This window comes from Pseudoalteromonas sp. ASV78 (assembly GCF_047806705.1).
Classification (GTDB): Bacteria; Pseudomonadota; Gammaproteobacteria; order Enterobacterales; family Alteromonadaceae; genus Pseudoalteromonas; species Pseudoalteromonas prydzensis_A.
This window is the reverse complement of record NZ_JBLOPA010000001.1, coordinates 2,853,873-2,911,543: the sequence shown is the minus strand read 5'-3', so window position 1 is coordinate 2,911,543 and position 57,671 is coordinate 2,853,873. Positions and strand designations below refer to the sequence as shown.

Annotated in this window: 50 protein-coding genes and 2 tRNA genes (2 of these 52 cut by a window edge); 21 read left to right on the top strand and 31 right to left on the bottom strand. The window is 42.3% G+C overall.

The window, feature by feature from the left end; genetic code table 11:
* The 5 genes from ACMVDV_RS13050 to ACMVDV_RS13030 all read right to left on the bottom strand — a co-directional run.
* Positions 1–110: the 5' portion of a sensor histidine kinase gene (locus ACMVDV_RS13050; protein WP_416158396.1), read on the bottom strand. It extends 1,174 nt beyond the left edge of the window; 110 of the gene's 1,284 nt are visible here — the first part of the coding sequence; its start codon is at positions 108–110; its stop codon lies beyond the left edge, outside the window.
* On the bottom strand, positions 111–1,490 hold the full coding sequence (locus ACMVDV_RS13045; RefSeq protein ID WP_416158395.1) for a sigma-54-dependent transcriptional regulator: 1,380 nt from the start codon (positions 1,488–1,490) through the stop codon (positions 111–113).
* A 64-nt stretch (positions 1,491–1,554) separates the two neighbouring features.
* Positions 1,555–4,008, bottom strand: a complete 2,454-nt coding sequence (locus ACMVDV_RS13040; protein ID WP_416158394.1) for an ABC transporter permease — start codon at positions 4,006–4,008, stop codon at positions 1,555–1,557.
* 1 nt (position 4,009) lies between these two features.
* Positions 4,010–4,765 carry an ABC transporter ATP-binding protein gene (locus ACMVDV_RS13035; protein ID WP_416158393.1) on the bottom strand — a complete coding sequence of 252 codons (756 nt, stop codon included), beginning with the start codon at positions 4,763–4,765 and terminating at the stop codon, positions 4,010–4,012.
* Positions 4,762–6,039, bottom strand: coding sequence for an efflux RND transporter periplasmic adaptor subunit (locus tag ACMVDV_RS13030; RefSeq protein ID WP_416158392.1), 1,278 nt, complete (start codon positions 6,037–6,039; stop codon positions 4,762–4,764). Before ACMVDV_RS13030 ends, ACMVDV_RS13035 begins: the two co-directional genes overlap by 4 nt.
* Before the next feature lie 461 nt (positions 6,040–6,500).
* Here ACMVDV_RS13030 and ACMVDV_RS13025 point away from each other — a divergent pair, with 461 nt between their 5' ends.
* The 7 genes from ACMVDV_RS13025 (at position 6,501) to ACMVDV_RS12995 (ending at position 14,181) form a co-directional block, all read left to right on the top strand.
* Complete coding sequence (locus tag ACMVDV_RS13025) at positions 6,501–7,241, top strand: substrate-binding periplasmic protein (RefSeq protein WP_416158391.1); 741 nt, start codon at positions 6,501–6,503, stop codon at positions 7,239–7,241.
* A 216-nt stretch (positions 7,242–7,457) separates the two neighbouring features.
* On the top strand, positions 7,458–8,699 hold the full coding sequence (locus ACMVDV_RS13020; RefSeq protein ID WP_416158390.1) for an OprO/OprP family phosphate-selective porin: 1,242 nt from the start codon (positions 7,458–7,460) through the stop codon (positions 8,697–8,699).
* 12 nt (positions 8,700–8,711) lie between these two features.
* Positions 8,712–9,695 (top strand): Bug family tripartite tricarboxylate transporter substrate binding protein, encoded by a 984-nt coding sequence (locus tag ACMVDV_RS13015; protein ID WP_416158389.1) that lies wholly within the window; start codon positions 8,712–8,714, stop codon positions 9,693–9,695.
* An 11-nt stretch (positions 9,696–9,706) separates the two neighbouring features.
* Positions 9,707–10,174, top strand: a complete 468-nt coding sequence (locus ACMVDV_RS13010; protein ID WP_416158388.1) for a tripartite tricarboxylate transporter TctB family protein — start codon at positions 9,707–9,709, stop codon at positions 10,172–10,174.
* 3 nt (positions 10,175–10,177) lie between these two features.
* Entirely contained in the window at positions 10,178–11,719 is a 1,542-nt protein-coding gene (locus ACMVDV_RS13005) for a tripartite tricarboxylate transporter permease (RefSeq protein ID WP_416158387.1), read from the top strand.
* Between the two features lie 24 nt (positions 11,720–11,743).
* Positions 11,744–13,366, top strand: coding sequence for an ATP-binding protein (locus ACMVDV_RS13000; RefSeq protein WP_416158386.1), 1,623 nt, complete (start codon positions 11,744–11,746; stop codon positions 13,364–13,366).
* 92 nt (positions 13,367–13,458) lie between these two features.
* On the top strand, positions 13,459–14,181 hold the full coding sequence (locus ACMVDV_RS12995) for a response regulator (RefSeq protein WP_416158385.1): 723 nt from the start codon (positions 13,459–13,461) through the stop codon (positions 14,179–14,181).
* On the opposite strand, the gene ACMVDV_RS12990 is transcribed toward ACMVDV_RS12995, so the two are convergent.
* The 3 genes from ACMVDV_RS12990 to ACMVDV_RS12980 all read right to left on the bottom strand — a co-directional run bounded on the left by ACMVDV_RS12990 (position 14,178) and on the right by ACMVDV_RS12980 (position 19,831).
* Positions 14,178–15,470, bottom strand: a complete 1,293-nt coding sequence (locus ACMVDV_RS12990) for a DUF3472 domain-containing protein (RefSeq protein WP_416158384.1) — start codon at positions 15,468–15,470, stop codon at positions 14,178–14,180. The two genes, ACMVDV_RS12995 and ACMVDV_RS12990, sit on opposite strands and share 4 nt — an antisense overlap.
* Positions 15,471–15,523: 53 nt before the next feature.
* Complete coding sequence (locus tag ACMVDV_RS12985; RefSeq protein ID WP_416158383.1) at positions 15,524–18,361, bottom strand: TonB-dependent receptor; 2,838 nt, start codon at positions 18,359–18,361, stop codon at positions 15,524–15,526.
* Positions 18,362–18,457: 96 nt separating this feature from the next.
* Positions 18,458–19,831: a Gfo/Idh/MocA family protein gene (locus ACMVDV_RS12980; protein ID WP_416158382.1), complete on the bottom strand. Its 1,374-nt coding sequence runs from the start codon at positions 19,829–19,831 to the stop codon at positions 18,458–18,460.
* Positions 19,832–20,095: 264 nt separating this feature from the next.
* Between ACMVDV_RS12980 and agaR the strand changes: the two genes are divergently transcribed.
* From agaR to ACMVDV_RS12945, 7 genes are all read left to right on the top strand, one after another.
* Positions 20,096–20,866, top strand: a complete 771-nt coding sequence (gene agaR, locus ACMVDV_RS12975) for a transcriptional repressor AgaR (RefSeq protein ID WP_064666770.1) — start codon at positions 20,096–20,098, stop codon at positions 20,864–20,866.
* A gap of 46 nt (positions 20,867–20,912) precedes the next feature.
* Positions 20,913–22,196, top strand: coding sequence for a D-tagatose-bisphosphate aldolase, class II, non-catalytic subunit (locus ACMVDV_RS12970; protein WP_416158381.1), 1,284 nt, complete (start codon positions 20,913–20,915; stop codon positions 22,194–22,196).
* A 17-nt stretch (positions 22,197–22,213) separates the two neighbouring features.
* Complete coding sequence (locus ACMVDV_RS12965) at positions 22,214–23,350, top strand: SIS domain-containing protein (RefSeq protein WP_416158380.1); 1,137 nt, start codon at positions 22,214–22,216, stop codon at positions 23,348–23,350.
* A complete protein-coding gene (locus tag ACMVDV_RS12960) occupies positions 23,343–24,272 on the top strand; it encodes an ROK family protein (protein WP_416158379.1) in 930 nt (309 codons plus the stop codon). The genes ACMVDV_RS12965 and ACMVDV_RS12960 overlap by 8 nt, the downstream gene beginning before the upstream one ends.
* Entirely contained in the window at positions 24,269–25,441 is a 1,173-nt protein-coding gene (gene nagA, locus ACMVDV_RS12955; protein WP_416158378.1) for an N-acetylglucosamine-6-phosphate deacetylase, read from the top strand. The genes ACMVDV_RS12960 and nagA overlap by 4 nt, the downstream gene beginning before the upstream one ends.
* A 145-nt stretch (positions 25,442–25,586) precedes the next feature.
* Positions 25,587–27,671: an elongation factor G gene (fusA, locus tag ACMVDV_RS12950; RefSeq protein WP_182757892.1), complete on the top strand. Its 2,085-nt coding sequence runs from the start codon at positions 25,587–25,589 to the stop codon at positions 27,669–27,671.
* 404 nt (positions 27,672–28,075) lie between these two features.
* Entirely contained in the window at positions 28,076–28,507 is a 432-nt protein-coding gene (locus ACMVDV_RS12945) for a hypothetical protein (protein ID WP_416158377.1), read from the top strand.
* Positions 28,508–28,547: 40 nt separating this feature from the next.
* Here ACMVDV_RS12945 and ACMVDV_RS12940 read toward each other — a convergent pair whose 3' ends face one another.
* From ACMVDV_RS12940 to ACMVDV_RS12885, 12 genes are all read right to left on the bottom strand, one after another.
* On the bottom strand, positions 28,548–31,283 hold the full coding sequence (locus ACMVDV_RS12940; RefSeq protein WP_416158376.1) for an ExeM/NucH family extracellular endonuclease: 2,736 nt from the start codon (positions 31,281–31,283) through the stop codon (positions 28,548–28,550).
* Between the two features lie 138 nt (positions 31,284–31,421).
* Entirely contained in the window at positions 31,422–32,429 is a 1,008-nt protein-coding gene (gene hemB, locus ACMVDV_RS12935) for a porphobilinogen synthase (protein ID WP_416158375.1), read from the bottom strand.
* 9 nt (positions 32,430–32,438) lie between these two features.
* Entirely contained in the window at positions 32,439–34,289 is a 1,851-nt protein-coding gene (locus ACMVDV_RS12930; RefSeq protein WP_416158374.1) for a diguanylate cyclase, read from the bottom strand.
* 2 nt (positions 34,290–34,291) lie between these two features.
* The gene (locus ACMVDV_RS12925; protein WP_304178749.1) at positions 34,292–35,074 is read right to left on the bottom strand and encodes a TatD family hydrolase; all 783 of its coding nucleotides are present in this window, start codon (positions 35,072–35,074) and stop codon (positions 34,292–34,294) included.
* A complete protein-coding gene (locus ACMVDV_RS12920; RefSeq protein WP_304178750.1) occupies positions 35,074–35,604 on the bottom strand; it encodes a hypothetical protein in 531 nt (176 codons plus the stop codon). Before ACMVDV_RS12920 ends, ACMVDV_RS12925 begins: the two co-directional genes overlap by 1 nt.
* Entirely contained in the window at positions 35,605–36,348 is a 744-nt protein-coding gene (gene tatC, locus ACMVDV_RS12915) for a twin-arginine translocase subunit TatC (RefSeq protein WP_304178752.1), read from the bottom strand. It lies immediately after the preceding gene.
* A gap of 47 nt (positions 36,349–36,395) precedes the next feature.
* Entirely contained in the window at positions 36,396–36,728 is a 333-nt protein-coding gene (gene tatB / locus ACMVDV_RS12910; protein WP_304178754.1) for a Sec-independent protein translocase protein TatB, read from the bottom strand.
* A 5-nt stretch (positions 36,729–36,733) separates the two neighbouring features.
* Positions 36,734–36,973, bottom strand: coding sequence for a Sec-independent protein translocase subunit TatA (gene tatA, locus ACMVDV_RS12905; RefSeq protein WP_304178756.1), 240 nt, complete (start codon positions 36,971–36,973; stop codon positions 36,734–36,736).
* A 67-nt stretch (positions 36,974–37,040) separates the two neighbouring features.
* A complete protein-coding gene (ubiB, locus tag ACMVDV_RS12900) occupies positions 37,041–38,642 on the bottom strand; it encodes a ubiquinone biosynthesis regulatory protein kinase UbiB (RefSeq protein ID WP_416158373.1) in 1,602 nt (533 codons plus the stop codon).
* 17 nt (positions 38,643–38,659) lie between these two features.
* Positions 38,660–39,265: a ubiquinone biosynthesis accessory factor UbiJ gene (locus ACMVDV_RS12895; protein WP_304178761.1), complete on the bottom strand. Its 606-nt coding sequence runs from the start codon at positions 39,263–39,265 to the stop codon at positions 38,660–38,662.
* A 40-nt stretch (positions 39,266–39,305) separates the two neighbouring features.
* Positions 39,306–40,061 (bottom strand): bifunctional demethylmenaquinone methyltransferase/2-methoxy-6-polyprenyl-1,4-benzoquinol methylase UbiE, encoded by a 756-nt coding sequence (ubiE, locus tag ACMVDV_RS12890; protein ID WP_416158372.1) that lies wholly within the window; start codon positions 40,059–40,061, stop codon positions 39,306–39,308.
* A 102-nt stretch (positions 40,062–40,163) separates the two neighbouring features.
* Positions 40,164–41,150 (bottom strand): GGDEF domain-containing protein, encoded by a 987-nt coding sequence (locus ACMVDV_RS12885; RefSeq protein ID WP_304178790.1) that lies wholly within the window; start codon positions 41,148–41,150, stop codon positions 40,164–40,166.
* 357 nt (positions 41,151–41,507) lie between these two features.
* Here ACMVDV_RS12885 and ACMVDV_RS12880 point away from each other — a divergent pair, with 357 nt between their 5' ends.
* A complete protein-coding gene (locus ACMVDV_RS12880; RefSeq protein WP_416158371.1) occupies positions 41,508–43,283 on the top strand; it encodes a DUF885 domain-containing protein in 1,776 nt (591 codons plus the stop codon).
* A gap of 131 nt (positions 43,284–43,414) precedes the next feature.
* Positions 43,415–44,896 carry an FMN-binding glutamate synthase family protein gene (locus ACMVDV_RS12875; RefSeq protein ID WP_416158370.1) on the top strand — a complete coding sequence of 494 codons (1,482 nt, stop codon included), beginning with the start codon at positions 43,415–43,417 and terminating at the stop codon, positions 44,894–44,896.
* Between the two features lie 84 nt (positions 44,897–44,980).
* On the opposite strand, the gene mtnK is transcribed toward ACMVDV_RS12875, so the two are convergent.
* Positions 44,981–46,198, bottom strand: a complete 1,218-nt coding sequence (gene mtnK, locus ACMVDV_RS12870; RefSeq protein ID WP_416158369.1) for an S-methyl-5-thioribose kinase — start codon at positions 46,196–46,198, stop codon at positions 44,981–44,983.
* A 132-nt stretch (positions 46,199–46,330) separates the two neighbouring features.
* Between mtnK and mtnA the strand changes: the two genes are divergently transcribed.
* Positions 46,331–47,356 carry an S-methyl-5-thioribose-1-phosphate isomerase gene (gene mtnA / locus ACMVDV_RS12865; protein WP_416158368.1) on the top strand — a complete coding sequence of 342 codons (1,026 nt, stop codon included), beginning with the start codon at positions 46,331–46,333 and terminating at the stop codon, positions 47,354–47,356.
* Here the strand turns inward: mtnA and ACMVDV_RS12860 are convergent.
* From ACMVDV_RS12860 to ACMVDV_RS12845, 4 genes are read right to left on the bottom strand one after another with little or no spacing between them, the layout of a single operon-like run.
* Positions 47,353–47,691: a gamma-glutamylcyclotransferase family protein gene (locus ACMVDV_RS12860; protein WP_416158367.1), complete on the bottom strand. Its 339-nt coding sequence runs from the start codon at positions 47,689–47,691 to the stop codon at positions 47,353–47,355. The genes mtnA and ACMVDV_RS12860 overlap by 4 nt on opposite strands.
* A 24-nt stretch (positions 47,692–47,715) precedes the next feature.
* A complete protein-coding gene (locus ACMVDV_RS12855; RefSeq protein ID WP_416158366.1) occupies positions 47,716–48,258 on the bottom strand; it encodes a 1,2-dihydroxy-3-keto-5-methylthiopentene dioxygenase in 543 nt (180 codons plus the stop codon).
* Positions 48,255–48,941, bottom strand: a complete 687-nt coding sequence (gene mtnC / locus ACMVDV_RS12850; RefSeq protein ID WP_416158365.1) for an acireductone synthase — start codon at positions 48,939–48,941, stop codon at positions 48,255–48,257. The genes ACMVDV_RS12855 and mtnC overlap by 4 nt, the downstream gene beginning before the upstream one ends.
* The gene (locus tag ACMVDV_RS12845) at positions 48,938–49,555 is read right to left on the bottom strand and encodes a methylthioribulose 1-phosphate dehydratase (protein ID WP_304178782.1); all 618 of its coding nucleotides are present in this window, start codon (positions 49,553–49,555) and stop codon (positions 48,938–48,940) included. Before ACMVDV_RS12845 ends, mtnC begins: the two co-directional genes overlap by 4 nt.
* A 90-nt stretch (positions 49,556–49,645) precedes the next feature.
* On the opposite strand from ACMVDV_RS12845, the gene ACMVDV_RS12840 reads away from it, so the two are divergent.
* Together ACMVDV_RS12840 and ACMVDV_RS12835 are read left to right on the top strand one after the other, a co-directional pair.
* Positions 49,646–50,788, top strand: coding sequence for a methionine aminotransferase (locus ACMVDV_RS12840; RefSeq protein ID WP_416158364.1), 1,143 nt, complete (start codon positions 49,646–49,648; stop codon positions 50,786–50,788).
* Complete coding sequence (locus ACMVDV_RS12835; protein WP_416158363.1) at positions 50,776–51,564, top strand: amidohydrolase; 789 nt, start codon at positions 50,776–50,778, stop codon at positions 51,562–51,564. Before ACMVDV_RS12840 ends, ACMVDV_RS12835 begins: the two co-directional genes overlap by 13 nt.
* 235 nt (positions 51,565–51,799) lie before the next feature.
* On the opposite strand, the gene ACMVDV_RS12830 is transcribed toward ACMVDV_RS12835, so the two are convergent.
* The 4 genes from ACMVDV_RS12830 to ACMVDV_RS12815 form a co-directional block, all read right to left on the bottom strand.
* Positions 51,800–52,276: a hypothetical protein gene (locus ACMVDV_RS12830; protein WP_416158362.1), complete on the bottom strand. Its 477-nt coding sequence runs from the start codon at positions 52,274–52,276 to the stop codon at positions 51,800–51,802.
* Between the two features lie 801 nt (positions 52,277–53,077).
* A tRNA-Ser gene (locus ACMVDV_RS12825) sits at positions 53,078–53,170 on the bottom strand.
* Positions 53,171–53,221: 51 nt separating this feature from the next.
* Positions 53,222–53,312 (bottom strand) — tRNA-Ser (locus ACMVDV_RS12820).
* Positions 53,313–53,523: 211 nt separating this feature from the next.
* The gene (locus tag ACMVDV_RS12815; RefSeq protein WP_167542975.1) at positions 53,524–53,664 is read right to left on the bottom strand and encodes a hypothetical protein; all 141 of its coding nucleotides are present in this window, start codon (positions 53,662–53,664) and stop codon (positions 53,524–53,526) included.
* A 323-nt stretch (positions 53,665–53,987) separates the two neighbouring features.
* Between ACMVDV_RS12815 and ACMVDV_RS12810 the strand changes: the two genes are divergently transcribed.
* Entirely contained in the window at positions 53,988–54,842 is an 855-nt protein-coding gene (locus tag ACMVDV_RS12810; RefSeq protein ID WP_416158361.1) for a diacylglycerol/lipid kinase family protein, read from the top strand.
* Between the two features lie 139 nt (positions 54,843–54,981).
* Here ACMVDV_RS12810 and ACMVDV_RS12805 read toward each other — a convergent pair whose 3' ends face one another.
* Positions 54,982–55,917: a DMT family transporter gene (locus ACMVDV_RS12805; RefSeq protein ID WP_416158360.1), complete on the bottom strand. Its 936-nt coding sequence runs from the start codon at positions 55,915–55,917 to the stop codon at positions 54,982–54,984.
* A 128-nt stretch (positions 55,918–56,045) separates the two neighbouring features.
* On the opposite strand from ACMVDV_RS12805, the gene ACMVDV_RS12800 reads away from it, so the two are divergent.
* Complete coding sequence (locus ACMVDV_RS12800; protein WP_304182912.1) at positions 56,046–57,488, top strand: PLP-dependent aminotransferase family protein; 1,443 nt, start codon at positions 56,046–56,048, stop codon at positions 57,486–57,488.
* Between the two features lie 72 nt (positions 57,489–57,560).
* Here the strand turns inward: ACMVDV_RS12800 and ACMVDV_RS12795 are convergent, their stop codons facing one another.
* Positions 57,561–57,671 carry the 3' portion of a YggN family protein gene (locus tag ACMVDV_RS12795; RefSeq protein WP_416158359.1) on the bottom strand. Its footprint extends 687 nt past the window's final position, so only the last 111 of its 798 coding nucleotides appear in the window; its start codon lies beyond the right edge, outside the window — the gene reads right to left on this strand; its stop codon occupies positions 57,561–57,563.

The window sequence follows — 57,671 nt, the reverse complement described above, 5'->3', positions numbered from 1 at the left end:
CAATCTAAATCCCAGCTGATCGCAAGCAAAATAGATAACGTCAGCAGGATGAAAACCACCAAATAAAGGTAGCGTTTAAGGTGTTGTTCAAGTGACTGGTTGGTTGGCATTTAACTGTTTGCTTCTTTTAAATCAAGCTGATGCTTATCAATGCGCCTGTAAATAGCTGATTTACTTAATCCTAAAAATTCCCCAGCAGCAATAACATTGCCATTAAATTCAGCCAGTGCTTTTTGGATCATTTGTTTTTCAAGCTCTTCCAACGGTAATAGCGGCAGCGATTGCTTATCTGTTGCGCTGTTGCTGACTTCACTACTGGGTTGTTCAAGAATTAAATCACTGGCGTCAATATTGTCGTTATCGCTCATGATCACGGCTCGCTCAACACAATGGCTAAGCTCTCTTACATTACCAGGCCAATGGTACTGGGTAAGCGCCAGCGTGGCTTCGTCAGTCAGTGTCATGCCGCTGCGCTGATATTTTTTACTGTGTGTCGCCAACAAGTGATTAGCCAACTCAACGATATCTTCCGGGCGTTCGCGCAGGGGCGGAATGTGTAATTCAATGGTGTTAAGCCTGAACAATAAATCGCGGCGAAATTCACCCGCCTCAATGGCTTTGGCAAGCTCTGCATTGGTGGCAGCAATAATACGCACGTCGGCAATTTGGGTTTGACTGGAGCCGAGCACTTCAAATTCTTGGCTTTCGAGTACGCGGAGCATTTTACTTTGCAACTCCAGCGGCAAAGTGGCTATTTCATCTAAAAATAAGGTACCGCCATTGGCTATTTCAAAGCGGCCTAAGCGGTCTTCTTTGGCATCAGTAAATGCGCCTTTTTTATGACCAAATAATTCACTTTCAAATAATGAAGGGGCAATAGCACCAATGTTTACGCTAACGAAGCGTTGCTCACTGCGGTTTGAATGTTGATGTATGTAATGTGCTAAGAGGCTCTTGCCGGTGCCATTTTCGCCAGTAATTAAAATGCTGGCATTGGTTTGGGCTGCGCGTTTAGCTCGGGCTAATAACTGTTGCATAGTGGCTGACAGGGCAATGTAATTAGCATCACTGGTGCTATGCAATGCTTTTAAACACGCATTGTCGTGGTTGGTTTTTTGTTGTTTCAGCTGCTGTTGTACTACTGCCGTTAGGCGCAGGTTGTTCCATGGCTTTTCAACAAAATCGACCGCACCCAACTGCATGGCTTTTACAGCAACATCAACGCTTGCCCATGCGGTCATCACTACTACCGGGATATTAGCGCTCAGGGTCTGCAGTTGTTGTAAAAATCGCAGTCCTTCAGCACCGGATGTGGTGTCGAGTTTAAAGTTCATATCAAGCAAAATAAGACTTATCGCTGTGCTGCTGATTATTTCCAGCGCTTGCTCTGGGCCTTGTGCTTCAATGCATTGATAGCCAATTTGATTTAACGCCACGATGGCGGCCATGCGAACATCGGCTTGGTCGTCGATAACTAAAATTGTGTCCATTTTGTTCTTCTTTTTTACCAAGCAAAAGCATTACTCTTTTGCTTGGTTGGTAAACAATACTCGCTTAGTCGTTACGAAGCGCGGCCATAGGTTTTGCTTTAATTAACAGTAATAATGGCCTAAAACACGCGAACATGGCAATCATTAAGGTAATTGTCCATGCCATTAATTGCAGCCGGACATCCATGATTAGCCATGAGATTAGCTGTTCTTGAAGTATAAAATAACCCGCTAACACGGTTATTATTGCAAGGGCAAAGCCAACCAGCACAGGAATAACGGCCTCCTTACTCATTAATTTAAATAAGCGTATCTTTTTAGCGCCGAGCGCCATGCGGATACCAAACTCATAACGGCGCAGGCCTAGGTTATAGCTCAGTACGCCAAATATGCCTATTGCTGCTAATAATAAAGTAAATAATGCCAAGGTACTACACAGTGCAACGGTTAGATGGCTCATATAAAGTAAGTCGTCATATTCTTGTTGCAAGTCTCTAAACTGCCATAACGTTAAGTGGCTATTGGCTTTTCTTAATAAACTTAAAACTTGCTTGCTGGTAAGCTCAACACCTTGCTCTGTTTCAATAACAAACATATAGCTCCAAGGTTGTGCGGGCCACCACATGTGCCGACCAAATGATTCGTCGTAGTATTTAGGGTGGTTAAAATCTTCGGTAACCCCGACAATTTCAAACATTTTATCTTCAAGGCCTTTGTAGCTTTTACCGATAACATTTGTGTACTCCTGGTCGGGTAATAGCCATTTAGCGACACTGATAGATACCAATAACTCGTTAGTTTCACCGCGCATAGCTTGCTCACTAAAAGTACGCCCAGCGAGTATTTTTGTGCCCACTAAATCAAAGTAATCAGGCCCGACCCACTGGCTTGGAAAGAAGATTGAGCTTTTACCTGCAACATCGGTCAGAGTATTGGCATTTTGCCTTGCGGATACTGGGCTTTGCCCAAGAGCAACATCTTTAATGCCTTCGCTATTTTGTAATACTTTTTGATACTGCTTAATTTGCTCGTAGCGCTCAGCCAGTGTTGCATTGTTATTGGTTTGAAATAACTGTGCAAAGTACAGGTTTTGTGTATCGCTACCCAGTGGGCGATTAATGGTGTCGAGCGCTTTGCTAACAATCATTATTGAAAAGCTAACTAATAAGGCTGCCACAAACATTTGTGTGCCAATTAGTATACGCACAGTACGACCAGATACTTGCGACACGCCGCCTTTGCCACTGTTTTGCATTTGGCTATTTAAGGTTTTGTAGTTAACTAAACGTGCAGTGATCACTGAGAATATGTACGCTAAAGCAATACACATAAGCACAGCAATGAGCACCAGATTAAGATCGACGGCTAGACTATTCACTAATGGTAGGCGACCTTCAGCCAGCACTTTAAACAACCTAATGCCCCAGATAGATAAAAACAGCGCAATGCTGACCGATATAGTCATTAAAATAAGCGATTGCAGTAAAATGCTGTTAAATAAGGTTTTACGTTTTGCGCCGAGTACGGCTTGCAGCGCTAAGGTTTTATGCTGTGCTAACGCGCGTGAAAAAAACAAGGTGCTGACGTTTAGTACAGCGATGACCAATAGCCCCACCGCGCCTGCGAGCATCATTAAACTAAGTTGATCATTATTGCCAAGTTCAACTTCACGATACGATGTAACAACGGGGTTTACATCAGTTATACCGCCGTTATTAAGCCACTCAGATTTAATGCTATCAATTTGGCTTTTTAAGTCGGTTTTTACGTGTTCGTTAGTGACGCCTGGTTTTAACACTGCAATCAGTTTTAGGTTTCTAAAGGTGTTGGTCCACGGGCTTTGCCAGTCATCATTATGGAAAAATCGTCTGTCGGCGCTTGTTGGCAGCCATACTTCTACAGATCCTGCTTTGATCATATAAGGAGGGCTAAAATCGCCTGAAACTACACCGCGTATGGTATAACTTGAGCCATCAACACCGCCCGCCGTTTGTAAGGTTTTGCCGATCACATCAGGATCGCTGTTAAAATGCTGACGCCAGAATTTTTCTGAAATTACTATGCTGTCGTCACTGTGCTCTAAGGTGTCAGCTTTTTTAAAGCCTTGTCCTAAAATAAAGGGGGTATGTAATAGTTCAAAGTACTCAGCGCCCACATACAGTGCATCCTCTTTTGGTTCGCCGGCAATACTTTTAAATACCATTTCATCAGCATTCATCATAAAGGCGCGGTCAAAGCTTTGGTTGTTTTTAAGCCAGTGCACAATTGACTGGTAACTTTGAAAGCCAACCGCATCGTAATCATCATAGGTTAGGCTTTGCTCAACCACCACCATGCGGGTTTCGTCAAATACATCAAGGGGTTTTAAAAAGTAACTATTTACCAAGCTTAGTACTACAAATAACGTCGCGAGAGTGAGCGCCAAGGTGGCAACAACGGCGGTCACAAACCCCGGTGCGTTCATTAATGATGCCCAGGCCAAACGCAATTGACTGCGTGTTTTAGTTAAACGGCTCATGTTAAATCACCTCGGCAGTATCAGCGGGTACAGCGCTGGTATTCTCAACGTGTGTATCTTGGCGCGCCTGCGAATACGAGATAATTTCGCCATCGAGTAGTTTAAGCTGGGTTTTTGCGCGTCCTGCGTAACGTAAATCATGGGTTACCATGCAAATAGTGGTGCCTTTTTGATTCAGTGCATCGAGTAAGTCCATCACTGCATCGCCGTTTTTAGAGTCAAGGTTACCGGTTGGCTCATCGACCAGTAAAATGCTTGGCTTACCGGCAAGGGCGCGGGCAATAGCAATACGTTGTTGCTGACCACCAGAGAGCTGATTCGGTTTATGTTGAGCACGGTGGCCCATTTCAACCTCATCAAGAGCATGCTTTACTGCGTTTTGCATATCAGCTTGGCTCATAGCTGGCTCCCGATAGGTTAGCGGCAGCGCTACATTATCAAACACTGAGAGTTCATCAATTAAATTAAATGACTGAAAAATAAAGCCAATATGTAAGTTACGCAGCTCTGCCTGTTGGTCCATATCGAGGGTTTTGGTATCGACGTTTTTAATAAAATACTGGCCCTCGGTAGGGCTGTCGAGCAAGCCAAGTAAAGATAACAGCGTTGATTTACCACAACCTGATGGGCCACTAATGCAAATATAATCGCCTTGGTTGATGCTCAGGTCGATATTTTTTAAGGCGTAGGTTTCAACATTCTGGCTGCGATAAACCTTGGCGATATTGTTTAATGAGATAAGTGTATTGGTGTTCATAAACTTTCCTGTGCTATTTTTATAGTTGCCAAATGCTGCCATTTAGAGAGATCTGAAATGATCAGCTGTTCACCCACCTTAGCGCCGCTCAGCAGTTGAATTTTGTTATCACTGAGTGTACCAAATTCAATTTGCGTGGGGTGTGCTAAATGGGTAGTCGGGTTGAGTTTAAAAAGCGTAGCGTCAGTATCAGCTTGCGCTTTGCTGGGTAAGTTAATGGTTAGTGCATTGGGTATAACGTGGCTTATTACATAGCCTTCAATACTTAAATCGGGGCGTGCATTAGCTGGCAACGAACCTGTTAAATCAAGCTCTATCATCACGCGGCCATCAGTGACGATAGGGTCAATACGGCTGACAGTTGCGATTACTTCGCTACTCTTACCCGCGCTAAACGTGTTTACTCTTGCTGGCATATTTAAAGCTATTTTTTCTGCATCGCTTTGTTGCACACTAAGTTCAGCCTTGAGGGCAGTATCTGAGCCTACTATGGCGAGGCGTGTACCTGGTGTCAGGTTTTGACCAAGCTCAACATTCAGCTCTTGCAGCATGCCGTCAATGCCTGCGGTGATTTGTAAATCATCAAAGGCTTGTTGTTGCACTTGAAAGTTTAATGCAAATTGGCTTAACAGCTCTTGCTGGATTTTGCTGCGCTGATGCTGCATATCGGCTAATTGGACTAAACGTTGTTGTTCAATTTCAATGCGTTGCTCTAGCTGTTTAACGGTTAATAAACTGCGTTTGTAATCAAGGCTGGAAACAATGCCTTGCTCAATTAATTTACTTTCGGCATCACTACGCAGTTGGGCACTTTCAAGCTCGCTTTTTAAAATAGTCAGGCTTGCTTGGCGCTCTAATAGCTGACTTTTGTGATTGATTATTTGTTCGTTAGCGCTGGCTTTTTGTCTTGCTAATTCGAGCCGTGCAACTGATAAACGCTGCGCTTGCAGTGGATTTACCAGAGTTAAAATAACCGTGTCTTTATTAACGCGGGTGCCGGGGTAAACATGAATAGCTTCGACCATGGCGCTATCAGTATTGGTTAAGTAGCGTTGATGCTTTGCTTTTAAACGGCCAAAACCACGTATTTTTATTACAAAATCAGCTTGAGTTACGGTGGCAATTTGCAGTTGATTAGCCGCCATTGTGTGCGGTGAAAACCATTGCAGTAAAGCGAAGATGATTAGCATACAGCCAACGAGTACTAAGCCAATAATGAGTTTTTTAGGTGATATTGGTTTATTACGACGTTTTAGAGTGCTGTCTATATCCATGGTATTGGTCATTGGCTTTTAGAATAGTTAAGGAGGCTAAAGCGAGTAATGTGCCAATGTTAAGTATATAAAATAAAAGCCATTTATTTTTTTGTTGTTGATGAAACTTCCCATTAATGGGAAGGTGCAACAATAGCGGGAAACTTAACCGCTATATCAAAGCCACCTATTTGTGGATAAGTACTTGCAATTATTTTATTTGGAAAAACAATCTTAGCGGTCTACCTTTTAAAGACAGATGTATGTTTGGTTGCTGGGCTGCGAGTAATTTTCTTTAATTAGTTAAGTGGGATGCATGCATAGCTTATTAAATAATTTAAGTGTTCGCGCCAAGCTTGTTATCCCTGTTGTAGTGGCGCTGGTGATTTTTCCAATTTTGTCGGGTTATGTTTTACACACCTTTCATTCACAACAAAAGTTCAATAACTTACGGTTTCAATTTTCTGACTGATAGGTAGCCTATGATAAAGCTAGTTGTTTGCTATTGCTTACTGTTTAGTTGCTCGCTATTTGCACAGTGTAATACGACGGTAAAAATAGCGGTTATAAACAATTCTCCCCCTTATAGCTACCTACAAGACAACCGTTATGAGGGAATCGACGTTGATATAGCCCGCAAAGTATTACAAGCCGTGGGGGTCTGCTTTGAATTTGTTGAAATGCCCAATGTAGAGCGTGCAAAGCGGTATTTAGCGATGGGAAGAATCAATATGATGATGGGCATTCAATACACGGATGCACAGAATCGCTCTGCTATTTACTCGTTAAGTTACAGAGATAATGTACAGCGGCTATTTATCAATAAGGCTGAGTTTTTAAAAAAGCATACTCTGATTGAATTACTAAAGTTGGAACCGTTAATTTTATTCGATACTGGCCAGTATGCAGGCCCTGAAATTGACTACCTCCGTTCTGAGCCTTCCTTTAGAGATAACTTTCAAAGTGTTGCAACTATGAGTCAGCGACTCGTGATGTTGAGCCGAGAACACGGTGATATCAGCATTGAAAATGAGTTAGCTGGTCAATACTTTATTCGTGAACAAAAATTAAGCACCATTCTAATGCATCCCTATTTAGTGCAACGAGATCCTGTATTTTTTATTTTTAGCCGCAAAAATCCAATTTTAACAGAAGATCAGCGCCAACAGTTAGACCTGTTGTTATTGGCTGAAACTGAAAAAATCACCACGGAAATAGAATAATACTAAATAACCAGAGTTCTGGTTAAGCATATCAACTCATTATTTTGTTCATATTGGCCATGGTTTTTATGGTTAAAAAGAGCGAAACAAACATCAATGAAACTTAACTTCTAAACATTTCGTTAATCAAGCGTTAACACTATGCTCGATGATAGATAGCAGATTGCAGTCGCTCATCTACTGACAACAAAATCATACACAGGTGTGGAGAAAATAATGAAAGCAAGTAACACACAATTGGCTTTGGCCATTGCAGCAGCGCTAGCAAGTACCTCAACATTCGCAGCCACCGATACTGAAAAATTACAACAGCAACTGGATGAGCTACAAAAAGAAGTCGCTACGCTGAAGAAGTCTAGCGGCTTTAATTTAGAGTTTGGTGGTCGCGTTCAGCTTGACTACAACTATTTCAATGGCGCATATAACGCCGATAACAATGGCGATGCAGGTAGCGATTTCTTTCCGCGTCGTATCCGTACTTATGTTGAAAGTGAGCATGGTAACTGGGATCACAAGTTACTGCTTGAGTTTGCTGAAGGCACAGCAGAAATCGTGATGGCGCGAGTTCGTTATAACTTCGAGAATGGTCTAAAAATTAAAGCGGGTAAAATCCGTGAGGATATCACCTTAAACGGCTTAACCAGCTCTAAGCATACCAATACTATTGAGCGCAGTACGCTAGCCAATACTTTTTCGCCGTTCTTCCGTTGGGGGGTGTCGGCGTCTCAATACTTGAAAGACAGTGGGTTGCGTTATGCCGTTGGTGTTTATAAAAATGATGCCTTTGGTGCGACTGGTCATGACGAAGATGATCAACTAACACTAGCAGCTACGGGGCGTGTTACTTGGTCAAAAACAGCTCCTGGCGATGTGCTCCACTTAGGTGCCTGGCATTCATACCGTGATATGGGCGGTAACGAGCTAGGTGCGCGTTTTGCGCGTGGCGAAATACGTGAAGCCAACGTACGTCTTGTTGATTATGCGGTGGGTGGTAATGCCGTGGCATTAGATAGCTTGTCGCAAAGCGGTCTTGAGTTTGCGTATCAAGCCGATGCATTAACGCTAGAAGCAGAATACGCTAGCCGCACGCTCGATGCTGTTAATGGCGCCGACCCGCTTGATGGCGAGCGTTATGATGGTTTTCATGTTTCAGCGAGCTACTTTTTAGGTGGTGAGCAACGTCAATACAAAGCCGGTTCAGCCTTATTTGTACAGCCTAAAGGCATTAAAGATGCGTGGGAGCTTGTGGCACGAGTATCACAAATGGATGCAACAAGTAGCACCCAAGGCACCGAAGTAACAACCTACACCTTAGGTAGCAATTATTATTTAACCAGCAAAATCAAATTTATGGGTAACCTGATCTACAGCGATGTAGAGGGCCCAGGCGCAACTGCGTTAGTGGGTGATGAAGATTCAGGTATGGGCTTTAGTGCGCGTATGCAGTATTTATTTTAGGAGTAAATTGATATGAACTTAGTTAAAAAATCATTTAAATCTTTTAAAACTACAGTACTAGCTGCATCGCTAGTACTAAGCAGCCCATTTGCCATGGCTGACATTCACTTTTTAGTACCAGGCGGCCCTGGTGGCGGCTGGGACACCACAGCGCGTGGTGTTGGCGAGGGCTTAGTGAAATCAGGTATTGAGGACAATGCGTCATTTCAAAACATGTCGGGTGGCGGTGGCGGTCGTGCGATTGCTTATTTAATTGAGTCGGGTACCAAGAAAGGTGACATTTTAATGGTTAACTCAACACCTATCGTGTTGCGGGCATTAACCGGTAAAATCCCTTACAGCTACCGTGATCTAACCCCTGTTGCCAGCATGATAGCCGATTATGGTGCATTTGTGGTGCGTAATGATTCACCGTTTAAAAGCTGGCAAGATGTGATCGCAGCAATGAAAGCAGATCCAAGCTCTGTAAAAGTAGCGGGTGGCTCGGCACGTGGCAGCATGGATCACTTAGTTGCAGCGCAAGCAGTTAAAGCAGCGGGTATTGATGGTCGTCGTCTGCGCTATATTCCTTATGATGCAGGCGGTAAAGCAAAAGCGGGCTTGTTATCTGGTGAAGTTAACCTACTTTCAACAGGGCTAAGTGAAGCGCTAGAAGTTGCCAATGGTGGTCAAGCACGCATTTTAGCTGTGACCTCTGGAGAGGCACTCCCAGATTACCCACAAATACCAACGTTGAAGTCACTTGGTTATGACATGGAGTTTGTAAATTGGCGTGGCTTTTTCGCCGCACCTAATTTACCAGCCGACAAACTTGCAGAATACACCGAAAAGCTACGTAAACTACAAACCACCCCAGAGTGGGAAGTGGTCCGCGCACGTAATGGTTGGTTAAATTTATTCCAAGAAAAAGATCAATTTATAAAGTCACTTGAGCAGCAAGAAGCACAGCTTAAAGTTGTTATGGAAGAACTCGGCTTTATTCGTACGTTACGTTAATCGAGGCTTTTATGTTGAATCGCGAACTACTAGGGCCAAGTTTATTCTTGGCGCTATTTACCCTCTACGCCATCGTTGCATGGCAGATTCCGTTACTCCCATTTGAAGAGTATGAAACAGTGACCTCTGCTACTTTACCTAAGGTATATGCAGCATTTGGTATTATTGTTTGCTTACTTTCAATTGGGGCTACGTTACTTAAACCAACAGAAAAAACAGCTGCAGATGATGTACTTGAAAAATCAAATGTACTAAGAACATTTGGCTTGCTGATATTGATGGTGGTTTATAGCGCAGCGCTTGAGCCAATTGGCTTTTTAATATCAACCAGTGTGTTTTTATTAGTTGGCTTTTTTGTTATGGGAGAGCGTCGCAAGAAGATTTTATTGTTGGCTTCTATTCCTGTTGCTGTGGTGTTTTGGTTTTTAATGACCCAAGTACTCGGTATTTATTTGGTTCCTGGCAACCTGTGGAGTTAAGTTATGTTTGATGGAATTATGCTGGGTTTGTCGACCGTACTCGACTGGAACAATTTGTTATATGTGATTGTCGGTTGTTTTGTTGGTACCTTTATCGGCATGCTACCGGGCCTTGGTCCTATTACAGCAATCGCTTTAATGATCCCCATTACTTATAGCATCGGTGCCGATTCTGGCATGATCTTAATGGCTGGTGTTTATTACGGTGCGATTTTTGGTGGTTCAACATCATCTATATTGATCAATGCCCCAGGGGTTGCAGGCACGGTTGCCTCTTCCTTTGATGGCTACCCGCTGGCTAAGCAAGGTCATGCTGGTAAAGCTCTGGCGATTGCAGCTTATTCCTCCTTTATCGGCGGAACAGTTGGCGCTATTTTATTGATGGTTGCTGCGCCTTTGTTGGCAAAAGTATCACTGAGTTTTCAATCTCCTGATTATGTAGTACTGATGTTTTTAGGCTTAACAGCGATTGCTGCTTTTTCGAATAAAGGCCAGTTTTTAAAAGCCATGATGATGACAGTGTTCGGCTTAATGCTAGCCACTGTCGGTATTGATCCATCATCAGGCACAGAGCGATTTACCTTTGGCCAAGCGGATTTACTTGATGGTATTAGTTTCTTATTAGTGGCAATGGCAACCTTTGCATTAGCAGAGGCGCTAATCAACGTGGTGCGCCCAGAGAAAAAAGAAATCAAGAGCATCAATGATTCAGACACCCCACAAATAGGCTCAACTAAATTGACCAAGGCAGAAATAAAAGAGATGGCACCTACAGTAGGCCGTTCATCAATTCTTGGTTTTATCATCGGCGTATTACCTGGTGCGGGCGCAACTATTGCCAGCTTCATGGCGTATGCTACAGAGCGTAATTTAGCGCCTAAAGCGTTAAAAGATAAATTTGGTAAAGGATCATTACGTGGTTTAGCAGCGCCAGAGTCAGCTAATAACGCTGCCTGTACTGGCTCGTTTGTACCATTGTTAACTTTGGGTATCCCGGGTTCTGGCACTACCGCCATTATGTTAGGCGCGCTAATTGCCTATGGCATTCAGCCAGGGCCAATGTTAATGCAAGAAAACCCCAGTGTATTTTGGTCTGTTATTGTTAGTATGTATTTTGGTAACATCGTATTACTTATTTTAAACCTACCCTTGATACCGTATTTTGCAAAAGTATTGGCGATGCCAAAATCAGTATTAACCATTATGATTTTGTTCTTCAGCTTAATTGGCGTGTATTTAGTCTCTTTTAATACTTTTGATTTATTTATGATGGTTGGTTTTGCTGTGGTGGCGCTGGTATTACGATTGCTGGCTTTCCCAATGGCACCTTTACTACTAGGCTTTATTTTAGGCGATATGATCGAGCGTAACTTCCGCCGTTCAATGATGATCTCTGATGGTTCATTAAGTTTCTTATGGGAACGCCCACTAACATTGAGTATTTTTGTTATCTCATTATTAGTGTTGTTATTTCCATTAAAAGACTTTATAACTCAGCGCCGTGCCGATAAAGCCGCAGTTAAAGCGAAGCAAGAGCATGCGTAATTGAGCTTAAAGCTGAGGTAACTAATGATTGACACTAAGAAGCAAAATCCGTTGCAAAACATAGTTAAAAAGCCCAAGCGTTTAGAAACGCGGTTAATAATTTGGGTGACGGGGCTATGTGTATTACAAGCAGTGTTATTTGGCGGCTTGGTGTATCAAATTACTGTGCAAAGTTTGCATAATCACATTGGTGATAAAGCACTTGCTGTGGCAACCAGTATCGCATCAAGCGATGATGTTGTTAAAGCCTTAAAAAACCCCAGTAACTTGGTGGCAATTAACCAAGAAATAGAAAATCTGCGTCAGCTTACTGGCGCAGATTTTATTGTTATTGGCGATCAAAATGCCCATCGAATTGTTCATCCCGATAGCAATAAACTGGGTAAACGAATGGTTGGCGGTGATAGTCAAGCCGCGCTGCGAGGTGAGCGTTATATCTCAGTGGCACAGGGGAGTTTAGGTGAATCCATTCGCGGTAAAGTGCCAGTTTATGATGAACAACAAAATATTATTGGTTTAGTTTCGGTGGGCTTTTTAGTGCAATCGATTGAGCCGTTGATCCGTGCGCGGATTGTTGAAATTATGATTTGGGGTTTGCTGTTAGTTGTTTTGAGTATTATAGCCGCTATTTTTATTGGTCAGCGAGTACGAAATGCTATTTTTGGTTTGCAACCCGATGAAATTGCGAGGTTGTTTTCAGAGCAAGACGCTATTTTAAATACCATGCGCAGTGGTGTTATTGCACTTGATCCTGATGGCCGAGTACGCAAACTGACCCAACGCGCCTGCGAAATTTTAGATAAACCGGTTGCCTGTATTAATCAGTCATTAACTCTGAAGGATTTATTGCCTGAACATGCTGAGTTTTTACTGCGCAACCAGCGCCGTAAAATGGTCGGCTTTGAGCTGTTTGCTGCGGATAAACGCTTGGTACTCTCGCGCTTTTCATTGCAAGTACAAGGGCAGGCGGATGGTATTTTACTTACTCTGCGCCCAGCCGATGAGCTGGAATATTTAAGCCAGCAGCTGACCAAAGTGCAAGCATTTGCAGAGCTGTTAAGAGTGCAAACCCATGACTATTCGAACAAACTCAACTTAATTGGCGCACTTATTCAAATGGGCAAAAATGAGCAGGCAATCGAATTAATCGGTCAAGAAAGCCAAGGTTCACAAGCACAAATTCACCATTTGTTAGAGCGTATCCAAGATCCCGTTTTAGCTGGTTTGTTGGTAGGTAAATACCATAAAGCCCGCGAGTTAAACGTGGTATTAGAATTAAATCCAGAAAGTTTACTCGGTGCTATCGCACGTACTGAAATGTTAGAGCGCGTAGTATCAATCTTAGGCAACTTAATCGATAACGCCATTGATGCGGCGATCAGAGCCAGTAAAGAACGAGAACCTCATGTACGAGTCACGGTGGATGAAACGAGTCAAACCTTATTGTTTGATGTCGAAGACAGTGGCTTTGGCTTGGGGAGTGATCACGAGGTGATCTTTACCCCACAATATAGTTCTAAAAGCGGTGCAGAACATGGTATTGGTTTATATTTAGTGAAAACTAACTTAGATTCCTGTGGTGGTAGTTTAGAAATTGGTGAGTCAGATTTAAAAGGCGCGCGATTAAGTGTCTATATCCCAAAATAACAGCCTGTAATGTGGGTAATAAGCAGTGGCCAAGCAAACAACAATAAAAGTAAATGGGCTAACATTGCAACGCTAAAAATGAGTAATAAAAAATGACATATTCAGTAGTGATCATCGAAGATGAGCTCGAAGTTGCACAGCTTCTTGCTCAATACCTGCTTTTACCGAATGGCGTTGCGGGGCATCAAACTGCGCGCCAAAGCTTGCGTCAAAGTCAGTATCAGGTTGTGGGTATTGCAGCAAACCTCAGTACTGCTAGCGCGCTATTACAGGCGATAGAGCCAGATTTGATCTTGCTTGATATTCATCTACCAGATGGCAATGGCCTTGAGTTATTAACCGACTTACGCAGGCGCTCGATTAAAAGTGAAGTGATGCTACTGACCGCTGCCAAAGAAGTCGAAACCCTTGAAAAGGCCATGCAGCTAGGCGCCTGCGACTTTTTGGTTAAACCGCTCATGCTTAATCGACTCGATCAAGCGTTAGCACGTTTTGAGTCACGCCAGCAGTGTTTCTCGGATGCGAATGAAGTGACGCAATCTATGGTAGATACGTTATTTGGCTCAAGCGAGCAAAGTAAAGCACCGGTTAGACTGCCGAAAGGGGTTGATCAGCTTACTTTAAAAAAGATTATTGATGCCTTTAAAGAGCACAAAAAAACGCCTTTTACCGCACAACAAATGGGGGATTTAGTTGGGGTAAGTCGCTCGACGGCTCGCCGCTATCTAGAGTATTTACTAGAGGCAGAGCAAGTCAGTGCCGACCAAAGCTATGGCAGCATAGGTCGGCCAGAACGTTGTTATAAAATGACTTAGTTATTTGGCAAAGCGCTTAAGTTTATCTCCGGCGCTTGACTAACTGGGCGTTCAAACTCGCTATGTAGTTTTGTTGGACCAGTAAAAAAGCCAGTGTTGCGTAAGTAAAATCCGCTACCTTCACTACCACCTTGATAATCCATTCGCGCCTGTTTAGCTGCTGTTGCATCATAGCTAAATATTGCTTTATTAAGCGCATGCCATTGACCTTGAGTATCTCTGAGCCACTGATTACTGTATCGCGCTTTGCGTTCATATTGACCTGCATCAGGGATAAAGTTTTCTAAAAAACTATGCGGTCGTGCTACATAGGTACTGGTGCTTGGGCGTCTAAATGAGGCAATAAACAGCCACTTTGCGGCGATAGGATCATAAAAATAAGCACTGTAATCAGTATGATTAGCAAGGTTTTCAGTCGGGTTTACTTTCAGTAAAAAACGGTAGGTTTGCTCTGCTTGCCAAGGGAATACTAAATAACTTTGCCCGCCAGAACCTTCATTACCAAATTTACCAGTGTATACATTGTTACCTTTCGCTAATTGTTGAATCCTCATTTCCACAGGGATAGCAGCAGGATCATCGGTTTGAAAAGGGCTCCATACTGAAAATAATATCCGGCGCTCAGTGGCAGAGTTTACTTGCATACCAAAGTAACCTTCAGCAAAGCCATTGGCCATAAAATACGAGCCTTGACGATCATAGCCTTGTGGTACCGTGAGTTCTGAATAGAACCATTGATAGTTTTTAGTCGTATCAGGTATGGGGTAGTTTAGATGCACAGAAGGGCCGCGACGACCCCAATAAATATCATCTTTTACATACAAAGGTGCCGCCGAATCTTTATCTAGCGTGACAATAAGCCCTTGAATATCAGCAAAGGTGTCAGCTGTTTTAGCAATACCGGTAAGTTGTAACTGTTGGTAGCCGATTTGATCTGGTAGAAACTCACCAAGCTCGATATCTTGAAATTGCTGATTAGTGAGCGTGATCATCTGGCTTTGTTGATTAAAATCGACTTTAAGTTGGCTGCGATCGCCAGTAACTTTTACCCGCAACTTTAAATTAAAAGCAGCTGTTGTTGGCAGATAAAAGTAGTGATTGACTAATACTGTAGAGCCTTGCCAGTGCGTAATGCCAAGGTCGCTAATTAGTTTTTTATTTGCTGCAATGCTATGGCTAGTGGCACTATTACCATAACTGGGAATAAAGTAATCCGTGGTTTGGTTTGCCGCTGCAAATGGCGAAAATGAAGTCCATATTAATGAACTAATAAATAGTAAAACTCTCATAGTGAGCTCCATAAAAAAGCGCCGACAAACGGCGCTAATATAAATTGCTATGCTTAAAATGATGCAGAAAAGCCTAGGCTAATCGAGCGACCATAGCGTGCTAAGCGACGAATTTGCTCTTCCGTTTTGACATAGGACCACTGTCTTTCATTGGTTAAGTTGGTTACGCTTAAATCAACGCGCACTTTTTCTGTGATATTGTAACTGGCACTGAAGTCGTATTGGCCGTAGTCTGCCGCCCATTCTGGGCCGCCCCAAGCATCAGGATAGACTAAGTAATCGTCGCGCCAGTTATAAGCAATACGGGTTTGATAATCACCTTTTTCATAATAAATAACCGCGTTATACGAGTGTTCAGACATCCCCACAAATGGCAGATCATTGAGTTCTTCATCGTCATAACTGCTGTCTGTGAAAGTATAGTTTATTTGTACACCCAGGCCATCAAATGGTGCTGGCAGTATTTCGTCAAAAGACTGTTGATAAGCTGTTTCAAAGCCTAAAATGGTTGCGCCTTTTTCCGATGTTGGTGAAATTTTCGTAAAAATAGGACCTTCTACTGCGACCCCATCTTTAAAGTAATTACCCACTTGTGCAGTGCCTACTCGTCCGCGCGCTATCACAGATTCAATGTCTTTATAGTAAGCAGCAAATGTTAGCGCACCATAGTCTGAGAAATACCATTCGATGGTTGTATCTATTTGATTGGCTCTCAGTGGTTTAATCCCTGGGTTTGAGGCATGGTATTCGGCATTATTAAAATCTAAATAACTATACGGTGATAAGTAGCCAAGATTTGGGCGTGTGATTACTTTAGCTGCACTAAAACGATAGAGTAAGTCATCACGCAAATTTAATTTAAAGTTTAAACTTGGTAGTACGTCGGTGTAGCTCTCTTCTGTGGTCGAGCGGGTATAGTAATCTTCAATTTCGCCATCAACACGGTAGCTTAGTACGCCATCTTTTTCGGTTACATTGTAGCGCACGTTATCAACATCAAACGTATAGCCATCAGAAGAAACATCAGTTTGGATCACCCTTACGCCCATGTTAAGCGCAAAAGGCAGCTTGCCTAAATCACCTTGCAAATTCGTTTCAATAAAAGCGGCTAAGGTTTGCTCTGTCAGGGCAAATGAATCATTAGGACTGTTTTTTGCGACAATTTTGTCTTGCGCTGCTTGCGCGTTTATTGACTCATAAAATGCATACAGTTTATCGTAATCAAAACTTGCCCATGGATCTGGGTGTTTACCCGGTTCACCGTCTAAGAAATTATCAAAGTTTGCTGGTACGAGTACATCCGCAGGTAAGCGAAATAAGTTTAAGCCGCCAAGTTCTTCAACACTTGAGTCGTCAAAACTGTCGTATTCTGAGTTTTTAAAATAAGCGCCACCATTACTGAACATGGACGCATTTTTAGATTTAAATACGCTACGCTCTTTGGTTTGTTTGCCGTAGTGTAGGCCAAACTGCACATCTTTCACGAGTTCAAAAGAGGGGATGTAAGTTGCTGCTAAACGTATTTCTTCGATTTTATCTTTCACATCGGTGCCGTAGTTGTAGCTGTAATGCGCACCAAAAGGTTGCTCGGCACTCAGTGCTGGGGTCATGGTCACATCTGGCAGCATGTTGCTACCGGTTTGGTCGATTGTGATGCCATCAACAAAGCCACGGGCCACAATAAAACGATTATTACCATTGCTGACATTTTTAGCTTGTGATTGTGAAATATCCAAATCAAATGTTAGGCTTTCTGTTGCATACCAAACGGTATTAAAACCCCATTGCCAGGTATCTGTATTGCGAGGTACAGACACATTTAACAACTCAGCCATGGCGCCATCAACTAGTTCTACATAATTAGCGTTACCGTCTTCATTGAACTTTACTTCCCCGATAGCGGGGATCCCCGGCGTCCAAGATTCATCATAGGTTACAAATGAAATTTGATATTGCTCACCATTGGTTTCGTATTGTGAGTACATGCTGTCAAAGTTAACATCCACACTGTCTGACGGGCGCCATTGCAATGCTAAACTTGCACCAAGTCGCTCCCGCGTATCTTGCCAATTTGAATAACGTACGTAGCCTGGAATAACTGACGGGTATGATTGCTCATTATCTTCAAGGGTGCCGTTCCCGTTACTGTCGATGGGGATGCGCACATCAACATTCTCGTCTGGATCATAAAAACCTTCACCTTCATAAGAGTCTGCTCGTTGTGTTCGCTCAGAATAAACGGCAGTGAAGAGCGCGCCAAAAGTATCATCCAAAAAGGTGTCGCTAATTAAAAACGAAGCTTGTGGGTTAATGTCGCCAGTGCGTTCTTCATAAATGCCTTTAGCGCTGCCTGATAAGGTAAAGCCATCTAAATCCAAAGGTTTGCGGGTTTTGATATTGATAACTGAGCCAATGCCGCCTTCTTGTGTTTTACTTTGTGGAGATTTGTATACTTCGAGGGATTGCACTATTTCGGGGGCGATTAAATCAAAATTAAAGTTCCGGCTAGAATGCTCTGATGCCATACGCCGGCCATTAACTGTGGTGACGTTGTAGTCACCCCCTAAACCGCGCACGGTAACATTTTGCCCCTCGCCACCGTTACGGGTAATGGCAATCCCTGTCATGCGTTGCAATGCCTCGGCAATGTTCTGATCTGGGAATTTACCAATATCTTCCGCAACGATAGCATCCATAACCCCCACAGCTTGTTGCTTTAAATACAGGGACTCTTTAATACTCGAGCGAACACCTCTGACTTCGATTACTTCGACTTGCTCTGCTTCGGCTTCTTTTGTTGTTTTTTTGTCTTCTTCAGCAGCCAGTGCAGTGCCATTGAAGATGGTACTCATGGACAAAAACAGGGTGGACAGTTTTAGTTGTGCTTTCATAATAGTTACCTGTATTTTACTTGTTGATGGTTGTTTTTTTATTGAGTTATTGCCACGCGTGTTGAGTGTATTTTTCTCCAACACGCGTGAGGTTAATTACGAAATAATGCCAAGTGGTTTTGCTTGCTGCCAAAGACCACGGGTGAAATCAGGGAAGTCTTTGCTGTTACTGCGATCGGCAACAGAATCAACAGAAAGCGGAAATACAGCCGACCACGCGGCAGCGTCATACACATCTTGATCAAGTGGTTCGCCATTGCGTAGGCAAAAAATAATCCGCCAAAACATCAAAAAGTCCATGCCGCCATGGCCGCCGTTACGTTCAGCCTCCGCGCCCATTTTTTGCCATAGCGGGTGATCGTATTTGTTATACCAATCAGTCATGTCGTAATCCCATTCGTGGTAGCTTTTACTGCCACCTTGCTCAAGGGCAATACGGTTAGGGAAACCTGCAAACACACCGTTAGTACCTTGAATTAAGTTATGACGAGAATAAGGGCGTGGAGTGGTGGTATCGTGTTGCACCATAATGCTGCGACCTTTCACCGTTTTAATGATGCTGGTATTCATGTCGCCAGCAATGTAGTTCAACTTGTTGCGACTATGATCTGCGGGGAATTCTTTTTTAGCGTACGCTGCACGCCCTAATGACGGTGAGCTCATTGACGTTATGTAGTCAAACCGATCGCCACGATTGATATTCATATATTGTGAAACAGGGCCTAAGCCATGCGTTGGGTATAAATTACCATCAACCGCCGCGTGCCAAGGTGTACGCCAAGAGCCGGTTTTATGGTCAATTTCTTTCATTTGCCAGCGTAATTCATGGATATATGCGGCTTCACCGTGCAGTAATTCACCAAAAATACCTTGGCGAACCATATTCAACACCATTAGTTCATCACGGCCATAACAGACATTTTCCAACATCATGCAGTTCTTTTGGGTGCGCTCAGAAGTGTTGACTAGTTGCCATGCTTCTTCAACTGTCACTGCTGCAGGCACTTCAACAAAAGCATGCTTACCACTTTCCATGGTATCCACGGCCATTGGTGTATGCCATTTCCATGGTGTTGAAATTATTACAATATCAATATCTTGGCGTTCTAGCATACGGCGATAATCATAGTCGTTTTTGCCGTAGGTATCGGGTTTTTTAAAACCTTTATCGACAACAATCTTCACCGCCCTGTCTACAACGGCCTGATGAGTATCACAAATTGCTTTGATTTCAACGCCATCTAAATGACAAAAATGCTTAACAGCACCAACACCACGCTCACCCACGCCAATAAAGCCGACTCTGACTACAGCCATTTTAGGTACGGTTAAGCCAAGTGTTGAACGCCCTTGGGTTGCTGTTTTTAGCATCGAGTTGGCATTGGTTGTGGAGGTACATCCTAACGCTGCGCTGGTTGCTGCAATTGCGGCCATAGATTGAAGAAATCGTCTGCGGTTTAGATCGCCCATGATAGTGCCCTTATGTGTTGATTATTTGTAAATTTGTTTTCACAGGCTTTTATTTGTACACGCAAGGAAATAGCAATGCAAGATAAAAATCTTTCATTTGCTTTCATTTGTTTCTGTGTTTAATTATTTATATATTTTAAATTGTTTTATTTCAATTGGTTATTTATCTATTTGGCGATTTGAGGTGAAATGTAAAAAAATTGAATTGAAAGTAAACGAAAGCTGCGTACAATGAATGAAAGTTAATTATGAAAGAGAGCGGGCATGCTTAACACTATCGAAAGACGACATGAAATTGTGCAATTGGTTTTCAAGCAAGAGCGTGTACAGGTTCCTGAGCTTGCTCAGTTGTTTGGTGTTTCAACGGTGACAATCCGGAACGACTTAAATGAGTTGGATGAAAAGGGCTTGTTGGTACGCTCCCGTGGTGGAGCTGTTGCCAGTAATCGGCTAACTCAAGAATTGTCATTAAAAGAAAAACACGATGCCAATCGCGGTATTAAAGAGCGTTTAGGTAAATTTGCCGCAAGCTTAATTAAAGATGGTGAATCGATCATTTTAGATTCTGGCACTACGACAGAAGAAGTCGCTAAAAACTTAACCAATCATCATGGTGTTGTGGTGATGACCAATGGCTTGAATGTCGCGCATTCGTTACTCAATGCTTCCTCTGTTGAAGTGCTAATGACGGGGGGCACTTTACGTAAAAAGTCACTGTCTTTTTATGGTCGTCAAGCCGAACAACATTTGCAGCAATATCACTTTGATAAGTTGATTTTAGGCGTTGATGGTTTTGAGAAAGATATTGGCATTACTACGCATTTTGAGCTTGAAGCCTTGTTAAATCGAGTGATGTGCGAAGTGTCACGAGAGATCATTGTTGTCACCGATTCGAGTAAATTTAATCGTAAAGGGGTACATAAAATTATTTCTGCCAGTGAAGTAAATACAGTAGTGACGGACAGCGGCATTCCAGCCGATATTAAAACCGCCCTCGAAAATGCCGGTGTTCAGCTACACATAATTGACCTTTAATTTTCCATAGTAATTATACAAAGATTAACCAATATAGAGGCTTGCAATGACGATATTACAGCAATTAATCGCAGCGAATAAACGCGGCGAAAAACAGGGGATCTATGCCGTTTGTTCGGCTCATCCATTGGTGCTAGAAGCTGCCATATTGCAAGCCAAACAAGACAATAGTTATTTATTAATCGAAGCAACCGCTAATCAGGTCAATCAGTTTGGTGGTTATACGGGTATGTTGCCTGCGGATTTTATGGCATTTATTGAGCAGCTTGCGACAAAGCAAGAATTTGCGGTTGATAAGTTGATCCTTGGTGGTGACCATTTAGGTCCCGTGTGCTGGTGTGATGAGGACGCAGAACCTGCGATGCAAAAGGCTGAGCAGTTGATCGCCAGTTATGTCGGCGCAGGATTCAAAAAAATTCATTTAGATACCAGTATGCGCTGCGCCGATGATGAGCTTATTTTAGCCGATGAAACAGTTGCAACGCGTGCGGCGCAGCTGTGTGCGGTGGCTGAAAAAACCGCATTAGCTAGGTTTGGTCACAGTGACTTAGTTTATGTTGTTGGTACCGAAGTACCGCCACCAGGTGGTGCCGATGAGCATATTGATACGCTTGCAGTCACAGAAACTGAGCATGTTGCAAGTACATTGGCGCTGCATCACGAAGCATTTTTACAGCTAGGCTTATCAGCTGCTTGGCAGCGCGTAGTTGGTTTAGTTGTGCAGCCTGGTGTGGAATTCGATAATACCCAAGTATTTGATTACGATAGCAGTAAAGCGCAGCAGTTAAAGCAATATATAAAGACCGTTGATGGCATTGCCTTTGAAGCACACTCCACCGATTACCAAACGCCCATCGCGTATCAACAATTAGTGAATGACCACTTTGCGATTTTAAAAGTGGGCCCAGAGCTTACCTTTGCTCTGCGTGAAGCATTATTTGCATTAAGCCATATTGAAGATGCGTTGTTAGACACCGAGCAATGTTCACATTTACGTACCGTTATTGATGCTGATATGCAGCAATTTCCGAAAAATTGGCAGCGTTTTTATCAGGTTGATAAATCAGTGCAACAGCTCTATCGTCGCTTTAGTTTTAGTGATCGCATTCGTTATTACTGGGGGCAACAAGGCAATCAAGCTGCCGTTGACAAGTTATTTAGTAACTTACAAAAACAACCAATCCCACTGCCGCTACTAAGTCAATATATGCCATTGCAGTACTTAGCTGTACGTAATAATGGTTTAGAAAACAGCCCCAAATCTTTGGTACTTCATCACATCATGCAAGTAACCAGTCGCTACGCAGATGCGTGTTTCAAACAACAATAGACGTAAGTGAGGTAGTAATGTCTAGTTATTTAGCAATTGATGAAACCCTTTTAGAAGCTAAAAATAGTTTATGGACTGCAAAAGAAATTATGCAGCAGCCCGATTGTTGGCGAGCAACACTGGCGATAGTCAAAGCAGCACGAACCCAGCTAGATAGTTGGCTTGCGGGTGTATTAGATAAGCCAAATGCGCAAATTATTTTTACCGGTGCCGGTACTTCTGCGTATGTTGGAGAGGCGCTGGTTGGTTACTTAAATCAACAATTGGATATTACCTGTCGAAGTGTTAGTAGCACAGAGCTTGTTGCCTGCCCAGAGCAGTATTTACAGCCAAACAGGCCAACTTTATTAGTGTCGTTTGCACGCTCGGGTAATAGCCCTGAAAGTGTTGCCGCTGTTGATGTAGTTAATAACTATGTGACGCATTGCGCCCATTTGTTTATTACCTGTAACCGAGATGGCGCGCTGAATCAGCAAGCAGCACAGCATGAAAATTGCTTTTCGCTATTAATGCCAGCGCAAACGCTCGATCAAAGCTTTGCAATGACCAGTAGTTTTACTTCGATGCTGATCGCAAGTGTTGCAGTGTTTAGTGATGCGGATGACGCTATTTTAAGCATTGCAGAGACGGTGGAAAAAAATATCCCTGCTAAATTGGCTGAACTAAAAGCATTGGCTGAACTGCCTATGCATCGTTTGGTGTATTTAGGTGCAGGATCGTTAAAGGGTTATGCACAAGAATCAGCGTTAAAATTATTGGAATTAAGTGCGGGCCAAGTTATGGGATATTTTGAATCGCCACTTGGGTTTCGTCACGGCCCCAAATCATTGGTTGATGATAAAACCTTAATTGTTTTATTTGGCTCAACTAATAACTATACCAAGCAGTACGATAGTGATTTGTTGAATGAGTTACGTAGCGATAATAAGGCTATTGATGTGCATGCCTTAGCGCTTCCAGATGACGCGCTGATGCAGCAATTAGACGATGTATTTAATGGCTTATATTATATGCTGTGCGCGCAAATCATCTCTTTTTATAAAGCATGGCAATTGGGCATTACGGTTGATAATCCGTGCCCAACCGGAGAGGTCAACCGGGTAGTGCAAGGGGTGACAATTTACCCGCTTAAGCAAGGTGATATTAATGACTAAGCAGTATATTTATGGCATTGATATTGGTGGCAGCAAAATTGAACTGGCGGTGTTTGACGCCACCTTAAAGCAGCTTGAATCATCGCGTATCGCGACCCCACAAAATAGTTATCAAGATTTTTTAACTGCGCTAGTGGAGATGATTGTAAGTGCAGATCATAAATACCAGTGTTGCGGTGCGGTGGGGATTGGTATGCCTGGCATCGTCAATGCAAACCAACAAGTACTGTCGGCTAACGTGCCTCACGCAACAGGTAAAAATGCCGCGCAAGATTTAGCTAAGTTAATAAATCGCCCGGTTACAATTGAAAACGATTGCCGTTGTTTTGCCCTCTCTGAAGCGCGCAGCAGCGTTGGCTTGCAGCATACCCGAGTGTTCGGTGCAATTCTTGGTACAGGTGCCGGTGGTGGGCTATGCATTGACGGTAAATTGTATAAAAGCGCTCAAGGAATTGCCGGTGAATATGGCCACTATGCACTGTCTGCCGTGTTGCAGCAAAAGTATCAGTTGCCTATTTTAAAGTGCGGCTGTGGTTTAACTGGCTGTGTTGAAAGTTATATCGCAGGTCCAGGCTTAGCAAGAATTTACCAGCATTTTTCTGGCGAAGCATTAACTACTTTTGAGATTGTTGAGGGGCTCAGAAAAGGCGATGTATTTTGCCAACAAAGCTTTGCCTGTTATTTGGATTTAATTGGCAGTACGTTTGCGGCAATTATTATGGCTTATGATCCTGAAGTGATCGTGGTTGGTGGTGGTATGTCGTTGGTGAGCGAGTTAATGGATAAGCTTGAGGAAGCAATAACACCGTACGTTTTTACAGGTATTCGGGTGCCGAAAATAGTGCTCGCTGAATTTGGCGACGCCAGTGGTGCGCGCGGCGCCGCTATTTTAGCAAAACAGCAAGTTGGGGGATTGTCATGAGTGAGTCAGCATTTTATGTCAAGGCGGCTGCGATTTATTGCCAAGATCGCGTGCTCAAGGAGCACGTAATGCTGGTAGAAAAGGGCCGCATCAGTGCTTTTACCCAAACCCCGCAAGCTGATCTGCCTATTTATGATTATGGCGATGCTGCAATTATTCCCGGCTTAATTGATTTACATATTCATGGTCGCGAAGGCTGTGATGTGATTGATTGTAAAATGAGTAGTATCGAAACTATCTCTTGCTCACTTGCAGAGCATGGCGTAACGGGTTTTTTAGCAACGACAGTGACCACCGATTGGCAACAAACACTTAATGCTATGAGTGTAATTGGTCAGGCATATGTACAACAACCCAGCGGTGCGCAGGTGCTTGGTGGTTATAGTGAGGGGTTGTTTTTCAGTGAAGTTCACAAAGGCGCGCACAATCAAGATTACTTTTTAGAGCTATCACAGTCGCATTTAGAAGCGATGATTAATGCAGCCAATGGCAGCTTAAAAGTGGTTGCGTTGGCGCCAGAAAAGCCCAGAGCCAATGCGTTAATCAAGTTTCTTACCGAGCAAGGTATTAGAGTGATGTTGGGGCATTGTGATGCCAATTATGAACAAACTCAAAGCGCGCTTGAGCATGGCGCATGTGGTGGGGTGCATGTTTTTAATGGCATGCGTGGCATTCATCATCGCGACCCTGGTTGTGCTGGTGCGGTATTAATGAATGATGACGCACTGGTTGAAGTGATTGCCGATGGCGTGCATCTTCACCCTGCGATTTTACAGTTAATTTATAAGCTAAAAGGCCCGCAAAAAATTGCTCTGATCAGTGATTGTATTAATGCTGGTGGTCTAAATGATGGTCAATATAAGCTGGGAAAAATGGATGTGTTTGTTGAAAATGGGGTCGCGAGAACAGCCTCGGGCTCTTTAGCTGGCAGTACATTAACCCTTGAACTGGCCGTAAAAAACATGCACCAACTAGGCAGTGTTGCGTTACTTGAAGCCATCAATATGGCCAGTATTGTACCCGCGCAATTTTTAAATATTGCAGATCAAGTAGGCTCTTTAGCAACCACTAAACACGCAAACTTTGCTATTTTAGATAGCAATTTTACTATTCAAGCGACCTATGTAAAAGGTCAAAGGTGCTTTTTGAGAACCGCTAATAATGGCTAAAGTGTTCAGTCACTAGCGTTAAAGACCATAGAAAGTAAAATATTATAAAATTGATTGCATTTTAAGCGACATGTATGGTGATGTTCGCTATAAGTAATGCTATACTCCCGCCGAATAATTTTTCGACTTTATTAAGAGTAAAATAATGGCAGATTTATCGAAGTACAGAAACATTGGTATTTTCGCGCACGTTGATGCGGGTAAAACCACGACTACTGAGCGTATCCTAAAGCTTACTGGTCAAATCCATAAAACTGGTGAGGTTCATGATGGTGAATCAACAACTGACTTCATGGAACAAGAAGCTGAGCGCGGTATTACTATCCAGTCTGCGGCTGTAAGCTGTTTCTGGAAAGATCACCGTTTTAACGTTATCGATACTCCTGGACACGTTGACTTCACAGTTGAAGTATACCGTTCATTAAAAGTACTTGATGGCGGCATCGGTGTATTCTGTGGTTCTGGTGGTGTTGAGCCACAATCAGAAACTAACTGGCGTTATGCTAACGATTCAGAAGTTGCGCGTGTTATTTTCGTAAATAAATTAGACCGTATGGGTGCTGATTTTTACCGTGTAACAGAGCAAGTACGTAAAGTACTTGGCGCAAATCCACTAATCATGACGTTACCAATCGGTATCGAAGATGAGTTCTGTGGTGTTGTTGATGTTTTAACTAAAAAAGCATACATCTGGGATGATTCAGGTCTTCCAGAGAACTACACAATTGAAGATGTTCCAGCAGACATGGTAGACAAAGTTGATGAATACTATGAAATGCTTGTTGAAACTGCTGTAGAGCAAGACGACGAACTACTTGAAGCGTATATGGAAGGTGAAGCACCTTCTCTTGAAGATCTTAAGCGTTGTATCCGTAAAGGTACTCGTGATCTTGCTTTCTTCCCTACATACTGTGGTTCTGCTTTCAAGAACAAAGGTATGCAATTGGTACTTGACGCTGTTGTTGATTACTTGCCATCTCCTACAGAAGTTGATCCTCAACCGCTTATGGATGAAGAAGGTAACGAAAACGGCGAGTTTGCAGTTGTATCTGTAGATGAACCATTTAAAGCGTTAGCGTTCAAAATCATGGATGACCGCTTTGGTGCATTAACGTTCGTACGTATTTACTCAGGTAAACTTAACAAGGGTGACACTATCCTTAACGCGTTTACAGGTAAAACTGAGCGTGTTGGCCGTATGGTTGAGATGCAAGCAAACGATCGTAACGAATTAACTAGCGCACAAGCTGGTGACATCATTGCAATCGTAGGTATGAAAAACGTGCAAACTGGTCACACTCTATGTGATCCTAAGCACCCAGTAACACTTGAGCCAATGGTATTCCCAACTCCAGTAATCTCGATTGCTGTACAGCCTAAAGATAAGGGCGGTAATGAGAAAATGGGTGTTGCTATCGGTAAAATGGTTGCAGAAGATCCATCTTTCCAAGTTGAGACTGATGAAGATTCAGGCGAAACTATCCTTAAAGGTATGGGTGAGCTGCACTTAGATATCAAAGTAGATATCCTTAAACGTACTTACGGCGTAGACCTTATTGTTGGTCAACCACAGGTTGCTTACCGTGAAACTATCACTAAAGAAGTTGAAGATAGCTACACGCATAAGAAACAATCTGGTGGTTCTGGTCAGTTCGGTAAAATCGACTACCGCATCAAGCCAGGCGAAGTTGCTTCAGGCTTCACGTTTAAATCATCAGTTGTTGGTGGTAACGTACCGAAAGAATTCTGGCCTGCAGTTGAGAAAGGCTTTAAGTCAATGATGACTCAAGGTGTTCTAGCTGGTTTCCCAGTACTTGACGTTGAAGTTGAGCTTATCGACGGTGGCTTCCATGCCGTGGATTCATCTGCAATCGCATTCGAAATCGCTGCTAAAGGCGCTTTCCGCCAATCGATCCCTAAAGCGGGCGCACAACTTCTTGAGCCAATCATGAAAGTTGACGTGTTCACGCCAGAAGATCACGTTGGTGATGTAATCGGTGACCTTAACCGTCGTCGTGGTATGTTGAGCAACCAAGAAGCTGGTTTAACAGGCGTTCGTATTAAAGCTGACGTGCCGTTATCAGAAATGTTCGGTTACATCGGTTCATTACGTACAATGACATCAGGTCGTGGTCAGTTCTCTATGGAGTTCTCACACTACGCACCATGTCCACAAAACGTAGCTGAAACTGTAATCGCTGCAGAAAAAGAGAAGAAAGCTGCTAAGTAATTAGCCTTTCAGCTCTTAAAAAAACCCGCACTTGTTGCGGGTTTTTTGTTGCTATAATATAAACTAATATCACAGAAGCAGGCTCGTTTAATTGTCTTGTTACGATGATTTACCCCTTCGCGATGTCGTCATTGCGCATCCACTACGTCTTACTCACTAGCAAATGGCTAATTATTTATTACTTGCTGCTAAAATTACAGTTGTTAGTAAATGTTAACTTAAAGATTTATTATTCAGAAAATAAAACTAATCGTTTATGACTAGGGAAAAAGTAGTGCAAATACTTGAATGAGAGTAGCTAAAACGGGTATGATAGCAGTTCGTGGCCATCTGTATGGTCCTATCGGAGAAACGGAAGTCTCTCGCAGAAAGAGACATATACATGTACTTTTTAGGACGTTTATATGAATGCAATTAAATTGAGCCCAAATTGGTTGTTACAATTAGTGATAATACTAATTGTTGCCATGGTGACTTTTTCAGTAACACTCATCTTTACAGTTAATCAAACTGTTTTAGCTTTAACGGTCACTGTGATTATATTTATGATCTCCATTCTAAATATAATTAATCTACGGTTTTTGCACTGTTATAAAGCGGGGATTTATTATTCTCAAGGACTAGGTAAGAAATATATCAACGCAGACGAAATAGTTGATATTCAGTTTCATTCATTAAAATTATTGACCATGCTCGTAGTAACATTAGAAAATCAAAAGGTAGTTCGCTTTTATAATTGGCAGTTTGATGCCCAAACTCAGCAGTCGATTAAGTGTTGGTATAGAAAAAACAAAAGTAGTTGTAATAAGTTACAGCAAACACCTTGTAATGCATAAAAAGAAGGCCGCTGTTTAGCGGCCTTTTTCTATTTTACTACTATGCTTTTTTACGGCGTAACAGGGTTAGCGGTAATGCTAATAATGTTAGCCAAAACAGTGAACCAGAATCATCATCTTCGTCGTCTGATTGATCATTATCGATATTAATATAGACAAGTTGTGCATCTGATAAGTTACCAGCACTGTCTTTAGCTTGTACCATTAATGTGATTTTTCTTTCAAATTCAAAATCTAAATCGCCCGCCACAATTAACTGTCCTTGTTGGTTAATAGTGATGGCATTATGTCCTTGGACTATAAATTCAACAACTGGCGTGTACTCAGCGTCGGCATCGGTGAATTCCAATTGACCAATAACAGTACCGATAGCGCTATTTTCTAACACGTTGAAGCTTTGCTCTGGCGTTAGTACAGGTGCTTGTGGCTCTGGAATAGGTTGCTCAGGAGTCGCAGATTTTATATCAACAATAACAGGATCATGATCCGAGGCTCTATATGCATCGCTTGCATATAAACTTACTTGTTGTGCAGCTGATTTAAACTCAACATTATAGTCTAAGCTGATTGGCTCATCGGCATTGATATGCCAGTCTGTTGCAGCCACTACTTTGGTTAGCAAGCTTGGGCTAGCTACGGCATGATCTAGGCTACCCAGTCGACCAGAGAAGCTATATGAATAGCCAAGGGTATTGCCGTCTAATTCTGCAACAACATTTTTAAACCCTTTATCAGCAAACGCGCGGATTGGATCTTCCATGGCGTAGGCGTTCATATCTCCGACTAAAATGATATCTTCATCACCGACACCTGTAGGTTTAGTGTTTAGCCAGTCTGCGTAAGCATTGGCACCGGCCACCCGAATTTCATTCCAACATGCTTGGCCATCGCCTAAGTCAGCATTGTTGCCATCGGCGCTGCCGCAGCTGCCTTTTGATTTTAAGTGCGCGACTGCAACTGTAAACACTTCATCAGTCGTTAATGACTTAAAGCTTTGCGCAATAGGTGCACGGTTACTGTAATCAAACGGTGCTTGCGTAGTAATTACTGCGTTACCTACTTCGGCTACTTTATTAGCACGGTAGATTAATGCCGTAGTGATTTGGTCAGTACCAATTTGGTTTACGTTAAAATCAACAAATGCGTAGTTATTTACAGCATCTTCGTCATTAAGCGCATTTACTAAGCTGGCAATCGCGCTAAACTCGTCAAAGCCATCATTTTCGATTTCCATTAAACCGATAACATCAGCTTCTAATGCAACAATTGCACTGACAATTTTTGCTTGTTGGCGAATAAATTCAGCTTCACTGTCTGCACCACGGCTGGTTGGGAAGCCTGCACCTTGACCATCACCGTTAAAGTAGTTTAGAACGTTAAAGCTAGCGATACGTAAGTCAGCATCAGCATGAAGTTCTGGTGCCTCAGTACGCGGGTTAGTTGCAACAAAAGTTGGTTGTACGGTTGGGTGAATACGATAGCGATCAAAGCTGTATCCTAGAACACCAGTAACGGTATTTACAGTATCGCCTAGGCGCAGCGTATTGTATGCATCTAAGCCAGTGCCTGGGTAAGCGATTGGATCAAGATTCTGCTTTGTTGAGCCATCATCAAGTAAGATTTGTTTTTTACTGTTTTCGGCTTCTACGGCATTAGCAGCATCACCTGGGAGCGCAATTTGCGTACCTTGATATAAGCGCTCTGTTGCTAGATCAACTTCACCGTAACGACCTAGGCCATAGTTATTGGTAACAACAAGAGGCTGTTCTAAAGTAATTAGCATGCCTTCATAGGCTTCTAAATCAGCGACATCGGTAACAGGCAATGATATTTTAGTTGCTGTGGTTGCCAGGCCTGTAGCACAGACTTCAACTTGGCTGACATCGCCAATTTGGGTGGCATTAAAGTACTCTGCGACACTGCCTTTAACGCGTACGTGGTCACCTACATTGACATCGGTATCAGCAAAGTACACAAAGACCCCTTCAGAAGTAAGTGGGTTTGTATCAATATCTGCATCAAGTGATGTAATAAAGAAGCCACTTAATTGCTCTGCGCCTTGAAAATCAGCAGTTACAATGCCTTCCAGCTCAACTTCAGTATTCAATAATGGACTATCACCACCTTCACCTTGAATTGCGTTGATAAGGGTTTTCGCTGCGCCACATTCAAGTGGTGTAACCGGTTCTGGTTCCGGCTCTGGCTCAGGTTGATTGTTTTCACCATGGAAGCCTAAGCCCGAAAAGTCATCTTGATCGAATTGCAGCCATTCTTCACTTGGATTGAAAGGAGCATCAGGAGTTGTACGACCAACAAGTACACTTTCTTTACGGCGTAACGTTTGGTTTTGTGTTTGAACACCGCCTTCAGACCAATAAGAACCAGGATCTGTGCCACGTTGACCAAAACTATCAATAACGGTTTCGCCTTGCATAAGGACTAATGCATCATCACCATTAAAGTAAGTTACTGTGCTTTCAATATCACCTTTTGCTTTTAGTTCATCATTAGAACCAGCGTTTATAATGACATATGTAGCATTGGCGGCAAGTGTTCCTGATAAATCAATTTTATTACCAACACTCGTATTACCATTTGAATATAAACCTAAAGTATACCCATCAAGTGTAATATCAGAGCTGGAAGTATTATAAAGCTCTATGGCTTTATTATTAGAACTGCCTTCAACATATTCTGAAATTATTAAATTAGCGGAGGCTGGTGCACTGAGGCTTGCAATAACAAGCGCCAATGGCGTTATTTTTGTATTAAACATTATTATTTTTCCCGTGTATTGTGTCCCGAATGGGACAGTCAGTGTAAGGAAAATTTATGACAAATAAAATACAAAAAGTTAATGAAATGAAAATAAAAAGAGCGCCTTAGCACTCTTTTTTCAATTATAGTGAAACTATTACTTTTTAAGCAATTGAGCGGCTTGTTTAGCGAAGTAAGTCAAAATACCATCGGCGCCTGCACGCTTAAATGCGAGTAGTGATTCCATAATCGTGGCTTCTTCAGCGAGCCAGCCATTATCAATCGCCGCTTTATGCATGGCGTATTCACCGCTGACTTGGTAAGCAAACGTTGGCACTCCAAACTCGTCTTTAACCCGACGGACGATATCTAAATACGGCATGCCTGGTTTTACCATCACCATGTCGGCACCTTCTTGTAAGTCTAAGGCTACTTCACGCAATGCTTCATCAGAGTTAGCTGGATCCATTTGGTAGGTTTTTTTATCCGCGCCTTTTAGATTTCCTGCTGAGCCAATCGCATCTCGAAACGGGCCATAGTAGCTAGAGGCGTATTTAGCCGAGTAAGCCATGATACGAGTATGAACAAAGCCATCAGCTTCAAGGGCTTCGCGAATTGCACCAATGCGGCCATCCATCATATCGGAAGGCGCAATAACGTCTGCGCCAGCCTCTGCGTGAGAGAGTGCTTGTTTTACTAGAATCTCAGTAGTGACATCATTAATCACATAACCGTGTTCATCAATAATGCCGTCTTGCCCATGTGTAGTGAAGGGATCAAGCGCACCATCAGTAATCACCCCCAACTCAGGGAAGGCTTCTTTGAGGGCGCGGACAGTTCGTTGTACCAAACCATCTTTGTTATAAGCTTCTTCGGCAAGTAATGACTTTTTGTCGCTTGGTGTTACTGGAAAAAGTGCCAGCGCAGGAATGCCTAAGTCGACCAGCTCTTTCGCTTCAAGTAATAGTAAATCAATTGATAAGCGCTCGATACCCGGCATTGATTCAATCGCTTCACGACGATTGTTGCCTTCAAGTACAAATACTGGATAAATTAAGTCATTTACAGTGAGCTGGTTTTCAGCCATCAAACGGCGAGAGAAATCACTGCGGCGCATGCGGCGCATACGAGTATAAGGGAAAAGGTCGAGACCTGATTGGGCCATTATTTGCTCCTAGTCTAAAATTGGAAAGCTAACTACACGATTACGGCCACTTTGTTTGGCATGATAAAGTGCTTTGTCGGCGCAGTCTGTGAATAATCCTGGGTTATTAATGTCTTCAGCAATGGCGCTATACACACCAGCACTAATAGTAAACTTAATCTCAGTATTTGCTATAGCAATCGTAGCATCTAAGATTTCTTGACGTATTTGCTCTGCTAATTCAATGGCACCGCTGAGCACTGTATTGGGCAATAAAACTACAAATTCTTCCCCCCCATAACGTGCCACTTCGTCGAGTGGGCGCTTTAGGCGGTTTTTTATAATGTCAGCTACCGCACGAATCGTTTGGTCGCCAATTAAGTGCCCGTAAGTATCGTTAATACTTTTAAAGTGATCAATATCGAGCATTATTATACTCAAAGGAGTTTGCTCTCTGCGTGAGCGACGTAAGTCCATGACTAGCTTTTTATCAAAGTAGCGACGATTTTTGATTTTTGTTAGTGGATCTTCCATATTAATTTGCTCAAGCGCGCGGTTTTTTTCTTCAAGCTCGCGTAAGGTAACTTGTAGCTCAAAGGTACGCTCTTCAATATTCGCTTCGAGGTCTGATCTCGCTTGTTCTTGTAGCGCTAAACGCTCTTGTAGTAATGCATCATGGGCTTCACTTTGAGCTATTTTACTTTGTTGGGCTGCGACTTGCGCGTCACGTTCGATTAAAAAATGTTTTATGGTGGCAAAGCTTAGACTGAGTGAGCAAATTAAAAAACTAAAGAATACAAACGGTAAGCCACGGGTATTAAAATCATAAATATCAAACACGACAATTATCAAGTAAAGCTGCGTGGCAAAGAATATCAACGCGCCACATAAAAGTGCATTGAGAGGCTGGGTTTGCTGCTGCCGAATATCGATCCCTAACGCAGTTATATGCAATAGCATAATAATCAGAGGCACAAACAGACAGTAACTCAGCATGATATTGGTCGGCAGTAACCAAATAAAAAATAGGCTGATAAACAGTAACCTGTTACTCCATGTATGTAAGGGTTGCAGCAATGTTTTTACCGGCCGGCGCAACTGTTCAAATAATGGTTTGAATAAGCAAGTTGCCAGTATCAGCATGCTTGGCACTGCCAGTTGTTGCAGCATCGGTAAAGAGGGGTGGAAATAGCGATAGCCAAAGCCATATAAATAAATTAATAATAACCATAAGGTGATTAAAATTGTGCCGCACAGAGCAAAGTAACGTTTTCTAGAAAAACTAAACATGACTAAGCTTGTGATTGCCAAAGATAAAATAAATCCGACTAGCAAGCCATACAGTAAATTAAATTTACTTTTATCTTTTAAATACTCGTCATGCTGCCAAAGGCTCAATGGTACTCTGACACCATCTAAACTTTCAACACGCAGCAGTAATGTTGAATTACTGCTTGGTGGTAGCGTGAGTTTTACTAGTAATGATTCGGTTGCAATTTGTCGGTTTTTCAGTGGCAGTGCATCACCAATTTCTTTAACTAATAACGTGTTCTGCTTAAAGTAGTGGTATACCGCGACCTTATCTAATAATGGATTATCAATAGATAATAAAACCGCTAAGTCTGCATCTTCAGTATTAACCAGTTGTAGACGCAACCATACAGCTTGGCTCGTTAAGCCTAAATTGAGCGCTTGCTCTGTGGGTTGTTGCCACTGCTGCTTTGCGCCTAGCTTAGCTTGTTCGGGTGTTAAGGGCTGCAGGGAATAATGAAAAGGAATATCTTGTAAGTGTTTGAAGTGTTTATCTAAGACAATATGAGTGGCATGGGACGTAAATGAAATCAATAGCAAGCTAAATAGCAGCAACCAAACACGCTTCATTATCAGCCCTTGTGGTTGAATAACTGTTGGAAGTTAAGTGTAGTTTGCTTTGCAACGGTTGCAAATTCTAACCCTTTTAAGGACGCAATGGTTGCGCAGATATGTGGTAAATAACTTGGTTCATTACGATGAGATTTTGGTTTTGGTGTTAACGAGCGAGGGATCAAAAACGGCGCATCCGTTTCGATCAATAGTCGTTCAAGTGGAATGCTCGGTATCAGCTGTTGCAACTGTTTACCACGGCGTTCATCACAGACCCAACCGGTAATACCAATGTATAAGCCTAACGCTAAATACTGCTCAAGTGCTTGTTGATCACCTGTGAAGCAATGTAATACACCGCGAACGGAATACTGTTGCAAGATTGCTAGCATATCTTCACTGGCATCGCGTTCATGTAAATAGACCGGCAGATTTAATGCTACCGCTAAAGCTAACTGTCGGTGTAATACCGAGCGTTGAGTTTCGCGGGGAGAAAAATCGCGATTATAATCCAACCCACACTCGCCAATTGCGACCACTTCTGGGGCTGCTACAAGTGAGCGTAATTGCTCTTCAAGCTGCTCAGTGGCTGATTTGGCATCATGTGGATGCACTCCCGCTGTTGCGAGTAACTGGTATTGCTTTGCTAAATTCAAGGCTTGGTGGCTGGACTCAATATCGCAGCCAATTAACAGCATTTGACTAACATTGTGTGCTTTTGCACGAGTAATGATAGCCAAATGTTGATCATCAAATTGATGATTGGTGAGGTTTACGCCAGCATCAATGAGATGGGTGGTCATTAATTGGTGCGCTTAACGCGGATCGAGCGATTCTGGCCTGCTTTTTTCAATAAAAAGGAGTTGAACAAACCGCGTTCGATCACAATGGTATCGTTGGTTGAGATACGCAAGCTATCAGAGCCAATTTGACGCCATTGCTGACCATTGTCTAAGTTAATAATTAACTCACCGTAAGGTGCTTCTTCAACGCTTGTTACCTGCGCAGAAATTTCATCGTCGTTATCTTTGCTTACCTCTTTATGTTCAAGGCCAAAGTCTTCATTTTTAGCTTTCACGCGCTGCTCAGCCGCGGCAACTGTGCCCGCTGTTGCGGCAACCGCTGGCGCTGCACTATTCGTAGGTGGCGTTAAGGTTTTCGAGGTGGTTGGTTTGCTTAACGATTTACCTGCCATGGTGTTGTCATAACAAAGCAGGCGGTTAAAGTCATTTTCAACAAACGTACAGGCCTGTAAAGCTTGTAGGTTCACTTCGTTGGCATGGACTGTTGGAATACTTAGCAAGGCAAGTATGGGTAGTAGTTGTTTTTTCATTTATTCCTCTGACTCATTTTGCTGAGGTTTAGCACTATAAAAGGACGCTAAAATTAACCCCAATTCAAATAACAGTAGCATGGGAAATGCTAATAATGATTGTGAAAGTACGTCGGGTGGTGTTAAAAACATCGCGACGACAAACACACCTACCACAATATAAGGGCGCTTTTCTTTTAAACTCTGCGTTGTAGTAGCACCGCTGAAACACAGCAGCATGATAGCTACTGGGATTTCAAAGGCGACCCCAAAAGCAAAAAACAGCTTTAACGCGAAGCTTAAGTAACTACTAATATCTGGCGCGAGGGTCATCATTTCTGGGCCAACACTAGTAAAAAAGCCAAGAATGATCGGTAGTACTACAAAGTAACAAAATGCGATACCACTATAAAACAATATAATGCTCGATGCCAAAATTGGCATTAGCATGCGTTTTTCATGTTGGTATAACCCTGGCGCAATAAAGCCCCATATTTGGTGTAATATCAACGGAAATGCTGCAAATAAAGCGACAAATAAGGTTAATTTAAATGGCGCAAAAAACGGTGCTGTTACATCCGTGGCGATCATAGTTGCGGTACTTGGCAAGTGCGCAACTAATGGGGCCGCTACAAAACTGTAAATATCGTTGGCGAAGTAAACCAACGCAATAAAAAACACCAATATGGCTAATAAGGCCTTCATTAGCCTATTTCGCAATTCAATTAAATGACTTACAAAGCCTGATTTTACTTGTTCAGTCATAATTTAACTCGTTACCGATATATAGACCACAGCGAACAAAAATAATTTCATTTTTGCTCATCAATATTCGCTTTTTTGGTTAGATCCGAAGAGGCTTTTTTATAACTATGGGTGACGGAATCAGCGGCTTTTTGCAGCTCGTCAACCGAGTCTTTTATTGCCGGATTGAGATCTTGCATGCCTTGCTGTTCAGCTTTTTTCAAATTTTGGTGCAACTCATGCACTCTTAATTCTTCGTTGACTTCGGCCTTAACCGAGTTCGCCAAAGATTTTATTGTTTTTATCCAGCGGCTTACCGTGCGGATAGCAACCGGCAAACGTTCAGGGCCAAGCACTACTAAGCCGACGATCAACACCACAACCAGTTCCCACATACCCATGCTAATTAAGCCTTATGGTCTTCTTTGCTTTTATCAACAGACTCTTTATTTTGTATTGGGTTATTTGCTTGTTCTATAGGTTCTGCAGGTTTTTTTTGCTCATCTTCAGAGACCGCTTTTTTAAACCCTTTAACAGCATTACCTAAATCACCGCCAATGCCACGCAACTTCTTAGTGCCAAAAAGTAACACTATGATTGCTAATACAATTAATAATTGCCAAATACTAATACCGCCAAAACCCATGGTTTACTCCAAATTTCATTGTATGTTTACGCTGATTATACTCAGCAGAATGTAAATAGCACTTAGTTTATGCGTTTCGCCACGCTAAAATAAAGCCAATTATTGAACAACTTGCTGCAACAGTGGTAGCTATAAAATCATGCTGTAAATAACATAACCCCGACACTATCATCGCAGCGCCTGCAAATACACCCAGTAACAACGGCTTATGTGATGGCTGCGGCAATGGTGATTGGCGGTGTTGCTGCTGTTTTAGGTTCTGATAAATTAAATCCGGTAGCTCGGGCATCTTTTCTGCCCAAAATGGTAAGTTTGCATATACTTGCTTAAGCACCGACCAAGGACCTACTTGCTGTTTTACCCAATCTTCTAAAAAGGGTTTTGCTGTTTTCCATAAATCTAATTGTGGATATAGCTGACGCCCTAGACCTTCAACATACAGTAAGGTTTTTTGTAGTAGAACTAATTGCGGTTGAACTTGCATATTAAAGCGACGAGCGGTATTAAATAGGTTAACGAGCACGTGACCAAATGAGATCTCAGCGAGCGGTTTATTAAAGATTGGCTCGCAGACGGTGCGAATGGCAAACTCAAACTCTTCGACGCTGGTATCTTTTGGTACCCAACCCGAATCAACGTGTAACTGTGCCACTTGGCGATAGTCGCGATTAAAAAAGGCAATAAAGTTTTCCGCTAAATAGCGTTTATCTTCTTTATTTAAAGTGCCAACAATACCGCAGTCTATGCCAATGAATCTGGGGTTTTCTGGGGTGTCGTAAGAGACGAACACATTACCAGGATGCATGTCAGCATGAAAAAAGCTATCTCGAAATACTTGGGTAAAAAACACCTCCACACCACGCTCAGCGAGTAGCTTCATATTGGTGTTTTGCGCAATTAACGCATCTGTATCTGACACTGGAATGCCGTAAATACGTTCCATTACCAGTACATTTACACGGCTGTAGTCGCTATAAACATAAGGAATATAAAGGGATTCAGAGTCTTCAAAATTACGCTTTAATTGAATTGCATTCGCGCCTTCACGCAGTAAATCCAATTCATCAAGTAAGGTTTTTTTATACTCTTTAACAACCTCAACAGGGCGTAACCTTTTCGCTTCGTTGATTAGTTTTGCTACTACTTTGGCAAACTGTTCCATTAATGCTAAATCAGCGTCAATTTGTTCTCTGATATCAGGGCGAATGACTTTGATAACCACCTTTTGTGGTTGCTCATGTTCGTCCACTAAAGTGGCTGTATGCACTTGGGCAATCGATGCCGATGCCAGTGGGGTTTGTTCAAAGTCGCTAAAGTATTCACTGATATCATCGATTTCGAGCGCATTTTCAATTAGTTGTTGCGCTAACGCGCCATCAAATGGCTGTACTTGATCTTGTAATAAGGCCAGTTCTAAAGCGATATCCAGCGGTAACAAATCGCGCCGAGTAGAGAGCATCTGACCAAACTTGATCCACACCGGCCCTAATTGTTGTAATGCTAAGCGCAGCCTTAAACCCGCTGGTTTTTCTGGGTGTTTGTTTTTTAGCCAAAACAAACATGCGCGACTCACTTTGCCATACCAAGGTATTTTTTGTGATGGTATTAATTCATCTAAACCATAGTTAAGAAGGGTCTTAGTGATGTTATAAAGCCGAGCAGCTGACACAAATAATCCTTACTGATTTATTTTGCTTGAAGTAATTGGTTAACTCGCAACTCAAGTTGCGCAGTATGACTTTTCAGTTGGCGCGTGTGTTGCTTAAATTGTTCAAGCTCTAAAGGATGAATCGTCACTTTGAGCTCGTCTTGGCATAAAGTAGTTAGCGTTGTAGAGAGTTTGTTGTTGGCTTTTTGGCCTTGCTGTTGGGTTTGTTTAACTAACAGCCATAATTGCTGTGCAGCGGCATCACCAAGGTAACGTGATAAATGTTCAGGCCAGTCGATATCAAGCGCTGCAAAGGCACTACTAAAGCCCTGTGCTATATGTAAATCGCCTTGCAAATCAAGCTTGTCTTGGCGAATTAACTGGGTGAGCATCGCTGGGTTTTTAAGTGCCATTAAGGTTTGCATATCAGCACTGATCATGCAATCAAATTGCTGCTCGGTGGTGTTATAGATATGCAGTTGCTGGCCAGTGAAGACGACCAAAAACTGTTGCTGCCAATCGCGTATATCAATTAATAAGCGTTGTTGCGCAATTGGTGCGAGTCTATCGCTAAGGCTTAAGTCGAGCTGCAGCGCAGTATTTAAAATACTTTCTACTAGTGCGACGATGAAATTATTTAACATACCAATACCTTAGCAATAAACGTTATGAACTTGGCGGTACTTAATATTTAAAGCCGCGATGCAATGCGACAATCCCACCAGTGAGATTTTGATAAGTAGTTTGCTCAAACCCAGCCTCGTTCATCATTGCTTTTAGTGTTTCTTGATCTGGATGCATACGAATAGATTCAGCTAAATATTTGTATGATTCACCATCATTTGCAACGAGTTCACCCATTTTAGGTAGTAAGTTAAATGAGTAAAAATCATAGGCTTTACTGAGCACCTGGTGCTCTGGTTTAGAAAACTCTAATACCAGTAAACGACCACCTGGCTTTAAAATACGGTACATTGAACGCAGTGCTTTATTTTGATCGGTAACATTACGTAAACCAAAGGCAATGGTAATTAAATCAAAACTATTATCGGGGAAAGGCAGTGCTTCAGCATTCATTTGCACGTAGTCAATATTGCCAACTAGGCCTAAGTTATGCAGCTTTTCACGGCCTACCTTAAGCATTGATGAGTTGATATCACCTAAGATAACTTGCCCAGTATCACCCACTAGTTGACTAAACTTGGCGGTTAAGTCGCCAGTACCGCCAGCTAAATCTAGTACCTGGTGGCCTTTACGCACACCTGAGCTGGCGATGGTTTGACGTTTCCATAAACGATGAATACCAAACGACATGAGATCATTCATTACGTCATATTTAGTCGCAACGGAATGAAATACATCGGCAACCATAGAAGCTTTTTCGGTTTCGGCAACGGTTTTATAACCAAAATGCGTGGTCTTTTCAGGATTCTCGTTCATGATTAATCTCTATCGTGGTAATAAAGACTAGTGTACTTGATTGTGCCTGTGAGGTGCAATTTGAATCTAGTTAAATTGCTTGTGGATCAAACTGATTAACGACTATTGACCTGCAATAAAACTGCTTTGGCCAAGCGATCTTGCCTTATGTGCGGCATTGGATGCTGTACGGGCAAGGTTATTAAAATCTTTTTCATCTTGATGTTTGGCAATACCTAATGAAAGGTTGATTGGCGGAAGCTTAATACCATTTTTCGAGCTGACAAAGCGAAGCTTTTCGACTCCATTGCGGACTTTCTCGGCAATGACATTCGCTGTTTCTGGGTCAATATCAGCCAATAATATGGTAAAAGCGTCTTTGCTGGTACGCCCAGGCAGACCGCTTTCAAATACATATTTTTGGATCTGTTTAGCGACCTTACTTAAAATTACTTCACCAATGATGTCACCGTAGTTATCAATAAAGTGATCTAAGTTATCTATTTGAATGGCAATCGCGCACACCGATTTTTTTTGGTCTAACCATAATTGTGTTTGCTGGTTTAAATAATGACGCTTAAAAAGGCCTGTTTGCTGGTCGGTGATGTGTTGTTTGCGTAATTGTAAGAGTTGTTGTTGAGTTTTCTCGTGTAATCGCTTTGCTTTGATCAGCTCTAGTTTAAATTGTTTATGTTGCGTGAGCAGATGGGCAGTTTGCTTATTTAATGTCTCAAGTGCGAGGCGACTTTGGGCAATATTATTTTCATCTAGCGAATGGACACAATCACTGACCTGACTGGCAAAGCGGATAATATCTTTTTCGGTTGCGTGCGCGCTACGTGATAATGAATTAATAATACCGTCCACATTGCGAACCATCTTAGTTTCGGCTTTGTGAGCGTGATCCATATAATCGAAATACAATTGCTCTATATAGACGCAGTCAATTTCTTGGCCTTGAGCAATAGCGCGATCAATGGTGGTATTTAAATCAGAATTAACTTGGCTGACGTAGGTGTAGACGACGTGATAATTAAGTGGGGTCGGTGGTAAAATATGATGTTCTAAAAAGATACATACCTTGGTCATTTTTTCTTGAGCAATAGCCATGGAATCATGGAACATCATTGTATACACCAATTAAATACACGTAACAGCGAAAAATTAAATAACCCTTTCCATGAGGTCTTGACGCAATCCTAGCGTATGAGATTGCCTTACATTAATCTGTATCGGGGATATTTAAAAGCAAAAATATGTAATTTGGCAGCGAAATTTCTATTTTTATCGTTCAATAGCTGATTTTCTCGACAATCTTGTTAAGTAATAAAAAATGCTGATTAACTACTAGTCAATAGTCGCGGTTAATTTAACCTTGTATTTTTGCCCTTGGTCGCATTTTGTTGGTTATTGTAGCTGTCTAGGTTAGGTTAAATCTCACGTTTTCAGTAGCAGACCCCTTATATTATGAAAAAATCACCTTCATCGGTTATGCGTTATTCTCTGTTAAGTATCGCCTTGGCATGTACATTAAGCGCTTGCCAAATGACCACGGTAGATAGCGATCAACAATTTACGCAAGTTGCGCAAGCAATTGTTGATTATCGAAAAAGTATTAGCGCGTATAGCCAGCCAGAAGGTGTTGATGGCTATTTGTTAACTAATCTATCAGCTGAGTTTCTTGACCAGAAATATCAACATAACACTGAGTTATTGGCGCAGTTAGACGCAATAGATAAAGATAAGCTCAGTGATGAAAATCGTATTAATCTCACTATCATTCGCGGCCAAGTACAAAATAGTATTGATGAGTATGTATTTAATAGCCATTACATGCCACTGACTTCTGAATATGGTTTTCACTCTAGTTTATCGTTTATGGTGTCGCGTTCAGATTATAAGAAACCAGCTGATTATCAGCTTTATCTGCAGCGTTTGCAGCAAGTTCCACGATTCTTCAAGCAAAATATCGGCTGGATGCGCAAAGGCTTAGAGGTTGGCTTAACGCAACCGAAAGCGGTACTTGTTGGTTATCAAGATTCGATCAGTGCTTATATTGTGGATGACGTTACTGAGTCTGAGTTTTATAAACCATTTTTAAATAATACCGCAGGTTTAACTGACAGTGAGTTTTTTGCTTTACAACAACAAGCAAAAAAAATCATTAAAGAGCAGGTGATTACTGCTTATCAAGATTATTTAACATTTTTTAATGAAGAGTATCAGCCCGGTGCGCGTACTGAAATTGGTATCTCTGCAACACCAAATGGCGCTGCGTTTTATGCCAATCGTGCCAAGTATTACACCACCACAGACATGACCCCAAAAGAAATCCATGAACTGGGGTTAAAAGAAGTGGCACGTATTCGTGCTGAAATGGATAAGATTATTGAGCAAGTTGGTTTTAAAGGCACGTTTGCTGAATTTTTGCACTTTTTACGTACTGATCCGCAATTTTACGCTAAAACACCAGAAGAGCTTTTAAAAGAGGCATCGTACATAGCTAAAAAAATGGATGCGCAATTACCTAAGCTATTTCATACCTTACCACGTATGCCTTATGGTGTTGCGCCCGTGCCAGCAAGCATAGCGCCTAAATACACCACTGGCCGTTATTCTGGCTCGAGTCGTGATGATCAAGCGGGTTATTACTGGGTAAACACTTACGCACTTGATAAACGACCTTTATATGTATTAGAAGCACTCACTTTTCATGAAGCTGTACCGGGGCATCATTTACAAATCTCTCTAAATGCGGAGTTAGAAAACCTGCCAAGTTACCGTCAAGACGCCTATTTATCGGCATTTGGTGAAGGGTGGGGGTTATATTCTGAGTATTTAGGTATCGAAGCAGGTTTTTATCAAGACCCATACAGTAACTTTGGCCGTTTAACTTATGAAATGTGGCGAGCAGCCCGTTTAGTGGTTGATACTGGCATGCACATGTATGGTTGGAGTCGCGATCGCGCGATGAAGTTTATGAGTGAAAACACCGCGCTTTCATTACATAACGTAAAAACTGAAACCGATCGCTATATTTCATGGCCTGCACAAGCGCTGTCGTATAAAATTGGTGAGCTAACGATTAAGCGCTTACGCAAAGAAACTGAACAAGCATTAGGGCAAGATTTTGATGTCCGTGAGTTCCATCATCAGATACTTCGCCACGGCTCTGTGCCCATGTCAGTGTTAGAAGATCAAATCCATCAATATATTGAAACTGAGCTAGAAAAGCGCGGCTAAGTTACTACCCTTACTTTATCTCGGTGCGTGCTTGACTGGTACGTAACCGAGTTTTCCTTTTAAAACATTTGCTTGAAACTTGTTCTACTTATATGCTCAAAGCTGGAAAAACAATCAGCAAGGGGCGTTGCGTGAGTGATTTTATAATTTTTAGTATTGATGTGTTTGCCAGTTTATTTATTGTGGTATTTGGCTGTTTAATTTTACTGGTTATTTATTTTTACATTAGTGATGTTACTCAATCAAAACAGGCAATTAGGAAAAACTATCCGGTAATTGGTCGATTTCGCTATTTTTTTGAGCGCCAAGGCGAGTTTTTCCGTCAATACTTCTTCGCTATGGATCGTGAGGAAATGCCATTTAATCGCGCCGATCGTAGCTGGGTTTACAAAGCGGCTAAAAATGTTGATCGCACCACCGCGTTTGGCTCAACTCAGAGCCTAGAAGTTACCGGTACCGTGATGTTTATGAACTGCGCGTTTCCTACTTTAGACGAAGAAGCGCTTGAACCTAGTGCTGTGACTTTGGGCCCGCATTGCGCCAATCCTTATATTACTAAATCGCTATTTAATATTTCAGGTATGAGTTTTGGTGCGTTATCAAAACCTGCAGTACGTGCGTTATCGCAAGGTGCAAAACTGGCTGGTTGTTGGATGAATACCGGTGAAGGGGGGTTAAGCCCTTATCACTTAGAAGGCGGTGCCGACATTGTGTTTCAAATTGGCACCGCTAAATATGGTGTGCGCGATGAGCAGGGCAAATTAAGCCATGAGAAGCTCAAACAAATAGCAGCGCATGAACAAGTCAAAATGTTTGAAATTAAAATGAGCCAAGGCGCTAAACCGGGTAAAGGTGGTATGTTGCCAGGCAAAAAAGTCACCGCTGAAATTGCGGCTATTCGTGGTATCCCAGAAGGTCACGATTCAATTAGCCCAAATGGTCATCCTGAAGTTAAAAACCCTGCCGATTTACTCGATATGATTGCCACTGTGCGCGAAACCACTGGCAAGCCAACTGGCTTTAAAGCGGTGATTGGCGCTTATGCATGGCTGGAAACTTTATTTGCCGAAATCAATCACCGTGGCATTGCATCTGCACCTGATTTTATTACCATCGATAGTGCTGATGGCGGCACCGGTGCCGCACCACAACCGCTGATGGACTCGGTGGGGTTACCGCTAAGAGAAAGTTTACCGTTAGTTGTTAATATGCTGGAAAAGCATGGCTTACGTGAACGAGTTAAAGTTATAGCCTCAGGTAAGCTAATAGTGCCATCAAAGGTTGCTTGGGCACTTGCACTTGGTGCTGATTTTGTGGTCTCGGCACGGGGTCATATGTTTGCTTTAGGTTGTATTCAAGCGTTGCAATGCAACAAAGATACTTGCCCAACAGGGATCACTACTCACAACGAGCGCCTACAACGCGGCTTAGATGTCGCCGATAAAGCCCAGCGCGTAGCAAATTATAATAAGTATATTCATTATGGTGCGGGTTTAATTGCCCACTCATGCGGGGTATTTAGTGCCCGAGAACTCGGCAGGCAGCATGTACGCGTTGTGCAAGAAAATGGTTTATCAGAACCACTCGATAAAATGTATGAAAACTATCAGTAATTTAAAGGGGCTAGGTAATAGGGCCCGCCCAGAATAGATTGCTAAAAGGCACTTAATAAAGTGCCTTTTGCTATTTTTATAAACTTAATTTAGTTGGCTTATCAATAAAGAGAAAAAGTCCTCTTTGCTATTACAGGTATGGGCGTTTAATACTAATTGCTCACCTAGCGCTAAAGTGTGGCGTTGCACGTCTAAACGCGCCTGTGCATCTGCAATACCATCAATGTCAGCAACGTGTGCTAAGCCGATAGTGCGGCGTATCAGCTCGGTGCCACAGTAGCCAATCGCGTCTTGTAATACTTGTTGCATAAAATACTCGCCATAACCAGCGGCTTTTAAATTGTTATCTGTGGTTTGCTCTGCAATAAATGTCAGCCACTGTTGCTCAAATAAAGAGTAACTCTCTTGCAAACAGGTTAATAAGTGACTGTGATAGTTACGGCGGCTTACAAACTCACTAATACGGGCATTTTGTGCACAGTAGTTTAATAATAAGTTGCCGATAAATGAGCCGATATCAAAGCCAACTGGGCCAAAAAAGCCAAATTCAGGGTCGATCATCTTAGTAGTTTTTTGATCGACAAAAATACTGCCGCTATGCATATCACCATGCAGCAAGGTTTGTGGGCAAGATAAAAACGTGGCTTTTAGTTTTGCGATCGCTAAATGTAATGCGGCGTTATTTTGTAGTTTATTGACTGTACTTTGCAGCTCGCTTGGGTAGTTATTACGCTCATGTTCACGCAAGATATCGTTGAAAAACAAATCTTCAGTAATTTGGCACAACTCTGGATTAGTAAATTGACTGACTTTGGCTTTTTTATCTTGTGCGGTTAGGTAAAAGTCTGAGTTATAAAAACCGCTGTGGCTTAAGTAGTGAGCCACATGCTGGCCCAGCAGCGGGAATTGCTCTGCGTTTATTTGTGCACTGCGCAAAATTTGCAAATGACCAAGATCTTCTAAAATAGTCAGTGCTTGCTCTGGATTATGATGCAGTACTTTTGCCGTGTAGTCTGGGCTCAATGCGCCGTGGTTGAGTAAAACCTCAGCTTCAATACGTGCTCGGTCAAGCGTCAGTGGCCATGATTCACCCACACAGCGCGCATAAGGCAAGGCCTGCTTTAAAATAACGCTATTATTTTGCTCGTCACTTATTCTAAATACCAGATTTAAATTGCCATCTCCAAACTCATACGCCGTTAACGTTTGGTCAGGATCAAACAAGTCATAGCCATCTTTAGTTACAAGATTTTTAATATAATCAATCGCATGCTGTGCATTAAAGGCAACGTATTCGGCCATCGGCGTACTCTCAGAAAATGATAAACGATAGCATTCTATACCTACAACCGTTTAGATGTCTACACTTCTGGGTTGTGCGTTTTAAAAACTACTGTAAAATAACCTCAGCCTAACGATTATTCAGGATCAACCATGCAAGACCTCATCGCGAGCAGTTTAAAATATCAAAACAAGACACTAAGCGTGTTAGACCAATACCTACTGCCGCATCAGCAGCTATGGCACGAATGTGATGATGTAGCCAGTATGAGGGATTTAATTCTAAGCTTAAAAATACGCGGCGCACCGCTGATTGGTTTAGGAGCAAGTTTGCTAGTTGCCCATTTGGCAGAGCAAGGCACAGCTAAAGTAGCATTAGCGCAGGCGATTGATGATTTAGAAGCCACTCGACCTACCGCGGTTAATTTAATGCATTGTATGGCAAAGTTACGTATTGCGTTACAACAAGATGATTATGTAACGGCAATTGTAAGCGCAGCTGTTACCCTGTTTAATGAAGATATCGCCTTGTGTGAAAGCATGGCAAATCATGGTGCTGCATTGGTTAGCAGCGGCGATAATATTCTCACACATTGTAATACGGGTGCCTTAGCGACCGCAGGGATTGGTACTGCTCTTGGTGTTATTTATAAAGCGCAGCAACGTCATGGCGATATTCATGTATGGGTGGATGAAACGCGGCCATTATTGCAAGGCGGGCGTTTAACCGCGTTTGAACTTGAGCGCTGGCAAGTACCTTACACCTTAATTTGCGATAATATGGCAGCGAGCTTAATGGCTGCTGGCAAGGTTGATAAAATTTTTGTCGGTGCTGATCGCATTGCTGCTAATGGTGACTTTGCTAATAAAGTAGGCACTTATAATTTAGCGGTGTTGGCGCATTTTCATAACATCCCATTTTATGTAGTAGCGCCATTAACAACCCTCGATGTAAACACAGCATGCGGCGCAGAGATTGAAATTGAGCAGCGTAACAGCGCAGAGGTGCGCGGTGTGAGTGGTAGTTTTGGTGAGGCGCTGTGGGCACCTACAAATGCTAACGTATACAATCCTGCGTTTGATGTGACCCCCGCTAAGCTTATTACCGGCTGGGTGCTCGATACTGGCGTATATGATCAATCGCACGTGTTGGCAGGTGAATTGAAAAGGCTGGTTTAACAGCCTTTTGCTACATACACCCATGCATCAATGCCGCTGCTAAATGACTCTGCTATACGGATGTAGTCATCAACTTCATAGCTATCTGCGTTAGCAAGTTCCTCTAAGGTGATGGTAAAAATAGTGCCAGTTACGGTATCCGTTGCCAGCCCTGTTTTGATTAGCGCGGGATGAAACCGCTGGCCGCTGCTTTTCAGCACGGCGGCGTCGGTGATCTCAACTTCGCCTACCAGGTAACCTTGCAGCGTGTCGGCTTGACCATCAAGCAAGCGGCCAAAGGTATCAAGCTGTACTTGCGCCAATTGCAGTGTTCCGTATGAAAATAGCTTTTCCATTTAAATTCCTTTATTAACAGATGCCTAGTCCAATAAAGGAAACTGCTTAGCAATCTCAGATTCGGTGCTTTGTGCCACCCAGCCTTCGGTATTATTAAACAAACGAATGGCAGTAAATTCAGGATCGCTGCCCATATCAAACCAATGCGGAGTCAGCTCCGGTACTGAAATTAAATCACCCTGCTTGCAAAGTACTTGGTAAACCTTGTCGTTAATATGTAGGCAAAACAGTCCTTGGCCTTTTACAAAAAAGCGTACTTCGTCTTCACTATGGGTGTGCTCAAATAAAAACTTAGCACGAAGCTCCGTGGCTGCTGGATTACCTTTTGCTAATGAAATTACATCAACCGTTTGATAACCACCTTGTTGCTTCAAGCGCTCAATATCGTTGCTGTAGGCATCAATAATATCTTCATGGCTGGTATCGGCGTTAATAACAGCGCTTGCTTGCCACTGTTCAAAACGAACATTGACTTTATTAAGTTCGGTGGCAATTTGTGTTGCATCTTGGGTATTTAATAAGGCATTGCTGCCGTTACAATCAGCAAAAATAGTCAGTTGGCTCATGCTAAATGCTCCGCAGTAAATTGACTAAAATCGTTAATATAGTTATGTGCAGGCGAGCTTGCTTGGCCATCACGGATCAAGTGTAAGGTGTTTAAACCTGCAGCTTTGGCGGCATCCAGTTCAGCGGCTACATCACTTAAAAATAATACTTCATTAGCGGCAAAAGGTAGTTGCTCAATAATATTGTGATATGAACTTTGCTCTTGTTTAGCGCCAACTTGAGTATCAAAATAATCAGTAAATAAGGAGCGAATATCACCAAAGTCAGAGTAGTTAAAAATTAAATGTTGGGCTTTTACTGACCCAGATGAATACACGTAAAGCTGCTGACCGGCTTGTTGCTGCGCAACTAAAAAGTGGTAGGCATCTGGGTATAAATGGCCGGTAAAATCGCCATTTTCATAGCCAGTTTGCCAAATCAGACCTTGTAACTGTTTTAATGGGGTGATTTTTTTATCGTCACGGATCCATGCAAGTAAAGTGTCAATTACCACATCGATACTGGCGTCAGGCTGTTCAATAATCGCTTTTACGGCATTAATTTGCTCTGCTACCGCGCTTTGCGTTTGCTGAGTTTTTACAAACTCAGGGAGTTGTTTGGCGGCATACGGAAACAGCACCTCTTTAACAAACGAAATGCGAGTAATGGTGCCTTCAATATCGGTCAGCAGCGCTTTGATCATGATTCTAATCCTACTAATTTTAAGCGTTCTAATTCACATGCAAATAAGAATTCAAGGCCTTCTAATTGGCGGCGAACTTCACTGATTGTACGACCCACCGCATATAGGCCATGGCCACGAATAAGCACGCCATGCTCAATAGGGATATGCAGGTGGTGATCGCTCACTAATAAACTGAGGCGATCAATGTCTTGGTCGTTATCAAAAATTGGAATGCTTAAGGTGTCTAAATGCGAAGTTATGCCAGTTAATGACTTTTGCATTTCGTAGCCGTGTAAATCTAGGCTGTGGCCTTTAATAACTCGAGATAATACTGTTGCGGCGACAGAATGAGTGTGTAATACATAATTAGCAGCAGGAATAAGTTTATACATGCTTAAATGCAATTCAGTTTCAGCCGAGGGTTTTGCAGCGCTAGCACTGCGATTACCTGCATGATCTAGTTCAATAAAGGTATGCGACCCTAATTGTCCTTTGTCAAAACCGCTGGCAGTAACCACAAAGCCAGTATTGGTTCGCGCTGAAAAGTTACCACCTGTGGCTGGCACCCAACCACGTTGGCTGATCCATTTACCTGCTTCTATAAGTTCTGAAATAGCGGTATTGTTATGCATACATTCCTCATACTGTTTTAGACGGCTATACTTCTGTTAACAGCAATGATAGCATCGCTTTGGGTGCAAAACCATCATTAAGGGTAACCAGTGTTTGAAAGTAAATTGCCAAATTTAGGCACCAGTATTTTTAGTCAAATGACCGCTTTAGCAAATCAATTCGAAGCGATTAATTTATCGCAGGGTTTTCCTGAGTTTGATGCGCCTGAGCTACTTAAAAAACAGCTTAATCATTATGTGCTTGAAGGCGTTAATCAATACTCGCCGTCAAGTGGTGTACCGCGTCTGCAGCAACAAATTGCCCAGTTAGCAAAACGCAAATATGCGGCTGAAATAGATGCCGCCCAACAAGTAACGGTAACCTCAGGTGCGACCGAGGCACTGTTTGTTGCTATTCAAGCGCTGGTGCGCGAAGGCGACGAAGTCATCGTATTTGACCCTGCCTATGACTCATACCAGCCAGCGATTGAATTGGCCGGTGGTAAGTCCGTTAATATTGCGCTGCATGCTCCGAGTTATGCAATTGACTGGCAAACGGTGGCTGCGGCTATCAATAGCAAAACGCGGGCTATTATAATCAACACCCCACATAACCCAAGTGGTAAAACGTTAAAACAGCACGATATTAATGCTCTAAAAGCCTTAGTAATCGAGCATGATTTATATGTAATAAGTGATGAGGTATACGAGCACATTACCTTTGATAAGCAACCGCATTTAAGTGTGCTGCGTGATGACGAATTGTTTGCTCGCAGCTTTGTGATCTCAAGCTTTGGTAAGACTTTTCATAGCACAGGCTGGAAAATGGGCTACTGCATCGCACCCGCTGCACTTGCGGTCGAGTTTCGTAAAATTCACCAATACGTGACTTTTTCAAGCTTCACCCCTGCGCAACATGCACTCGCCGATATGTTAGAGCAACAAGGTGAGCATGTGGATGAGCTGAGTGAGTTTTATCAACAAAAGCGCGATGTGCTCAGTAATGCTCTACAAGATAGCCGCTTTACCATTTTACCAAGTGAAGGCACCTACTTTTTACTGCTTGATTACAGCGATGTATCGGATTTAAATGACGTAGAATTTTGCCAATGGTTAGTAGAACAAGCAGGCGTTGCCGCCATTCCACTAAGCGTGTTTTATCAGCAACCAAGCAACGATAAAGTTATTCGCTTATGCTTTGCCAAACATGACGCCACGCTATTACAAGCCGCGGAGATTTTATGTCAACTTTAACCCTAGCACTGATACAAACATCGCTTAATTGGTTAGATAAAGACGCCAACTTGGCACACTTTAGCAATAAAATAGCTGATATAGATAAATCAGTTGAGCTTATTTTATTACCAGAAACCTTTGCCACCGGCTTTGCTATTAACCTTGATTGCGCAGAGCCGGATCATCAGTTAGCGCAAGGTAAAGTGCTTGATTGGATGATTGCGACAGCCAACTCAGCCAATGCGGTGATAGCAGGCTCGGTGCTCGTACAACAAGGTGATAAAAAAGCCAACCGCTTTTATTGGGTATGGCCCAATGGCGAAGTGCAATATTACGACAAGCGCCACTTATTTTGTTTAGGTAAAGAAGGTGAGTTTGTTAAAGCGGGTGAGCAACGCGAAGTGTTCACTTTGAATGGTTTTAGAATTTTACCGCAAGTGTGCTATGACTTACGCTTTCCGGTATTTCAGCGCAGCCGCAATGACTACGATGTGATGGTGAATGTTGCCAACTGGCCTGCTGCACGACGCAAAGTATGGGATACCCTATTGATGGCGCGGGCGATGGAAAATCAATGTTATGTGATTGGCGTTAATCGTATTGGTGATGATGGTAATGGCGTTGCGCACAATGGCGGCACGGCAGTGTATGACTTCAAAGGTGATACGCTGGCAGCCGCTACAGATAACAGTGCTGATGTTGTTATTACCACATTGAACAAACAGCCGCTTGAGCTCTTTAAGCAAAGCTTTCCCGCGCATTTAGATGCCGATGAGTTTAGTTTGGGTTATTAAGATAAAGTGACTGTTTAGCCTCTTTACCCGTTTTACGGAGAAGCACTGTAGGTGAGTTTGATCGCAGCGAAACCCGACAACATGCAACGAAAAAATAATCTACAGGCTTGTATCAATGCAAGGCAGTTTATCTGCGATGAATTTTTACCTGATCACCCAATCGTTACGAGAGAATACCTAGCTTAGGTTCAAGTATTGATTTAATAGGTAGCAACCTACTACTATGATGTAACAGTTAGTTATCCGGTTTTTTATCTGTATTGTGATTATATAGTTGGCACGATATCTGAATTTCGTGATGCCCATCATATAATTTAAATAACTCATCGCCCCCAGTTTTGTTAAAAAATTGAGATAGGGTTATTTTGTCCTGCTCATACTCCATTAGTAACCAAAAGCCGTAAAAACCTTTAAACCAAAGATAATAGAATATCGCTGCGACAAAAAATATTAGATAGGCTGCTTTACCTACTTTCTTTTTATATTTTAAACAACTAAGGAACAACCAAATACAACTCAACATTGCTAAAATTAAGAATGCTGAAAAAGGAGTAATAACTACTTCAATGTTGTCCCAGCGAGAGCTTAGACAAGAAGCATGTCGGTCTGAAACTATTGTGTAAATTAAAGTGATTTTGAAAAGGAAGTACAATAATACAGTTGTAAAAACTGCATATAAAATACCACTTTCTTTGTCCTCACTGTTATTCAACTTGTAGCCTTAGAAAATATTTTGGTGTTTTTAAAAAGAAAAATCAGAACGATTTTTGAATTTGGTTTAAGAGCTGACTTATGTGTTCTATTTGATATTACATTACACAACTTAGCGGAAGGGATCTAGAGTTTAGTTTTCGGGCCGCACTGCGTGCGTTTAACTTTGTTCCAGATAAAGTTTGTTCTCACTCTGGTCGAGGGTTCTCACCCTCCTTCATCGGTGTAAAGGTTACGGACATAAAACGGTAGGCTTTTCATACTGTTATTTGAGTCAAACGTGGGGATGGGCTTGCTTACGTTCATGTAATCAATCGCTTCGCGACGCTTGCAGCGGCCCCAAATGTTCCTGACATTTGGTCGAACCCTGGTCGAGGGTTCTCACCCTCCTTCATCGGTGTAAAGGTTACGGACATAAAACGGTAGGCTTTTCATACTGTTATTTGAGTCAAACGTGGGGATGGGCTTGCTTACGTCCATGTAATCAATCGCTTCGCGACGCTTGCAGCGGCCCCAAATGTTCCTGACATTTGGTCGAACCCTGGTCGAGGGTTCTCACCCGCCTTCATCGGTGTAAAGGTTACGGACATAAAACGGCAGGCTTTTTAAACTGGTATTAGTGTCAAACGTGGGGATGGGCTTGCTTACGTCCATGTAATCAATCGCTTCGCGACGCTTGCAGCGGCCCAAAATGTTCCAGACATTTTGTCGAACCCTAGTCGAGAGTTCTCACCCGCCTTCTGCCATTTTTAACAACAAAAAAAGCCCCACAATAAATTGCGGGGCTTTCTTCGTTATTAAATGGCGGAGAAGGAGGGATTCGAACCCTCGATAGAGCTACAAACCCTATACTCCCTTAGCAGGGGAGCGCCTTCGGCCACTCGGCCACCTCTCCGGCGCATAAACTGTCATTTTGATAATCGAGTGAACCACCAAAACGTAATAATGGTGGAGAGATAGGGATTTGAACCCTAGAGGGGCTATAAACCCCTGCCGGTTTTCAAGACCGGTGCATTCGACCACTCTGCCATCTCTCCGTTGGGAGGGAATAATACGCAGGTGATTGGGGTGTGTAAATAGGAAAAAGATCGTTTGCTGTTTTTTTGTTCTAAAAAGTGGTTTTTTTTATAAAAAAGGGGTTTTTAGGGAGTTTAAAGAAGGGGTTGCAGCAAACGAGGGAGCTAAATAAGTGGTTTCATTTAGTGGTTGGGTGTTTGCTGCACCGCTAAAGCAATCATGGTTGGGTGATTACTTGTATTGAACTGCGCCGCCAAGAGCTAGCTTTTTGCCGAAACGGTTAAGTCTGGCAAGCATTTTTGCTTTGCGGTTGGTCGGTTTTACGGCAACATGGGTAGCTGCACTTTCGTTTAAAGTATTAACTGGGTTCATTACTTTGCTCCGGGTTATGTCTGTTTTGACAACACGGCTATTTTGACTTTAAATTGCACAAAAATAAAACGATAAAAACTAGGGTGGTCGGATAAAAATAACTAATCCGAATGATGTTTGTTAAGGAATGATTCAGATAGGAGATGCTGGTTGTTATGCATGGTTATGAAATTTTAAATGGGCTAACCGCCTTGTTCAAATGCAATATTGTACTATCGCTTATATTTTTATGCATTAGGTAATAAATAAAGTGACTAATTATTCAGATGAGTTTATTTTTTGAAAACGTCTATTGCCATGTTTTTAAATAGGCAGGTATCTAGATGCTAATAATTATTAAACCAAGTACGCAAAAAAAACATAAAAAAAATTGTGTTTGGTTGTTACAACAGTGTCAAAAACGCGAAATTAGTTACACTATTTTTTACACAACAGGTCATTTTACCAATGATTGCCAAAAAATAACTCGTTTGGCTCAGTCACAAATGCGTGTTGTTGTGCTCGGTGGGGATGGCAGTTTGCATTTGGCTGTTAACGCATTGATGGCATTAAATTGCTCATTGGCATTATTGCCACAGGGAACAGGCAATGATTTTGCCCGTGGCTTTGGTTGTAGCAACTCAGCTTGGCGTAATGCTATTTTTAGTGATCACCAAGTAAAAATTGATATTGGGCAAATAAATAGCCGTTACTTTATTAATATTGCGGGAGTTGGTTTTGATGCGCATGTGGTACAGGCATTACAAGCCAAGCCAGTGTTATCCGCGTTAGGTTATAGTTTTGCAGGCTTTAAGCATTTATTGGCTTATCAGGCTACTTGGCTAGAAGGACGTTTTGCTGGGCAGCAAGTTGGGTATCATAATTTGCTTACTGTATTTGCTAATCATCATTATTTTGGTGGTGGTTTGAAGATAGCGCCCAAAGCCCAATTAAATAATGGTTATTTAGAGTGCTACAGTATGGCTGCGGGTGGTTTAGTAGGTAACTTATATAGTTTTATACGCTTATTGCTGCGTAACCACCACGATATGACAGGGCTTAGTTATCAGCGTTTAACCATTGCGCATATTGATACCCCTAATTTACTGATAGAGGCTGATGGTGAGCTGGTTGGGATGACGCCTGCCACCGTGACTATTCATTCGCAAGCGCTGCGTTTTTGCATACCGCAGTGCTAAATTTAAGTAACCTGAACTCTGATTAAGATATTATTCTAATATGCTGATTTAAAAGCATAAATATTGTTAAGTAATAAGCGGCAATAAAAAAGCGCCTAACAGGTAGGCGCTTTTGGCGTTAGTTGCGTGTATACGCATTCTAACTGGGGATGGAGCGTTTACTGGCAAGTGATGCCTTATGTGACTCGATAAACGCTTTAATTCTTTTTGTTGGAGTCAGTACAATGGCATTACCAAGCAGTACTAAACTAAAGCCGATAAATGTATTGGCTTGCCAACTAAAACCTTCAAATAATGTACTTAAAGTCACTGCAACCAATGGAAATAACACAATCACATAACTGGCACGTTCTGGACCGATATTTTTCAATAGGGCAAAGTAACAAGCAAATGCGATCACAGTGCCAAACACAGCTAAATAAACTAATGAATACCAGTAACTAGTAGGCGCAGATAAGCTCAAGCTAGCATCAGTAATTAATACATAAAATAGCAAACCAACCGCGCTGTATAGCATGCCCCATGCATTACCTTGCATAACACCAATTTGTTGTTGGGAGTTACGGACACTGACCATATTACCCAATGAAGCCACAAAGGTACCGGATAAGGCAAGTAGTAAACCGACCAACGCCCCATTACTCAAGTCGAACTGCTGTAATTGTGGCCAGAATAAACTTACGATACCCACGACGCCAATTAATGCACCGCTATAAATTCGTTTTGCTATTGGTTTAGCAAAGAATAAGCGGGTATTTACTATATTCATCAGCAGTAACATTGAAAATGCGATTGACGCCATGGCAGACGTTAAATAATTTTGCGCCCAATACAGTACTAAGTAATTTAGGCCAAAGTTACACAGCGCCAGTAATACGAAAAAACCATGATCGCGACGGCTATACTGCATTGGTAACTTTTTAACAGTTACCCAGATCCACATTAATATGGCCGCTAAACTAAAGCGATAAAACAGTGATACTTCAACGGCAATGTCGCCTAGTTGAAATTCGATTGCGAGCCAGGTAGAGCCCCAAATCAAAACAGTTAAAGTATAAAGCGCGATGCTTTTCATGGTCGATCCTAGTGTGTCGATTAAGTGTTTATTTTAATCTGCTTCTGTATACTTAACATATACAGAAAATTAGAAATGCAACCTGTACAGATTTTGACGGTTGATAAAACTATTTTGAGAGGCATCGGATGTCGTTAGTAGTAAGTAAAAGTAATCACGATTTTTTATACTTGCAAGTTATGCAGCTGATCCGTGAGTTATCAGAGCAAGGAACTTTACTCCCTGGTGAAAAGTTACCTTCGCTGCGTAAAATGGCCGATAAACTTAAAGTCAGTATTCCGACGGTGAAATTGGCTTATCAATCACTTGAAGCACAAGGGTTGGTTGAAGCACGAGAAAAGTCAGGCTATTTTCTAAAGTCATCGACTACGCAATTAGCACGACCTAGGCGAGTAAAGCTCAGTCGTGAGCCGGTTGCGGTAAATATGCAGGTGTTGATAGAGCAAGTTTATGATGCTATTCACCAAGCGGGTGTGGTGCCATTTGGTATTGCTAATCCAGTGGCGGCAGCGCCAACCGATAAAATGCTGAGCCGTACAATGCGCCGAGTTATGTCTATAGCAGGCAGCCGCGCAATAAATTATGGTGCAATGGATGGCTTTGCCCCGTTGAAAAAGCAGTTGATCCATCGCTATTTAGATTTTGGTATTGGTGTCGATCCGCAAGAGCTGGTGATCACTAACGGCGCACAAGAAGCTTTGGCTATTGCCCTTAAATGTGTGGCAAAAGCGGGCGATGTGATTGCCATTGAGTCGCCTTGTTATTTTGGCATTATTGAATTGATCGAAAGTTTAGGGCTGAAAGCACTTGAGATCCCATTATGCCCTGATGATGGGATCTGGCTTGATGATCTTCGTCAGGCTTTACAAGATCATGATATTAAAGCTTGTGTTTTCTCTACTTCGATTAATAACCCTGTCGGCAGCTTTATGCCTGATAGTAAGCGTAAAGATCTGGTCGTATTATTAGAATCTCATAATGTAGTATTAATTGAAGATGATGTTTACGGCGACTTACATTTTACTGCGCAACGAGGCACACCTGCGCAAGCTTACTCAACGAAAGGATTGGTGCTTACCTGTGCGTCTTTTTCAAAAACGGCAACACCGAGTTATCGCGTTGGCTGGTTGATTGCTGGTAAGTTTGCAGCCCAAGCACGGCGCTATAAACGTGCATTGAGCTGTTCTACTTCGTTGATCAATCAGTGGACGTTATATGAATTTGTACAAAGTGGCGAATACGAGCGAAACCTTAAACTACTCAAACAGCGTTTACGTAATAACAAAGAGCGCATGATCTGGTGTTTACAACAAGCCTTTCCGAGTACTGCGCGGATCAGCGATCCGCAAGGTGGTTGTGTGATCTGGATTGATTTAGGGAGCGGGTACGATAGTGTTAAACTGTTTCAGCTAGCGCTCGAAAATGGCATTAGCATTACTCCTGGCTATATTTTTTCCGCCACCAATAAATACCGTAGTTGTATTAGGTTAAGTTATGGTTTGCCATGGAGTGAAAAACTTGAGCAAGCAATAAAAACGCTTGGTGAGCTCGTTCATTTAGCTAAAAAATAAAAAAGCAGCACCTTTTAAAAGAGTGCTGCTAAAGGGATATCAAATTTTTAGCGTGTAGAACCAGAGTTCTGGTTAGTTATTTTGTTTATAACTAAATAATTGGTAATCTTTCAGCTCTGGTACTAGTTTAACTAATTGTTGCTCTTGCTCTGCAATTGTTGAAAAGTTACCGCACAGTGCGTC

What these genes read in the sequence shown, in the direction of transcription:
- ACMVDV_RS12965 (WP_416158380.1), top strand. Translation starts at nt 22,214, where the DNA reads ATGTCTAGTTATTTAGCAATTGATGAAACCCTTTTAGAAGCTAAAAAT.
- ACMVDV_RS12920 (WP_304178750.1), bottom strand. Translation starts at nt 35,604, where the DNA reads ATGAAAAAACAACTACTACCCATACTTGCCTTGCTAAGTATTCCAACA.
- ACMVDV_RS13000 (WP_416158386.1), top strand. Translation starts at nt 11,744, where the DNA reads ATGATTGACACTAAGAAGCAAAATCCGTTGCAAAACATAGTTAAAAAG.
- ACMVDV_RS13020 (WP_416158390.1), top strand. Translation starts at nt 7,458, where the DNA reads ATGAAAGCAAGTAACACACAATTGGCTTTGGCCATTGCAGCAGCGCTA.
- fusA (WP_182757892.1), top strand. Translation starts at nt 25,587, where the DNA reads ATGGCAGATTTATCGAAGTACAGAAACATTGGTATTTTCGCGCACGTT.
- ACMVDV_RS12805 (WP_416158360.1), bottom strand. Translation starts at nt 55,917, where the DNA reads ATGAAAAGCATCGCGCTTTATACTTTAACTGTTTTGATTTGGGGCTCT.
- ACMVDV_RS13045 (WP_416158395.1), bottom strand. Translation starts at nt 1,490, where the DNA reads ATGGACACAATTTTAGTTATCGACGACCAAGCCGATGTTCGCATGGCC.
- ACMVDV_RS12835 (WP_416158363.1), top strand. Translation starts at nt 50,776, where the DNA reads ATGTCAACTTTAACCCTAGCACTGATACAAACATCGCTTAATTGGTTA.
- ACMVDV_RS12860 (WP_416158367.1), bottom strand. Translation starts at nt 47,691, where the DNA reads ATGGAAAAGCTATTTTCATACGGAACACTGCAATTGGCGCAAGTACAG.
- mtnK (WP_416158369.1), bottom strand. Translation starts at nt 46,198, where the DNA reads ATGGCCGAATACGTTGCCTTTAATGCACAGCATGCGATTGATTATATT.
- mtnC (WP_416158365.1), bottom strand. Translation starts at nt 48,941, where the DNA reads ATGATCAAAGCGCTGCTGACCGATATTGAAGGCACCATTACTCGCATT.
- agaR (WP_064666770.1), top strand. Translation starts at nt 20,096, where the DNA reads ATGCTTAACACTATCGAAAGACGACATGAAATTGTGCAATTGGTTTTC.
- tatA (WP_304178756.1), bottom strand. Translation starts at nt 36,973, where the DNA reads ATGGGTTTTGGCGGTATTAGTATTTGGCAATTATTAATTGTATTAGCA.
- tatC (WP_304178752.1), bottom strand. Translation starts at nt 36,348, where the DNA reads ATGACTGAACAAGTAAAATCAGGCTTTGTAAGTCATTTAATTGAATTG.
- ACMVDV_RS12845 (WP_304178782.1), bottom strand. Translation starts at nt 49,555, where the DNA reads ATGCATAACAATACCGCTATTTCAGAACTTATAGAAGCAGGTAAATGG.
- ACMVDV_RS12985 (WP_416158383.1), bottom strand. Translation starts at nt 18,361, where the DNA reads ATGAAAGCACAACTAAAACTGTCCACCCTGTTTTTGTCCATGAGTACC.
- ACMVDV_RS12810 (WP_416158361.1), top strand. Translation starts at nt 53,988, where the DNA reads ATGCTAATAATTATTAAACCAAGTACGCAAAAAAAACATAAAAAAAAT.
- ACMVDV_RS12925 (WP_304178749.1), bottom strand. Translation starts at nt 35,074, where the DNA reads ATGACCACCCATCTCATTGATGCTGGCGTAAACCTCACCAATCATCAA.
- ACMVDV_RS13035 (WP_416158393.1), bottom strand. Translation starts at nt 4,765, where the DNA reads ATGAACACCAATACACTTATCTCATTAAACAATATCGCCAAGGTTTAT.
- ACMVDV_RS13030 (WP_416158392.1), bottom strand. Translation starts at nt 6,039, where the DNA reads ATGGATATAGACAGCACTCTAAAACGTCGTAATAAACCAATATCACCT.
- tatB (WP_304178754.1), bottom strand. Translation starts at nt 36,728, where the DNA reads ATGGGTATGTGGGAACTGGTTGTGGTGTTGATCGTCGGCTTAGTAGTG.
- ACMVDV_RS12980 (WP_416158382.1), bottom strand. Translation starts at nt 19,831, where the DNA reads ATGGGCGATCTAAACCGCAGACGATTTCTTCAATCTATGGCCGCAATT.
- ACMVDV_RS13015 (WP_416158389.1), top strand. Translation starts at nt 8,712, where the DNA reads ATGAACTTAGTTAAAAAATCATTTAAATCTTTTAAAACTACAGTACTA.
- ACMVDV_RS12970 (WP_416158381.1), top strand. Translation starts at nt 20,913, where the DNA reads ATGACGATATTACAGCAATTAATCGCAGCGAATAAACGCGGCGAAAAA.
- ACMVDV_RS12855 (WP_416158366.1), bottom strand. Translation starts at nt 48,258, where the DNA reads ATGAGCCAACTGACTATTTTTGCTGATTGTAACGGCAGCAATGCCTTA.
- ACMVDV_RS12995 (WP_416158385.1), top strand. Translation starts at nt 13,459, where the DNA reads ATGACATATTCAGTAGTGATCATCGAAGATGAGCTCGAAGTTGCACAG.
- ACMVDV_RS12945 (WP_416158377.1), top strand. Translation starts at nt 28,076, where the DNA reads ATGAATGCAATTAAATTGAGCCCAAATTGGTTGTTACAATTAGTGATA.
- hemB (WP_416158375.1), bottom strand. Translation starts at nt 32,429, where the DNA reads ATGGCCCAATCAGGTCTCGACCTTTTCCCTTATACTCGTATGCGCCGC.
- ACMVDV_RS12880 (WP_416158371.1), top strand. Translation starts at nt 41,508, where the DNA reads ATGAAAAAATCACCTTCATCGGTTATGCGTTATTCTCTGTTAAGTATC.
- mtnA (WP_416158368.1), top strand. Translation starts at nt 46,331, where the DNA reads ATGCAAGACCTCATCGCGAGCAGTTTAAAATATCAAAACAAGACACTA.
- ACMVDV_RS13010 (WP_416158388.1), top strand. Translation starts at nt 9,707, where the DNA reads ATGTTGAATCGCGAACTACTAGGGCCAAGTTTATTCTTGGCGCTATTT.
- ACMVDV_RS12960 (WP_416158379.1), top strand. Translation starts at nt 23,343, where the DNA reads ATGACTAAGCAGTATATTTATGGCATTGATATTGGTGGCAGCAAAATT.
- ACMVDV_RS12940 (WP_416158376.1), bottom strand. Translation starts at nt 31,283, where the DNA reads ATGTTTAATACAAAAATAACGCCATTGGCGCTTGTTATTGCAAGCCTC.
- ACMVDV_RS12885 (WP_304178790.1), bottom strand. Translation starts at nt 41,150, where the DNA reads ATGGCTATTGCTCAAGAAAAAATGACCAAGGTATGTATCTTTTTAGAA.
- ACMVDV_RS12930 (WP_416158374.1), bottom strand. Translation starts at nt 34,289, where the DNA reads ATGAAGCGTGTTTGGTTGCTGCTATTTAGCTTGCTATTGATTTCATTT.
- ACMVDV_RS12800 (WP_304182912.1), top strand. Translation starts at nt 56,046, where the DNA reads ATGTCGTTAGTAGTAAGTAAAAGTAATCACGATTTTTTATACTTGCAA.
- nagA (WP_416158378.1), top strand. Translation starts at nt 24,269, where the DNA reads ATGAGTGAGTCAGCATTTTATGTCAAGGCGGCTGCGATTTATTGCCAA.
- ACMVDV_RS13005 (WP_416158387.1), top strand. Translation starts at nt 10,178, where the DNA reads ATGTTTGATGGAATTATGCTGGGTTTGTCGACCGTACTCGACTGGAAC.
- ACMVDV_RS12895 (WP_304178761.1), bottom strand. Translation starts at nt 39,265, where the DNA reads ATGTTAAATAATTTCATCGTCGCACTAGTAGAAAGTATTTTAAATACT.
- ubiE (WP_416158372.1), bottom strand. Translation starts at nt 40,061, where the DNA reads ATGAACGAGAATCCTGAAAAGACCACGCATTTTGGTTATAAAACCGTT.
- ACMVDV_RS12990 (WP_416158384.1), bottom strand. Translation starts at nt 15,470, where the DNA reads ATGAGAGTTTTACTATTTATTAGTTCATTAATATGGACTTCATTTTCG.
- ACMVDV_RS12815 (WP_167542975.1), bottom strand. Translation starts at nt 53,664, where the DNA reads ATGAACCCAGTTAATACTTTAAACGAAAGTGCAGCTACCCATGTTGCC.
- ACMVDV_RS13025 (WP_416158391.1), top strand. Translation starts at nt 6,501, where the DNA reads ATGATAAAGCTAGTTGTTTGCTATTGCTTACTGTTTAGTTGCTCGCTA.
- ACMVDV_RS13040 (WP_416158394.1), bottom strand. Translation starts at nt 4,008, where the DNA reads ATGAGCCGTTTAACTAAAACACGCAGTCAATTGCGTTTGGCCTGGGCA.